General features: G+C 51.5%; 58 protein-coding genes and 1 riboswitch (2 of these 59 only partly in view). Of the genes, 36 read left to right on the forward strand and 22 right to left on the reverse strand.

Annotated features, from left to right (window positions below):
• The 8 genes from M2403_RS03825 to M2403_RS03860 all read left to right on the forward strand — a co-directional run.
• On the forward strand, positions 1-498 hold the final stretch of the coding sequence (locus M2403_RS03825; RefSeq protein ID WP_152326448.1) for a PhoH family protein. Its footprint begins 579 nt before the window's first position; 498 of the gene's 1,077 nt are visible here — the last part of the coding sequence; its start codon lies off the left edge, out of view; its stop codon occupies positions 496-498.
• A complete protein-coding gene (gene ybeY / locus M2403_RS03830; protein WP_152326447.1) occupies positions 495-968 on the forward strand; it encodes an rRNA maturation RNase YbeY in 474 nt (157 codons plus the stop codon). The genes M2403_RS03825 and ybeY overlap by 4 nt, the downstream gene beginning before the upstream one ends.
• Positions 969-1,068: 100 nt before the next feature.
• Positions 1,069-1,947 carry a CNNM family magnesium/cobalt transport protein CorC gene (gene corC, locus M2403_RS03835; protein WP_101075684.1) on the forward strand — a complete coding sequence of 293 codons (879 nt, stop codon included), beginning with the start codon at positions 1,069-1,071 and terminating at the stop codon, positions 1,945-1,947.
• A 7-nt stretch (positions 1,948-1,954) separates the two neighbouring features.
• Complete coding sequence (lnt, locus tag M2403_RS03840) at positions 1,955-3,484, forward strand: apolipoprotein N-acyltransferase (RefSeq protein WP_259228576.1); 1,530 nt, start codon at positions 1,955-1,957, stop codon at positions 3,482-3,484.
• Positions 3,485-3,924: 440 nt separating this feature from the next.
• Entirely contained in the window at positions 3,925-4,821 is an 897-nt protein-coding gene (locus M2403_RS03845; protein WP_165059420.1) for an amino acid ABC transporter substrate-binding protein, read from the forward strand.
• A 189-nt stretch (positions 4,822-5,010) separates the two neighbouring features.
• A complete protein-coding gene (locus tag M2403_RS03850) occupies positions 5,011-5,751 on the forward strand; it encodes an amino acid ABC transporter permease (RefSeq protein WP_152326444.1) in 741 nt (246 codons plus the stop codon).
• A gap of 2 nt (positions 5,752-5,753) precedes the next feature.
• Positions 5,754-6,431: a glutamate/aspartate ABC transporter permease GltK gene (gltK, locus tag M2403_RS03855; protein ID WP_152326443.1), complete on the forward strand. Its 678-nt coding sequence runs from the start codon at positions 5,754-5,756 to the stop codon at positions 6,429-6,431.
• Positions 6,428-7,153 (forward strand): amino acid ABC transporter ATP-binding protein, encoded by a 726-nt coding sequence (locus tag M2403_RS03860; protein WP_152326442.1) that lies wholly within the window; start codon positions 6,428-6,430, stop codon positions 7,151-7,153. Before gltK ends, M2403_RS03860 begins: the two co-directional genes overlap by 4 nt.
• Positions 7,154-7,202: 49 nt before the next feature.
• On the opposite strand, the gene M2403_RS03865 is transcribed toward M2403_RS03860, so the two are convergent.
• Positions 7,203-7,700, reverse strand: a complete 498-nt coding sequence (locus M2403_RS03865) for a zinc ribbon-containing protein (protein ID WP_152326441.1) — start codon at positions 7,698-7,700, stop codon at positions 7,203-7,205.
• Between the two features lie 269 nt (positions 7,701-7,969).
• Between M2403_RS03865 and leuS the strand changes: the two genes are divergently transcribed.
• From leuS to lipA, 14 genes are all read left to right on the forward strand, one after another.
• Positions 7,970-10,552, forward strand: coding sequence for a leucine--tRNA ligase (gene leuS / locus M2403_RS03870; protein ID WP_152326440.1), 2,583 nt, complete (start codon positions 7,970-7,972; stop codon positions 10,550-10,552).
• A gap of 14 nt (positions 10,553-10,566) precedes the next feature.
• Positions 10,567-11,196, forward strand: a complete 630-nt coding sequence (gene lptE / locus M2403_RS03875) for an LPS assembly lipoprotein LptE (RefSeq protein WP_152326439.1) — start codon at positions 10,567-10,569, stop codon at positions 11,194-11,196.
• Positions 11,193-12,233, forward strand: a complete 1,041-nt coding sequence (gene holA, locus M2403_RS03880) for a DNA polymerase III subunit delta (RefSeq protein ID WP_152326438.1) — start codon at positions 11,193-11,195, stop codon at positions 12,231-12,233. The genes lptE and holA overlap by 4 nt, the downstream gene beginning before the upstream one ends.
• Before the next feature lie 14 nt (positions 12,234-12,247).
• Positions 12,248-12,925, forward strand: a complete 678-nt coding sequence (gene nadD, locus M2403_RS03885; RefSeq protein WP_259228577.1) for a nicotinate-nucleotide adenylyltransferase — start codon at positions 12,248-12,250, stop codon at positions 12,923-12,925.
• 206 nt (positions 12,926-13,131) lie between these two features.
• Positions 13,132-13,449 carry a ribosome silencing factor gene (rsfS, locus tag M2403_RS03890; RefSeq protein ID WP_152326436.1) on the forward strand — a complete coding sequence of 106 codons (318 nt, stop codon included), beginning with the start codon at positions 13,132-13,134 and terminating at the stop codon, positions 13,447-13,449.
• A 3-nt stretch (positions 13,450-13,452) separates the two neighbouring features.
• A complete protein-coding gene (gene rlmH / locus M2403_RS03895) occupies positions 13,453-13,923 on the forward strand; it encodes a 23S rRNA (pseudouridine(1915)-N(3))-methyltransferase RlmH (RefSeq protein WP_013576495.1) in 471 nt (156 codons plus the stop codon).
• Between the two features lie 38 nt (positions 13,924-13,961).
• A complete protein-coding gene (gene mrdA / locus M2403_RS03900; protein WP_152326435.1) occupies positions 13,962-15,866 on the forward strand; it encodes a peptidoglycan DD-transpeptidase MrdA in 1,905 nt (634 codons plus the stop codon).
• A 6-nt stretch (positions 15,867-15,872) separates the two neighbouring features.
• A complete protein-coding gene (gene mrdB / locus M2403_RS03905) occupies positions 15,873-16,985 on the forward strand; it encodes a peptidoglycan glycosyltransferase MrdB (protein ID WP_112287630.1) in 1,113 nt (370 codons plus the stop codon).
• A gap of 9 nt (positions 16,986-16,994) precedes the next feature.
• Positions 16,995-18,146: an endolytic peptidoglycan transglycosylase RlpA gene (rlpA, locus tag M2403_RS03910; RefSeq protein WP_152326434.1), complete on the forward strand. Its 1,152-nt coding sequence runs from the start codon at positions 16,995-16,997 to the stop codon at positions 18,144-18,146.
• Positions 18,147-18,300: 154 nt separating this feature from the next.
• Entirely contained in the window at positions 18,301-19,509 is a 1,209-nt protein-coding gene (gene dacA / locus M2403_RS03915; protein ID WP_101075658.1) for a D-alanyl-D-alanine carboxypeptidase DacA, read from the forward strand.
• 113 nt (positions 19,510-19,622) lie between these two features.
• A complete protein-coding gene (gene ybeD, locus M2403_RS03920) occupies positions 19,623-19,886 on the forward strand; it encodes a DUF493 family protein YbeD (RefSeq protein WP_101075657.1) in 264 nt (87 codons plus the stop codon).
• 70 nt (positions 19,887-19,956) lie between these two features.
• Positions 19,957-20,640, forward strand: a complete 684-nt coding sequence (gene lipB, locus M2403_RS03925; RefSeq protein WP_152326433.1) for a lipoyl(octanoyl) transferase LipB — start codon at positions 19,957-19,959, stop codon at positions 20,638-20,640.
• Between the two features lie 160 nt (positions 20,641-20,800).
• Positions 20,801-21,742 (forward strand): YbeF family transcriptional regulator, encoded by a 942-nt coding sequence (locus M2403_RS03930; protein ID WP_152326432.1) that lies wholly within the window; start codon positions 20,801-20,803, stop codon positions 21,740-21,742.
• Positions 21,743-22,050: 308 nt separating this feature from the next.
• On the forward strand, positions 22,051-23,016 hold the full coding sequence (lipA, locus tag M2403_RS03935; RefSeq protein WP_152326431.1) for a lipoyl synthase: 966 nt from the start codon (positions 22,051-22,053) through the stop codon (positions 23,014-23,016).
• Positions 23,017-23,118: 102 nt separating this feature from the next.
• On the opposite strand, the gene tatE is transcribed toward lipA, so the two are convergent.
• Complete coding sequence (gene tatE, locus M2403_RS03940; protein ID WP_095921144.1) at positions 23,119-23,322, reverse strand: twin-arginine translocase subunit TatE; 204 nt, start codon at positions 23,320-23,322, stop codon at positions 23,119-23,121.
• 257 nt (positions 23,323-23,579) lie between these two features.
• Between tatE and M2403_RS03945 the strand changes: the two genes are divergently transcribed.
• Positions 23,580-24,644: a diguanylate cyclase gene (locus M2403_RS03945; protein ID WP_165059412.1), complete on the forward strand. Its 1,065-nt coding sequence runs from the start codon at positions 23,580-23,582 to the stop codon at positions 24,642-24,644.
• 49 nt (positions 24,645-24,693) lie between these two features.
• Here the strand turns inward: M2403_RS03945 and M2403_RS03950 are convergent, their stop codons facing one another.
• From M2403_RS03950 to M2403_RS03970, 5 genes are all read right to left on the reverse strand, one after another.
• Positions 24,694-25,491, reverse strand: a complete 798-nt coding sequence (locus M2403_RS03950) for an amino acid ABC transporter ATP-binding protein (RefSeq protein ID WP_152326429.1) — start codon at positions 25,489-25,491, stop codon at positions 24,694-24,696.
• Complete coding sequence (locus tag M2403_RS03955) at positions 25,488-26,471, reverse strand: amino acid ABC transporter permease (RefSeq protein WP_165059410.1); 984 nt, start codon at positions 26,469-26,471, stop codon at positions 25,488-25,490. The genes M2403_RS03950 and M2403_RS03955 overlap by 4 nt, the downstream gene beginning before the upstream one ends.
• Positions 26,468-27,376: an ABC transporter substrate-binding protein gene (locus tag M2403_RS03960; RefSeq protein ID WP_152326427.1), complete on the reverse strand. Its 909-nt coding sequence runs from the start codon at positions 27,374-27,376 to the stop codon at positions 26,468-26,470. Before M2403_RS03960 ends, M2403_RS03955 begins: the two co-directional genes overlap by 4 nt.
• A gap of 182 nt (positions 27,377-27,558) precedes the next feature.
• Positions 27,559-28,353 carry a deaminated glutathione amidase gene (locus M2403_RS03965; RefSeq protein ID WP_195823563.1) on the reverse strand — a complete coding sequence of 265 codons (795 nt, stop codon included), beginning with the start codon at positions 28,351-28,353 and terminating at the stop codon, positions 27,559-27,561.
• A gap of 13 nt (positions 28,354-28,366) precedes the next feature.
• Positions 28,367-29,329: a nitrate ABC transporter substrate-binding protein gene (locus tag M2403_RS03970; protein WP_165059407.1), complete on the reverse strand. Its 963-nt coding sequence runs from the start codon at positions 29,327-29,329 to the stop codon at positions 28,367-28,369.
• A 210-nt stretch (positions 29,330-29,539) separates the two neighbouring features.
• Between M2403_RS03970 and M2403_RS03975 the strand changes: the two genes are divergently transcribed.
• On the forward strand, positions 29,540-30,886 hold the full coding sequence (locus M2403_RS03975) for an aminotransferase class I/II-fold pyridoxal phosphate-dependent enzyme (RefSeq protein ID WP_259228578.1): 1,347 nt from the start codon (positions 29,540-29,542) through the stop codon (positions 30,884-30,886).
• A gap of 3 nt (positions 30,887-30,889) precedes the next feature.
• Here M2403_RS03975 and M2403_RS03980 read toward each other — a convergent pair whose 3' ends face one another.
• Complete coding sequence (locus M2403_RS03980) at positions 30,890-31,321, reverse strand: GNAT family N-acetyltransferase (RefSeq protein ID WP_208952029.1); 432 nt, start codon at positions 31,319-31,321, stop codon at positions 30,890-30,892.
• Positions 31,322-31,394: 73 nt separating this feature from the next.
• Positions 31,395-31,457, forward strand: a riboswitch (Fluoride riboswitch).
• A gap of 66 nt (positions 31,458-31,523) precedes the next feature.
• On the opposite strand from M2403_RS03980, the gene crcB reads away from it, so the two are divergent.
• The 3 genes from crcB to M2403_RS03995 all read left to right on the forward strand — a co-directional run bounded on the left by crcB (position 31,524) and on the right by M2403_RS03995 (position 34,224).
• Positions 31,524-31,907 (forward strand): fluoride efflux transporter CrcB, encoded by a 384-nt coding sequence (gene crcB, locus M2403_RS03985; RefSeq protein WP_217152271.1) that lies wholly within the window; start codon positions 31,524-31,526, stop codon positions 31,905-31,907.
• Positions 31,908-32,370: 463 nt separating this feature from the next.
• A complete protein-coding gene (locus tag M2403_RS03990) occupies positions 32,371-33,027 on the forward strand; it encodes a TetR family transcriptional regulator (RefSeq protein WP_208952030.1) in 657 nt (218 codons plus the stop codon).
• Positions 33,028-33,036: 9 nt separating this feature from the next.
• On the forward strand, positions 33,037-34,224 hold the full coding sequence (locus M2403_RS03995; RefSeq protein ID WP_152326421.1) for a multidrug effflux MFS transporter: 1,188 nt from the start codon (positions 33,037-33,039) through the stop codon (positions 34,222-34,224).
• Positions 34,225-34,301: 77 nt separating this feature from the next.
• On the opposite strand, the gene cspE is transcribed toward M2403_RS03995, so the two are convergent.
• From cspE to M2403_RS04015, 4 genes are all read right to left on the reverse strand, one after another.
• On the reverse strand, positions 34,302-34,511 hold the full coding sequence (gene cspE / locus M2403_RS04000) for a transcription antiterminator/RNA stability regulator CspE (protein WP_009636912.1): 210 nt from the start codon (positions 34,509-34,511) through the stop codon (positions 34,302-34,304).
• Positions 34,512-34,688: 177 nt separating this feature from the next.
• On the reverse strand, positions 34,689-35,426 hold the full coding sequence (locus tag M2403_RS04005; protein ID WP_165059403.1) for a DUF2076 domain-containing protein: 738 nt from the start codon (positions 35,424-35,426) through the stop codon (positions 34,689-34,691).
• A gap of 183 nt (positions 35,427-35,609) precedes the next feature.
• On the reverse strand, positions 35,610-36,743 hold the full coding sequence (locus M2403_RS04010) for an ABC transporter substrate-binding protein (RefSeq protein ID WP_259228579.1): 1,134 nt from the start codon (positions 36,741-36,743) through the stop codon (positions 35,610-35,612).
• A 189-nt stretch (positions 36,744-36,932) separates the two neighbouring features.
• Positions 36,933-39,050 carry a prolyl oligopeptidase family protein gene (locus M2403_RS04015; RefSeq protein WP_208952032.1) on the reverse strand — a complete coding sequence of 706 codons (2,118 nt, stop codon included), beginning with the start codon at positions 39,048-39,050 and terminating at the stop codon, positions 36,933-36,935.
• A 300-nt stretch (positions 39,051-39,350) separates the two neighbouring features.
• Between M2403_RS04015 and M2403_RS04020 the strand changes: the two genes are divergently transcribed.
• Positions 39,351-39,596 (forward strand): hypothetical protein, encoded by a 246-nt coding sequence (locus M2403_RS04020; RefSeq protein WP_104922965.1) that lies wholly within the window; start codon positions 39,351-39,353, stop codon positions 39,594-39,596.
• Between the two features lie 42 nt (positions 39,597-39,638).
• On the opposite strand, the gene M2403_RS04025 is transcribed toward M2403_RS04020, so the two are convergent.
• The 4 genes from M2403_RS04025 to M2403_RS04040 form a co-directional block, all read right to left on the reverse strand.
• On the reverse strand, positions 39,639-40,157 hold the full coding sequence (locus tag M2403_RS04025) for a cupin domain-containing protein (protein WP_152326417.1): 519 nt from the start codon (positions 40,155-40,157) through the stop codon (positions 39,639-39,641).
• A 50-nt stretch (positions 40,158-40,207) separates the two neighbouring features.
• Complete coding sequence (locus tag M2403_RS04030; protein ID WP_152326416.1) at positions 40,208-40,573, reverse strand: hypothetical protein; 366 nt, start codon at positions 40,571-40,573, stop codon at positions 40,208-40,210.
• Positions 40,574-40,623: 50 nt separating this feature from the next.
• On the reverse strand, positions 40,624-41,607 hold the full coding sequence (locus M2403_RS04035) for a diguanylate cyclase (protein ID WP_235937368.1): 984 nt from the start codon (positions 41,605-41,607) through the stop codon (positions 40,624-40,626).
• A gap of 314 nt (positions 41,608-41,921) precedes the next feature.
• Positions 41,922-44,108 (reverse strand): TonB-dependent siderophore receptor, encoded by a 2,187-nt coding sequence (locus M2403_RS04040; protein WP_259228580.1) that lies wholly within the window; start codon positions 44,106-44,108, stop codon positions 41,922-41,924.
• Between the two features lie 471 nt (positions 44,109-44,579).
• Here M2403_RS04040 and M2403_RS04045 point away from each other — a divergent pair, with 471 nt between their 5' ends.
• Genes M2403_RS04045 through M2403_RS04055 form a run of 3 tightly spaced genes read left to right on the forward strand, consistent with a single transcriptional unit; the run spans position 44,580 to position 47,354 of the window.
• Positions 44,580-45,473 carry a substrate-binding domain-containing protein gene (locus M2403_RS04045; protein WP_259228581.1) on the forward strand — a complete coding sequence of 298 codons (894 nt, stop codon included), beginning with the start codon at positions 44,580-44,582 and terminating at the stop codon, positions 45,471-45,473.
• Entirely contained in the window at positions 45,470-46,390 is a 921-nt protein-coding gene (locus M2403_RS04050; protein WP_259228582.1) for a PstS family phosphate ABC transporter substrate-binding protein, read from the forward strand. Before M2403_RS04045 ends, M2403_RS04050 begins: the two co-directional genes overlap by 4 nt.
• A 58-nt stretch (positions 46,391-46,448) precedes the next feature.
• Positions 46,449-47,354, forward strand: coding sequence for a MurR/RpiR family transcriptional regulator (locus M2403_RS04055; RefSeq protein ID WP_152326411.1), 906 nt, complete (start codon positions 46,449-46,451; stop codon positions 47,352-47,354).
• Positions 47,355-47,417: 63 nt separating this feature from the next.
• On the opposite strand, the gene M2403_RS04060 is transcribed toward M2403_RS04055, so the two are convergent.
• The 3 genes from M2403_RS04060 to M2403_RS04070 form a co-directional block, all read right to left on the reverse strand.
• Positions 47,418-47,813 (reverse strand): cupin domain-containing protein, encoded by a 396-nt coding sequence (locus tag M2403_RS04060; RefSeq protein WP_165059723.1) that lies wholly within the window; start codon positions 47,811-47,813, stop codon positions 47,418-47,420.
• Positions 47,814-48,107: 294 nt separating this feature from the next.
• Entirely contained in the window at positions 48,108-48,662 is a 555-nt protein-coding gene (locus M2403_RS04065) for a sugar O-acetyltransferase (RefSeq protein ID WP_259228583.1), read from the reverse strand.
• A 34-nt stretch (positions 48,663-48,696) separates the two neighbouring features.
• Positions 48,697-50,112, reverse strand: coding sequence for a sugar porter family MFS transporter (locus tag M2403_RS04070; RefSeq protein WP_165059390.1), 1,416 nt, complete (start codon positions 50,110-50,112; stop codon positions 48,697-48,699).
• A gap of 346 nt (positions 50,113-50,458) precedes the next feature.
• Between M2403_RS04070 and M2403_RS04075 the strand changes: the two genes are divergently transcribed.
• Entirely contained in the window at positions 50,459-50,794 is a 336-nt protein-coding gene (locus tag M2403_RS04075; RefSeq protein ID WP_152326409.1) for a hypothetical protein, read from the forward strand.
• Between the two features lie 23 nt (positions 50,795-50,817).
• On the opposite strand, the gene M2403_RS04080 is transcribed toward M2403_RS04075, so the two are convergent.
• Entirely contained in the window at positions 50,818-51,702 is an 885-nt protein-coding gene (locus tag M2403_RS04080; protein WP_152326408.1) for a LysR family transcriptional regulator, read from the reverse strand.
• A gap of 137 nt (positions 51,703-51,839) precedes the next feature.
• Between M2403_RS04080 and M2403_RS04085 the strand changes: the two genes are divergently transcribed.
• On the forward strand, positions 51,840-52,799 hold the full coding sequence (locus M2403_RS04085) for a zinc-binding dehydrogenase (protein WP_259228584.1): 960 nt from the start codon (positions 51,840-51,842) through the stop codon (positions 52,797-52,799).
• A gap of 295 nt (positions 52,800-53,094) precedes the next feature.
• On the opposite strand, the gene M2403_RS24915 is transcribed toward M2403_RS04085, so the two are convergent.
• Positions 53,095-53,274, reverse strand: coding sequence for a DDE-type integrase/transposase/recombinase (locus M2403_RS24915; RefSeq protein ID WP_405047802.1), 180 nt, complete (start codon positions 53,272-53,274; stop codon positions 53,095-53,097).
• A 338-nt stretch (positions 53,275-53,612) separates the two neighbouring features.
• A complete protein-coding gene (locus M2403_RS04090; RefSeq protein ID WP_152326405.1) occupies positions 53,613-53,945 on the reverse strand; it encodes a transposase in 333 nt (110 codons plus the stop codon).
• Positions 53,946-54,135: 190 nt separating this feature from the next.
• Between M2403_RS04090 and M2403_RS04095 the strand changes: the two genes are divergently transcribed.
• The 3 genes from M2403_RS04095 to M2403_RS04105 all read left to right on the forward strand — a co-directional run.
• The gene (locus tag M2403_RS04095) at positions 54,136-54,312 is read left to right on the forward strand and encodes a hypothetical protein (protein ID WP_259228585.1); all 177 of its coding nucleotides are present in this window, start codon (positions 54,136-54,138) and stop codon (positions 54,310-54,312) included.
• A 37-nt stretch (positions 54,313-54,349) separates the two neighbouring features.
• On the forward strand, positions 54,350-54,613 hold the full coding sequence (locus M2403_RS04100) for an XRE family transcriptional regulator (RefSeq protein ID WP_152326404.1): 264 nt from the start codon (positions 54,350-54,352) through the stop codon (positions 54,611-54,613).
• 213 nt (positions 54,614-54,826) lie between these two features.
• Positions 54,827-56,193, forward strand: the 5' portion of a protein-coding gene (locus tag M2403_RS04105; protein ID WP_152326403.1) for a glucosyltransferase domain-containing protein. Its footprint extends 112 nt past the window's final position; only the first 1,367 of its 1,479 coding nucleotides appear in the window; it begins with the start codon at positions 54,827-54,829; its stop codon lies beyond the right edge, outside the window.

Raw genomic sequence — 56,193 nt, forward strand, 5'->3', positions numbered from 1 at the left:
CTGAGTCAGAAGGTTGATCCGTATCTGCGCCCGCTGTATGACGCGCTGTTCGAAATGCTGGGCTTTGAGAAGGTTGAAAAACTGATTGAGCGCAACGTTATTGAAGTGGCTCCTCTGGCGTATATGCGCGGGCGTACGCTCAATGACGCCTTCATTATTCTCGATGAAAGCCAGAATACTTCCATTGAACAGATGAAGATGTTCCTGACCCGTATTGGTTTTAACTCCAAAGCGGTGATCACCGGTGACGTCACGCAAATCGACTTGCCGCGCCATCAGAAATCAGGCCTGCGCCACGCCATTGAAGTATTGTCTTCGGTTGAAGAACTGAGCTTTAACTTCTTCCACAGCGAGGACGTCGTTCGTCATCCTGTTGTCGCACGAATTGTTGTAGCTTACGAAGCGTGGGAAGAAGAAGACCAGAAACGTCGTGATGCGATTGCCGCAGAGCGTAAACATGAACATCAAAACAGCGCATCCCAGCAGGTTAGTCAATGAACACGGTAATCCTCGATCTACAAATTGCTTGTGAAGAAAACGCAGGCTTACCGTCTGAAAATGACTTTCAAAAATGGCTGGAGGCGGTTCTTCCGCAGTTTCAGGAAGAATCGGAAGTAACGATCCGTCTGGTCGATATTCCCGAAAGCCATGAACTGAATATGACGTATCGTGGCATGGATAAACCGACCAACGTGTTATCCTTCCCGTTCGAAGCTCCTCCGGGCATGGAAATGCCACTGCTCGGCGACCTGATTATTTGTCGTCAGGTGGTTGAGAAGGAAGCCAAAGAGCAGGAAAAAGAACTTTGGGCTCACTGGGCACATATGGTGATTCACGGCAGTTTGCATTTGCTGGGCTATGACCATATCGTTGACGAAGAAGCCGAAGAAATGGAATCAATTGAAACTGAAATCATGCTGGATCTGGGTTATCCGGATCCTTATATTTCAGAGAAAGAAGACGACTGAATTTATCAGTAAACTTGCGCAGCGCCTGCCCGGTGAAGGTTTTTCATCCGCAGGCGTTTCGCCTAATTTTCACTAACACGAGTAAAACAAACCAAACGCCATGAGCGATGACCATTCACAAAATAGTGACAGCCCCAGTCCCAAGAAGGGCTTCTTTTCCCTTATCCTTAACCAGCTCTTTCACGGTGAACCCAAAAACCGTGGCGATTTGGTTGAGCTGATCCGTGACTCAGAACAAAACGATCTGATCGACCCCGATACCCGTGACATGCTGGAAGGCGTGATGGATATCGCCGAGCAGCGCGTCCGGGACATCATGATCCCACGTTCACAGATGATCACGCTAAAACGCAATCAGCCGCTGGAAGAGTGTCTCGATGTCATCATCGAATCCGCACACTCCCGCTTCCCGGTGATCAGCGAAGATAAGGATCACATTGAAGGCATCCTGATGGCCAAAGACTTGCTGCCGTTTATGCGCACAGAGTCCGAGCCATTCAGCATTGATAAAGTGCTGAGAACCGCCGTGGTGGTTCCCGAAAGCAAACGTGTTGACCGCATGCTGAAGGAGTTCCGCTCCCAGCGTTACCATATGGCGATTGTTGTCGATGAATTCGGCGGCGTATCAGGCCTGGTCACTATCGAAGATATTCTCGAACTGATTGTCGGCGAGATCGACGATGAGTATGACGAAGCAGAAGATCTGGATATCCGTCAACTTAGCCGCCACACCTACACCGTCCGCGCGCTGGCACCGATTGAAGATTTTAACGAAGTCTTCCAGACCCATTACAGTGACGACGAAGTCGATACGATTGGCGGTCTGGTGATGCAGTCCTTCGGCCATTTGCCTGCACGAGGCGAAAGCATTGAAATTGACGGTTACCTGTTCAAGGTTGCGATGGCCGACAGCCGCCGTATTATTCAGGTTCACGTAAAAATACCGGACGACGCGCCGCAACCGATACTGGAAGAATAATTACTCCATGGCAATTGCCTCTTTATATCAACGCCAGCGGGTTCGCGCCCTGCTGGCGCTCTTATTCGGTGCCTGTGGCACGCTCGCTTTTTCCCCCTATGATTTCTGGCCTGCAGCAATCGTCTCGCTCAGCGGTCTGCTGGCATTAACGCTGGATCGCCGTCCGGCGCAATCCGCGTGGATAGGTTTCTGCTGGGGATTTGGCCTGTTTGGAACAGGCGTCAACTGGGTTTACGTCAGTATCGCCACCTTTGGCGGCATGCCGGAAGCCATCAACCTGTTCCTGGTGATTTTGCTGGCGGCTTATTTGTCGCTGTACACCATGCTGTTTGCCGGTATTTTCAGCAAACTCTGGCCAAAAACCACCTGGTGGAAACTGGCAATTGCCGCGCCGGCGCTGTGGCAAGTTACTGAATTCCTTCGCGGTTGGGTGCTGACCGGCTTTCCGTGGCTTGAATTCGGTTACAGCCAGATCAATGGACCGCTGAAAGGCCTTGCGCCAATCACCGGTGTGAACGGCATTACGCTGTTACTGACTTCCCTGAGCGGTCTGCTGATGTATGCCATTTACCAGCACCGGAAAGCCCCGGGTATTGTTGCGCTGGCAATGTTGCTGCTGCCATGGCCGCTGCGCTATATCCACTGGTATCAGGAACAGCCTGATAAAGCTGTTGATGTTGCACTGGTTCAGGGCAATATTCCGCAGTCCATGAAATGGGATCCGAAGGCGCTGGAAAGCGCGCTGCAAACGTACCTGGATCTCAGCCGTCCCTATCTTGGCAAATCCAGCATGATCATCTGGCCGGAATCCGCGATTTCAGATATTGAGTCCGATCAGCAGGGTTTCCTGAGCATGGTGGATAATATTTACCGTTCTCACGGGACTCAACTGGTCACCGGGATTATCGATGCGCGCCGCAACGAAGAAGGCATGAAGGTTTACAACAGCGCCATTGTGCTGGGCGGTGAACAAACTTATCGTTACCCGGACGACAACCGTTTCAATAAACACCATCTGGTACCCTTTGGTGAATTTGTTCCTCTGGAAAGGCTGCTACGCCCTCTCGCGCCGTTCTTCGATTTGCCAATGTCGGGCCTGACCAGCGGCGATTATGTGCAGAAACCGTTGTTTGTCAGCGGACTCAATCTGACCACTGCCATTTGTTATGAAGTGGTCTTCGGTGAGCAGGTGCGTGACAACCTGCAGCCGGACACCAATTTCCTGCTGACCATTTCCAACGATGCCTGGTTCGGCCACTCGATTGGCCCGTGGCAGCATTTCCAGATGGCGCGTATGCGTTCGCTGGAATTAGGCCGCCCGTTGCTGCGCAGCACCAACAACGGTATTACCGCCGTAGTGAATGCTCAGGGCGATGTGACTGCCCAAATTCCGCAGTTTACCCGTCAGGTTCTGAACGTGAAGGTCACGCCGACAACCGGTATGACGCCGTATGCGCGCGTTGGCTGGTGGCCGGTGTGGATAGTAACGCTCATCATGGCTGTCGCGGCACTGTGGCTGGGTCGTCGCAAAAACTGAATTTTCGTATTTTCTCTTTAAATCAGGCGTCTTCGGGCGCCTGAACTGTTTTGTCGCATCTTCTTTTTAGCCCCCGTAATCTTTCCCCCCTTTTACCTGCTGCCGTTTGTTATAAACCCGGCATTAAGCGCTGATTATCTGACCGCTGATGAAGTTAAATCAGGCTTTCTGGCATGACTCTTGCTACATCTAATTGAAAGATATCTGATTAGTTACTTTTTATGACGTCGTGCATCATTTTGGAACAAAAAGGCTATTCCTCATGCACCTTCTAAGTGCATAGCCCGTTAATTGCTTTTAATTGGTGCGTGTCTCGTCTCAAAAAAGAAACAATGTGGTTTCATAAAATTCACATTCAGTTATTTTCTAGCTTCATATGACGAGGCATTAGCACTTTCTGATCCGTGATTTGGATCCCTAATGACAGCAAGGAGTTGGACATGCAATTGCGCAAATTGGCGTTATCCGTAGTGTTGGCAAGCGTTGCCGTAAGCAGCTTTGCTCACGCAGAAGAACTGACCGGCACCCTGAAAAAAATCAAAGACAATGGCGTTATCGTGGTAGGTCACCGCGAATCCTCAGTGCCATTCTCTTACTACAATAACGAACAGAAAGTCGTAGGTTATTCACAGGACTATTCCGACGCCATCGTTGACGCGGTTAAGAAAAAACTGAACCTGCCAAACCTGCAGGTCAAAATGATGCCAATCACCTCGCAGAACCGTATTCCGTTGCTGCAAAACGGCACCTATGATTTTGAGTGTGGTTCTACCACCAACAACCTCGAGCGCCAGCAGCAAGCCGCTTTCTCCGACACCATCTTCGTTATCGGCACCCGTCTGTTAGTGAAGAAAGGGTCGGAGATTAAAGACTTCGCTGATCTGAAAGGCAAAACCGTTGTGGTGACTTCCGGGACAACCTCTGAAGTGCTGCTTAATAAACTGAACGAAGAGAAAAAACTGGATCTGCGCATCATCAGCGCGAAAGACCACGGTGACTCGTTCCGTACTCTGGAAACCGGTCGTGCCGTTGCCTTCATGATGGATGATGCCCTGTTAGCCGGTGAACGTGCGAAAGCCAAAAAACCAGACAACTGGGAAATCATCGGAACTCCACAGTCCAAAGAAGCATATGGCTGCATGATGCGTAAAGATGATGCCGATTTCAAAAAACTGGTCGATGACACCATCGTGAAAGCACAGACTTCCGGTGAGGCGACTAAGTGGTTTGAAACCTGGTTCAAAAAACCGATTCCTCCGAAGAATCTGAACATGAACTTTGAACTGTCTGACGACATGAAAGCCCTGTTCAAAGCGCCAAACGATAAAGCACTGTAAGAAATACCAGACAGACGGGTATAACCAAGAGAAGTGTAATTAAAGAATAAGGCTGGACCACCAGCCTGTGATGATGCAGACCGGATGCGGGGTGGTCGTTCCCCACCCCGCATATCCTCCCAGTCATTTTTCACGCGGACCACGTCATCACTCAGATGGGTAGTTCATTACCCGGTTTACGGAGTTTTTATGTCAATAGATTGGAACTGGGGCATATTTTTGCAACAAGCCCCCTTTGGGAATACCACCTACCTGGGCTGGATTTGGAATGGATTTCAGGTCACTGTCGCACTGTCGGTTTGCGCCTGGATTATCGCGTTCTTCGTCGGTTCACTTTTCGGGATACTGCGTACCGTTCCCAACCGGATCCTTTCCGGTATCGGCACCTGTTACGTTGAACTCTTCCGTAACGTGCCACTCATTGTGCAATTCTTTATCTGGTATCTGGTTGTGCCTGAACTGCTGCCCGAAAATATCGGTATGTGGTTTAAATCAGAGCTGGCGCCAAATGTGCAATTCTTCTCCTCGTCAGTAATCTGTCTCGGTCTGTTCACCGCTGCCCGCGTATGCGAGCAGGTGCGTGCGGCCATTCAGTCACTGCCAAGCGGCCAGCGTAATGCCGGTCTGGCAATGGGCCTGACGCTGCCTCAGACCTATCGTTATGTTCTGTTGCCAAACGCGTACCGCGTGATCGTGCCACCGATGACATCCGAAATGGTTAACCTGGTGAAAAACTCGGCTATCGCCTCCACCATCGGTTTGGTCGATATGGCAGCGCAAGCCGGCAAGCTGCTTGATTACTCCGCACATGCGTATGAATCATTTACTGCGATTACCGTTGCCTACGTCCTTATCAATGCCATCATCATGTTCCTGATGCATTTTGTAGAACGTAAAGTCCGCCTGCCGGGCAACATGGGGGGTAAATAAGAATGCATGAATTTGACTGGAGTTCTATCGGTCCCGGCCTGCCGTACTTGTGGCAGGGCATGGTCGTCACCCTGAAAATCACCTCGCTGGCGATTGTTGTCGGTATCCTCTGGGGTACGCTGCTGGCGGTCATGCGTTTATCGTCTTTCAAACCGGTCAGCTGGTTTGCCTCGGCTTATGTCAACCTGTTCCGCGCCGTGCCGCTGGTGATGGTGTTGTTGTGGTTCTATCTGATTGTGCCCGGCTTCCTGCAAAAAGTGCTCGGTTTATCCCCTAAAACGGATATCCGCCTGATTTCTGCGATGGTGGCGTTCGCCTTGTTTGAAGCAGCCTACTATTCCGAAATCATTCGCGCAGGGATTATCAGTATTGCCCGCGGGCAATCTTCCGCCGCGCTGGCGCTGGGCATGACCCAATGGCAGTCCATGCAACTGGTGATTTTGCCGCAGGCGTTCCGCGCGATGGTGCCGCTGCTGCTGACGCAGGCGATTGTCTTATTCCAGGATACCTCGCTCGTGTATGTTCTGGGCCTCGCCGACTTCTTCCGCAGCGCATCCAACATTGGCGACCGCGACGGTACGCTGGTTGAGATGGTGCTGTTTGCAGGACTTATTTACTTTGTTATCAGCCTTTGTGCTTCCTTGCTGGTGCGTTATTTGAAGAAAAGGACCGTTTCATGATTTCACTGAAGAATGTTTCTAAATGGTACGGGCACTTTCAGGTGCTGACCGGGTGCAGCACCGAAGTTAAAAAAGGTGAAGTTGTGGTGGTTTGCGGGCCTTCCGGGTCGGGTAAATCGACGCTGATCAAAACCGTTAACGGACTTGAGCCGATTCAGAAAGGTGAAATCCTGGTTAACGGCACGCCGGTCAATGACAAAAAAACCAATCTGGCTCAGTTGCGTGCGAAAGTTGGCATGGTGTTCCAGCATTTTGAGCTGTTCCCGCATTTGTCGATCATCGACAACCTGACGCTTGCTCAGGTAAAAGTGCTGAAACGCGATAAAGCAGCTTCGAAAGAAAAAGGCCTGAAACTGCTGGATCGCGTGGGCTTATCTGCTCACGCCAACAAATTCCCCGGTCAGCTTTCCGGCGGGCAACAGCAGCGTGTCGCTATCGCCCGCGCATTATGTATGGATCCTATTGCCATGCTGTTTGATGAACCGACCTCAGCGCTTGATCCGGAAATGATCAACGAAGTGCTGGACGTAATGGTTGAGCTGGCAAATGAAGGCATGACAATGATGGTGGTCACCCACGAAATGGGCTTTGCACGTAAAGTGGCGAACCGCGTGATTTTCATGGATGAAGGTAAAATTGTTGAAGACCGTAATAAAGACGACTTCTTCAATAATCCGGAATCTGATCGTGCCCGCGATTTCCTGGCGAAAATTCTGCACTAAAACCTGAATTGCCTGCTTCCGGATCAGACCGGAAGCAGGCAATTAAACATCACGGTTCAAACGGGCGACGGCTGAATTCGGTATTTCCACATTTAGGACATCGGCTCAGAATCTCTGGCGTGTATACCGCCAGATGGAAATGACAGTTTTCACAGACCAGATTCCCGAGCCCCACCACTTCCCCGCTGTGATAGATGCCATGATGGCTGACGTCTTTAAACACTTCTTTCCATTCCAGCTGCGTTTTGTCGGTCATATCGGCCAGTTCTTTCCACAGGCTTTCTTTAATCACACGCAAAAACACGCTGTCAGTTCCGTCGTCTTCTGCCACCGCGCGCTGACTCTCGCCGTAACTGCGCGCGAACTCATGCAGATCGCGCCTGACGGCGGAGGTTAACTGTTCAATCTGAATTTCTGACAACTTGCCTTCATTTTGCAGACGGACACGGGCATCCTGCACCAGTGCGCTGATATCACGTTCGCCATTTTTTAACCGCTCAGTCAGCGAAGACACTAACTGGCGGTAAGATTGCGTAATATTGCTCATAACTTCCTCTCCTTGAACTGACATGACCGTTTGCCCGGCGGGAGCGTATTGTCTTTATTTTAGACGTAAATCCCTGATACGGCGCGCAGATTATCCCGGGCTGACTCGCAGATTATGAATAATGCGTCAGAAGAAGGCAGAAATCCCTGTTAGCCCTTCAGCGGGTGTTGTTGCACCCTCCGCTTATCGGCTATGCTATGCGGATCTTTTGATTAAAACTTTTTGAGCTACAGGCGTAGCTGTTTTCACTCACAGGACCACCGGCCGCCATGCAAGAGCAATACCGTCCAGAAGACATTGAGTCACACGTTCAGCTTCACTGGCAAGAGAAGCAAACCTTCAAAGTTACCGAACAGCCTGGTAAGGAGAAATATTATTGTCTCTCCATGTTGCCTTATCCGTCAGGTCGCCTCCACATGGGACACGTGCGCAACTACACCATTGGTGACGTGATTTCCCGTTATCAGCGTATGCTCGGCAAAAACGTTCTGCAGCCAATTGGCTGGGATGCTTTCGGCCTGCCTGCTGAAGGTGCTGCGGTAAAAAACAACACTGCGCCTGCGCCGTGGACTTACGAAAACATCGAATATATGAAGAACCAGCTGAAACTGCTGGGCTTCGGCTATGACTGGGATCGCGAAATCGCGACCTGCAAACCGGATTACTACCGTTGGGAACAATGGTTCTTCACCAAGCTGTACGAAAAAGGCATGGTTTATAAGAAGACTTCCGCAGTGAACTGGTGCCCGCATGATCTGACCGTTCTGGCGAACGAACAGGTTATCGACGGCTGCTGCTGGCGTTGTGATACCAAAGTAGAACGCAAAGAAATTCCACAATGGTTCATCAAAATCACCGATTACGCCGATCAGCTGCTTAACGATCTGGATACGCTGGAAAGCTGGCCTGAGCAGGTCAAAACCATGCAGCGTAACTGGATTGGCCGTTCCGAAGGCGTGGAAATCACTTTTGACGTGGCAGACAGCGACGAAAAAGTAACGGTGTACACTACCCGCCCTGACACCTTTATGGGTGCGACCTATGTGGCTGTCGCCGCCGGTCATCCGCTGGCGCAGCTGGGTGCGCAAAATAATCCTGCACTGAACGATTTCATCGACGAATGCCGTAACACCAAAGTTGCCGAAGCAGAAATGGCAACGATGGAGAAAAAAGGCATGGCAACCGGTCTGTTTGCTGTTCATCCGCTGTCTGGTGAAAAACTGCCAATCTGGGTCGCTAACTTCGTTCTGATGGAATACGGTACCGGCGCGGTCATGGCCGTTCCAGGTCACGACCAGCGTGACTGGGAATTCGCCACTAAATATAACCTGCAGATCAAACCGGTTATCCTGAACGTTGATGGCAGCCATCCTGAAGTCACCGCAGAAGCGATGACCGAGAAAGGTACGCTGTTTAATTCCGGCGAATTCGATGGTCTGAATCACGAAGAAGGCTTCAACGCTATTGCCGACAAACTGGTTGCTCAGGGTGTTGGTCAGCGAAAAGTTAACTACCGTCTGCGTGACTGGGGTGTTTCCCGTCAGCGTTACTGGGGTGCGCCAATCCCGATGATCACACTGGAAGACGGTACCGTTATTCCTACGCCAGAAGATCAGCTGCCGGTTATCCTGCCGGAAGACGTCGTGATGGATGGGATCACCAGCCCGATTAAAGCCGATCCTGAGTGGGCGAAAACCACTGTGAATGGCATTCCGGGTCTGCGTGAAACCGACACCTTCGATACCTTCATGGAATCTTCCTGGTATTACGCGCGTTATACCTGCCCGCAATATGACGAAGGTATGCTGGATCCGGCTGCGGCCAATTACTGGCTGCCGGTTGATCAGTATGTCGGTGGTATCGAACACGCCATCATGCACCTGATGTATTTCCGCTTCTTCCACAAACTGATGCGTGACGCAGGTCTGGTCGATTCCGACGAACCGGCAAAACGCCTGCTGTGTCAGGGTATGGTGCTGGCTGACGCCTTCTACCACACCGGCAGCAACGGCGAACGTATCTGGGTTTCCCCGACAGATGCCACGGTTGAGCGTGACGAAAAAGGCCGTATTACTAAAGCGACCGATCCGCAAGGTCGCGAGCTGGTTTACGCCGGCATGAGCAAGATGTCCAAGTCCAAAAACAACGGCATCGACCCACAGGTGATGGTAGACAAATACGGCGCAGACACCGTGCGTCTGTTTATGATGTTCGCTTCTCCGGCAGAAATGACGCTGGAATGGCAGGAGTCTGGCGTTGAAGGCGCAAACCGCTTCCTGAAGCGCGTCTGGAAACTGGCCTACGAACATTCAGAAAAAGGCCTGACCGTTGCCCTTGATGCGGCTTCCCTGAACGAAGCGCAAAAAGATCTGCGTCGTGACCTGCATAAAACTATCGCCAAAGTCACCGACGATATTGGCCGTCGTCAGACCTTCAACACCGCAATCGCCGCGGTGATGGAGCTGATGAACAAGCTGGGCCGCGCACCTCAGGAAACTGAACAGGATCGCGCACTGCTGCAGGAAGCTCTGCTGGCCGTTGTCCGCATGCTTTATCCGTTTACTCCGCACGTTTGCTTCAGCCTCTGGCAGGCGCTGAACGGTGAAGGTGATGTGGATACCGCGCCGTGGCCAAAGGCTGATGAACAGGCCATGGTGGAAGATTCCAAACTGGTCGTTGTGCAGGTGAATGGTAAAGTACGTGCTAAAATCACCGTAGCCGCTGATGCTACCGAGCAACAAGTGCGCGAGCGTGCGGCAGAAGAACATTTGGTCGCAAAATATCTGGATGGGGTTACGGTCCGTAAAGTAATCTACGTCCCGGGCAAACTGCTTAACCTGGTTGTAGGTTGAGTCAAGGAGGATCTGTGCGACATCCTATAATGACGCTGCTGCTGGCCGCAGCAGTGCTGGTGACAGCAGGCTGTGGTTTCCACTTACGTGGAAAAACCAACGTTCCGGACGAGCTGAGAACCATCGTTCTGGACAGTGGTGACCCGTACGGTCCGTTGACGCGTGATATCCGATCTCAGTTGCGTCTGAGCAACGTGACCATCGTTGATGATCCAACCAAAGAACAGCGTAAGGGCATTCCTTCGCTGCGCATTGGTGCTGAATCGACGGGCAGAAGTACTGCGTCAATCTTCCAGGACGGTAAAACGGCTGAGTACCAGATGCAACTGGACGTCAATGCAACGGTCCTGATGCCGGGCAAAGACTTGTATCCGATCCATGTGAGAGTGTTCCGTTCCTTCTTTGACAACCCGTTAACCGCGCTGGCGAAAGATAACGAGCAGGACATTATTTTGGAAGAGATGCGCCAGCAGGCGGCTCAGCAGCTGATTCGTAAGTTACTGGCGGTTCATGCGTCAGAACTGCGCAAAGCCGATGAAGTGAATGGTCAGGTAGAAGTGATTTCAACCCGGTCATCTGCCAGCAAGTCGTATGATACCTCTGAAGTATCGACCCCGGCTCCGGCCAGCACTTCCGCAAAATGATCCGAATTTACCCGGAACAACTTGCCGCGCAGCTCCGTGAGGGGCTGCGCGCCTGTTATCTGCTATGTGGTAACGATCCTCTGCTTTTGCAGGAGAGTCAGGACAGTATCCGTAAAACGGCTCAGCTTTCTGATTTTCAGGAACACTACACTTTTGCCCTCGACACCCACACCGAATGGGAGTCAATTTTCAGTATCTGTCAGGCGCTGAGCCTGTTTGCCAGCCGTCAGACCCTGATGCTGATCCTGCCTGATAATGGCCCGACTGCGCCGATGGCAGAACAATTACTCAAGCTGACTACCCTTTTGCATGACGACATCTTACTGTTGCTGCGCGGAACCAAACTGACCAAAGCGCAGGAAAACAGCGCATGGTTTAAAGCGCTGAGTGATAAAGGCGTGTTTGTCAGCTGTCAGACGCCGGAACAGGCGCAGCTTCCCCGCTGGGTCACCCGCCGCGCTCAGGCGTTATCGCTTGAACTGGATGAACCGGCAAACCAGCTTTTATGTTATTGCTATGAAGGCAATCTGCTGGCGTTAGCTCAGTCCCTCGAGCGGCTTTCCCTGCTTTATCCTGACGGAAAACTCACGCTGCCACGCGTTGAAACGGCCGTCAACGACGCCGCGCACTTTACGCCCTATCACTGGCTCGACGCACTGCTGGCAGGTAAAAGCAAACGTGCCTGGCACATCTTGCGTCAGCTACAGCAGGAAGACAGCGAACCGGTTATTTTGCTGCGAACCGTGCAACGCGAACTTCTGATGCTGCTTAACCTGAAGCGTAAAATGGATTCGACGCCATTGCGCACGCTCTTTGATCAGCAAAAGGTCTGGCAAAACCGCCGGACACTGGTGACGCAGGCGTTACAACGTTTATCACTCGAACATCTGACGCAGGCTGTCCGTTTGCTGACTCAAATGGAAATCACCCTGAAACAGGATTATGGTCAGTCTGTCTGGTCAGAACTGGAAAGCCTCTCCATGTTATTGTGTGGAAAACCCCTGCCTGTTGATTACGTGGGTTCGGGTTCGTATTGAAGCAGGACACAAGTATGTCACTCACCACCTCACATTCTTCCTCACGCCCGGCACCCTTACTGGCTTTCTTCGGCGGAACCTTCGACCCGATTCATTACGGGCACCTGAAGCCCGTGACCAACCTGGCCGGACAGGCCGGATTTGATCAGGTCATTTTGTTGCCTAACAACGTGCCGCCTCATCGCCCGCAACCGGAAGCCAGCTCGCAACAGCGTCTGCACATGGTTGAACTGGCCGTTGCGGGTAACCCGTTGTTTTCCGTGGACTCACGTGAGCTGAATGTCGATACGCCGTCCTACACCATTGAGACACTTGCAACGTTACGTAAAGAACATGGCGATGATTGCCCGCTGGCGTTTATCATTGGCCAGGATTCATTGCTGACCTTGCACAAGTGGCACCGCTGGGAATCGCTGCTCGATTTTTGTCATCTGGTGGTGATGGCGCGTCCGGGATATCAGGAACAGCTCGATACGCCGGCGCTCCAGCGCTGGTACGACGCACACCGGGTGGTCGATGCGGAGAAACTCAAACAGAAAGCCGCCGGATTCATTTATCAGGCCAATACACCGCTGATAGATATTTCAGCAACGGAAATCCGCGAACGGCGTCATGCGGGGCTTGATTGCTCAGATTTGCTGCCATCTGCCGTTGAGCGCTATATAGAATCACAGGGCTTGTACCGCGAGTAGCTAACGCGTGGTATACTGCGCCGCTTAATTTCGGCTCTCGATAACGCTGCGTGATTAACCAATACAATGTATTGATTGTTAAACGTTTTCAGTTGTTTTCCTGATAACCGCTATGTGTATCCATCATGAGACAGGCCTTTGCTTCGGTGATTCACCGGCGGCTGTCTTGTGAGGTCAATTGTTTCAAACATCCCCAGGGGGAACCTTTGCAAGGTAAAGCGCTCCAAGATTTTGTTGTCGATAAAGTCGACGACCTCAAAGCACAAGACATCATTGCCATTGATGTTAAAGGTAAATCCAGTATTACTGATTGCATGATTATTTGTACCGGTACATCCAGCCGCCATGTAGTGGCTATCGCCGGACATCTGGTTGAAGAAGTGAAAGCGGCCGGTATGGACGCGATGGGCGTGAAAGGCATCAACGAAGCCGACTGGGTTGTTGTCGATCTGGGCGAAGTCATCGTTCACGTCATGCAGGAAGAAAGCCGTCAGCTTTATGAGCTCGAGAAACTCTGGGGTTAATGCGTGAAACTGCAACTTGTCGCCGTCGGCACAAAAATGCCTGACTGGGTACAAACCGGTTTTAACGATTACCTGCACCGTTTTCCGAAAGATATGCCGTTTGAACTGACTGAAGTTCCGGCAGGGAAACGCGGTAAGAACGCTGATATCAAACGCATTCTTGAAAAAGAAGGCGAACAGATGCTGGCTGCTGTCGGTAAAGGTAATCGCATTGTGACCCTGGATATTCCGGGCACACCGTGGGAAACCCCGCAACTGGCACAACAACTGGAACGCTGGAAACAGGACGGACGAAATGTCAGCCTGTTAATCGGCGGCCCGGAAGGGTTGGCACCGGCCTGTAAAGCCGCAGCGGAACAGAGCTGGTCGCTCTCTCCGTTGACACTTCCTCACCCGCTGGTTCGGGTTCTGGTCGCGGAAAGCCTTTACCGCGCCTGGAGTATTACCACTAATCATCCATACCACCGCGAATAACGGGTGGTGAATGTCAGCAACATGAATTAAGTAGTGGGATGAAAATAGATCGTAACCCTTTTCGCGACTATACGGCTGAATCAGCCCTCTTTGTGCGCCGTGCACTGGTGGCGTTCATCGGCATTCTGCTACTTAGTGGTATCCTGGCTTTCAATTTGTATAACCTGCAGATTGTCCGTTTTCAGGATTATCAGACCCGTTCCAATGATAACCGTATCAAGCTGGTGCCGATTGCGCCAAGCCGCGGCATTATCTATGACCGCAACGGAACCCCGCTGGCGTTAAACCGCACTATTTATCAGCTCGAACTTGTTCCCGAAAAAGTCGATGATCTTCAGGCCACGCTCGAAGGGCTGAAACCTATCGTCGATTTAACCCCGGACGATATCGAGAACTTCAAAAAAGAGCGCCAGCGTTCGCGACGCTTTACGTCTATCGCGGTGAAAACGGCACTGACCGAAGTTCAGGTCGCGCGTTTCTCCGTGAACCAGTTCCATTTTCCCGGCGTTGAAGTCAAAGGCTATCAGCGCCGCTATTATCCGTATGGCTCAGCCCTCACGCATGTTATCGGCTACGTTTCGAAAATTAACGATCGTGACGTTGAGCGTCTGGATAAAGACGGTATTTTGGCAAACTACGCCGCAACGCACGATATTGGCAAACTCGGCATAGAACGCTTTTACGAAGACACGCTTCACGGCAAAACCGGCTATGAAGAAGTGGAAGTTAACAACCGTGGCCGCGTGATCCGTCAGTTGCATGAGGAGCCGCCTCAGGCCGGGAAAGATATTTATCTGACCATCGACCTGCCGCTTCAACAATATATTGAAGTCCTGCTGACCGGCAGCCGCGCCGCCGTGGTGGTCACTGATCCGCGTGATGGTGCAATTCGCGCGCTGGTGTCTAACCCAAGCTATGATCCGAATTTGTTCGTCGACGGGATTTCCAGCAAAGACTACAGTTCGTTGTTAAACGATCCGAACAAACCACTGATCAACCGTACCACGCAAGGCGTTTACCCGCCGGCGTCAACCGTGAAACCGTATATTTCCGTATCAGCGCTGACGACCGGTGTGATCAACAAAAACACCTCTCTGTTCGACCCCGGCTGGTGGCAGTTACCCGGCTCAGACAAGCGCTATCGTGACTGGAAACACTGGGGTCATGGCCGCCTGAATGTGACCAAAGCCCTTGAGGAATCCGCGGATACCTTCTTCTATCAGGTTGCGTACGACATGGGGATTGACCGTCTTTCTGAATGGATGGGGAAATTCGGCTATGGTCAGTACAGCGGTATCGACTTATCCGAAGAGCGCAGCGGCAATATGCCAAACCGCGACTGGAAATTTAAACGCTTTAAAAAACCGTGGTATCAGGGTGACACTATTCCTGTCGGTATAGGCCAGGGTTACTGGACCGCAACGCCGGTGCAAATCATGAAAGCCATGACCACGCTGATTAATGACGGCAATGTCAAAACGCCGCACCTGTTGCTGAGCACGAAAGTGGATGGCAAACAGGTGCCGTATCAGCAGCAGGAAACCACGCAGATTGGCGATATCCATTCCGGCTATTGGGAAATTGCGAAAGACGGGATGTATGGTGTTGCCAACCGTCCGAACGGCACGGCCCGTAAATATTTCGCCGATGCGCCATACAAAGCGGCCGCAAAATCCGGGACAGCACAAGTTTACGGTTTGAAAGCCAATGAAATCTATAATGCGCATAAGATTGCTGAACATCTGCGTGACCACAAACTGATGACCTCTTTCGCGCCGTATGACAAACCAACCGTCGCCGTTGCTGTAGTGCTGGAAAACGGTGGTGCGGGCCCGGCGGTAGGGACAATTTCGCGGCAGATACTCGACCATATTTTACTGGGCGATAACACGACACAACTGCCGGCTGACGCACCCGCGCCACCGGGAACTGAAGGTGATTAACCGGCAATGACTGAGAACCAACAAAAAAGATCATTGTGGTCGAAAATGCACATCGACCTGACCATGTTGCTGATCATACTTGCGCTGCTGACGTACAGTGCGTTCGTGATGTGGAGCGCCAGCGGTCAGGACATGGGCATGATGGAACGTAAAATCGGCCAGATCCTGATGGGTCTGGTGATTATGCTGGTGATGGCACAAATCCCCCCGCGCGTTTATGAAAGCTGGGCACCATATCTCTATATATTCTGCGTTTTCCTGCTGGTGCTGGTCGATGCGTTTGGCAGTATCAGTAAAGGCGCGCAACGCTGGCTGGATTTAGGGATTATCAAATTTCAGCCGTCAGAGCTGGCGAAAATAGCCGTTCCGCTGATGGTCGCCCGCTTTATCAACCGCGACGTTTGCCCGCCGTCGTTGAAAAATACGGCGATTGCGCTGGCGCTGATTTTCATCCCTACTCTGCTGGTTGCTGCGCAGCCGGATCTGGGGACGTCAATTCTGATTGCCGCATCCGGCCTGTTTGTCCTGTTCCTGTCGGGCATGAGCTGGAAACTGATTGCGGTCGCCGCCATTCTGGTCGCCGCCTTTATTCCGATATTGTGGTTCTTCCTGATGCACGATTATCAGCGAGACCGCGTCATGATGCTGCTTGATCCGGAGAGCGATCCGCTCGGGGCGGGCTATCATATTATTCAGTCGAAGATTGCGATTGGCTCCGGCGGTCTCTCCGGCAAAGGCTGGTTGCACGGAACGCAGTCACAGCTGGAATTTTTGCCAGAGCGTCATACCGACTTTATCTTTGCCGTACTGGCCGAAGAACTGGGCCTTATCGGCGTGCTGGTTCTGCTCGGGCTTTACCTGTGCCTTATCATGCGCGGGCTGGTGATCGCGGCCAATGCACAGACCACATTTGGGCGCGTAATGTCCGGTGGTTTGATGTTGATTCTGTTCGTTTATGTGTTTGTTAACATCGGTATGGTCAGTGGTATTGTCCCGGTAGTTGGGGTACCTTTGCCTCTGGTCAGCTATGGCGGGTCGGCACTCATCGTGCTAATGGCAGGGTTTGGTATCGTCATGTCGATACATACTCATCGAAAAATGTTGTCAAAAAATTTATAGAGGTGAGCAATGCGTAAGGAGTGGCTTGGAGCTGTCATTATCGGTTTGCTGTTAAGTGGCTGCGCCACTGATGATACTCAGCAACAACAACCGGCACCGCAACAAGCCTACAACGGCCCTGTGGTGGAAATCGGCGGGGCTGATCCGCGTTACGAACCTTATAATCAGGGCACGATGCAGGATTATACCGTCAACGGTAAAACCTATAAAATCGTCAAAGATCCGTCAAACTTCTCACAAGTCGGTCAGGCAGCCTGGTACGGTCAGGAAAACGGCGGCAATACCACGGCAATTGGTGAAGAATTCGACCCGACAGCCATGACGGCGGCGCATCCTACCCTGCCGATCCCAAGCTATGTGCGCGTTACCAATATGGCAACCGGACGTATGCTGGTGGTGCGTGTAAATGACCGCGGCCCGTATGTTCCGGGCAAAATTATTGATTTGTCTCAGGCTGCGGCAGATCGTCTGAACCTGACTAACAGCACCAAAGTCCGCGTTGATTTCATTAACGTTGCGCCGGACGGTACGATGTCTGGCCCGGGCACCATCGGTACCACTGTGGCCAAGCAATCCTATGCCCTGCCATCGCGCCCGAGCCTGGGTGCCAGCAGCATGGGAACGCCGACGCTGTCCTCAGAACCGGTGAACACTTCTGATGTGCGCCCGATCAGCAACAGTACGCTGAGCAACCCGAACGCAGCACCGCTGACCAATGACGAAGACAGCAGCAACGCAAATGTGCCTGCTGCTACCACAATGTCCGGCAACAGCGGCGGTGGGGGTTTTCTGAGTGCGCCAACGCCATTGCGCGCGGGTGTACTTGAAGGCAGCGAACCTGTCGCGCCGGTGGTAACAGCCAGCGCAGCACCGGTTATCGCGGCCTCTGCCGCGCCGGTTGCCGCCGCACCAGCGCATACTACTGCCATTCCGAGTTCTGGTTATATGGTACAGGTCGGTGCGCTGAGTAATCCTCAAAACGCACAGTTATGGCAGAAAAGCCTGAGCCAGCGCTTCAACGTTCCGGGCAAAGTGCAGGCCAATGGCAGTACTTACCGCGTTCAGCTTGGGCCCTTCAGCACGCGCCAGCAGGCGGTTCAACTGCAACAGCGGCTCGCCAGCGAAGCCCAACAGCAATCTTTTGTCACTGCCAGCATGTAATACCCCTCCGGGGCTCAGGCCCCGGACTTATAAGTCCCTTTTCTTATAAGTAAAAGTCAGTAAGCGCCGGTAATCGAAGATGTCTGACTTATGACTCTTCTGCTATAGTGGCGCACGTTTATCACTTACCTCCACGGATGTTGTTGTCCCGATCATGAAACTTGTAAACACTTCACGTTTAGTCAAAAGCCTCGCATTTGGCACCGTTATCACTTTCAGTGCAGCGTCCGCCTATGCCGACGATGTTAATTTAAAAACAATGATCCCTGGCGTTCCGCAAATTGATGCAGAAGCCTACGTCCTGATCGACTACAACTCCGGCAAAGTTCTGGCGGAAATGAATGCTGATGCGCGCCGAGACCCCGCCAGCCTGACCAAAATGATGACCAGTTATGTCATCGGTCAGTCCATCAAAGCCGGCAAAATCTCTCCGACCGACATCGTCACCGTGGGGCCGGACGCCTGGGCAACCGGTAACCCGGTGTTCAAAGGTTCTTCCCTGATGTTCCTCAAACCCGGCGATCGCGTGCCAGTTTCTGAACTCAACCGCGGCATTATTCTGCAATCAGGCAACGATGCCTGTGTGGCAATGGCCGATCACGTCGCCGGAAGTCAGGATGCGTTCGTTGCCATCATGAACAACTACGTGAACGCGCTGGGCCTGAAAAACACCCATTTCGGTACCGTCCATGGTCTGGATGCCGCCGGTCAGTACAGTTCTGCCCGCGACATGGCGTTGATTGGTCAGGCGCTGATCCGCGATGTACCGGAAGAGTACGCAACCTATAAAGAAAAAGAATTCACCTTCAACAATATCCGCCAGATGAACCGTAACGGCTTGCTGTGGGATAACAGCCTGAACGTTGACGGCATCAAAACCGGCCATACCGATTCCGCGGGTTATAACCTGGTGGCATCCGCAACAGAAGGCCAGATGCGTCTGATTTCTGCTGTCATGGGCGGGCATACTTATAAAGGCCGTGAAGTTGAAAGCAAAAAACTGCTGACCTGGGGCTTCCGTTTCTTCGAAACTGTATCTCCGTTGAAAGCAGGTAAAGAATTCGCCTCTGAGCCAGTCTGGTTTGGTGATACCGATCGCGTTGCGCTGGGCGTTGAGAAAGATGCTTATCTGACCATCCCGCGTGGCCGCATGAAAGATTTGAAAGCCAGCTATGTGCTGAACACACCTGAACTGCACGCGCCATTGCAGAAAAATCAGGTCGTGGGTTCAATCAATTTCCAGCTTGATGGTAAAACCATTGATGAACGTCCGCTGGTCGTGATGAACGAAGTGAAAGAAGGCGGTTTCTTCGGCCGCATCGTCGATTATATCAAGCTGATGTTCCACCACTGGTTTGGCTAAGTTGCCCGCTTGAAAAAGTTTGCAACAATCCCCATATAATCGGTATAGATTATGGCTCCCGCTTCGGCGGGAGTTATACTTTCAGAGATAATACTTAATACGCTGGAGTGCACATGAAAACCAAACTGAACGAACTGCTCGAATTCCCTTGCTCCTTTACCTACAAAGTAATGGGCCTGGCACAACCCGAGCTGGTGGACCAGGTTGTGGAAGTCGTGCAACGCCATGCGCCTGGCGACTACAATCCTCAGGTAAAACCGAGCAGTAAAGGGAATTACCACTCCGTTTCAATTACGATCACCGCCACCCACATCGATCAGGTCGAAACCCTGTATTCTGAGTTGGGTAATATCGAAATTGTCCGCATGGTGCTGTAAGCCCTTTCTGCCCACCCGCGCGAGAGAAATTCTGTCGCGCGTTTCCCTCCTCCTACTGACGATAACTGCCGTGCAATCACATAATCCGCAAGAACGTATCGTACTGCGCCAGCTTGGCCTTCAGCCGTATGAGCCTGTCTCTCTGGCCATGCACCATTTCACTGAGCACCGGAACGCCGACTCGCTGGACGAAATCTGGCTGGTTCAGCATCCGCGCGTCTTCACACAGGGTCAGGCAGGAAAGGCAGAGCATGTTTTAATGCCCGGCGATATTCCGGTGATCCAAAGCGATCGCGGCGGTCAGGTCACCTATCACGGACCAGGCCAGCAGGTGATGTATGTGATGGTCGATTTGAAACGGAAAAAACTGGGCGTCCGTCAGTTAGTCACGGCTATCGAACAAACCGTAGTGGATACGCTGGCGCACTTTTCTATCGATGCCTACCCGCGTGCCGATGCGCCCGGCGTTTATGTCGATGGCAAAAAGATTTGTTCCCTCGGCCTGCGCATTCGAAAAGGATGTTCATTGCACGGTCTGGCATTGAATATTGATATGGATCTCGAGCCGTTTCACCGGATTAATCCGTGCGGGTATGCAGGTCTGGAAATGACGCAGGCCAGCCTGGAAAAACCGGGACTGACCGTTGACCAGGTTATGCCGGTTCTGGTGAAATCCTTTAATCATCGTCTTGATTATCAGCAAGTTGATTATCTGCCCTGGCAAATTGAGCAGTACGCGACTTCGCCGCTCTGATTCCTGTGCTTTACCATCAGACTTATCAACGTTTTAGCAGTTTTACTTCGCATTCTGGTTTACTATCACCCGCTGAACTTCTTAGCATTTTATCGCTTACGGATAAGCATACTTCCCGGCTAATAACCGGGACAGTCCTTCACACTGCCGGGAAATATTTATGGATGATAACGATATTAGTGCCAGCCTGAATAAGCTTCATAACCTTGATCTCAATTTGCTCACCGTTTTCGAAGCGGTATATCTGCATAAAGGCATTGTTCACGCCGCTAAAGCGCTGAACCTGACGCCTTCTTCAGTCAGCCAGTCCATTCAGAAATTACGCAATACCTTTCCCGATCCGCTGTTTATCCGTAACGGACAAGGTATCAGCCCGACGGCGTATGCCATTAATTTGCATCAGCACATCAGTCAGGGTTTGAGCTCGATTCTCACCGGCCTGGACTTTACGCACGATAACGACAAATCCCGCGTACTGACCATCAGTTGTTACCCGTATGTCGCACTACAAACGTTTCCGCTGATCCTCAAAGAGCTGATGAAAATCAACAGCAACTACACGCTGAAACACCTGCCGCTCAGCGATCCGGAAGATACGCTGATCCAACATCGTGCGGATTTAGTGATTGATACCAGCCCGCTGTTTAACAAGTCACTGAAAGGCATCCGGCTGATGTCAGATACCGCAGTATTTGTGTGCAGAAAGAATCACCCGACGCTGGATAAAACCATTACGCTCCAACAGGCTCTGGCCATGCCGCAGACCACCGTGGTGACAAACGCCAGCGATCTCAAGCGTATACAATTTGAAATCAGCGGTTTCCTGCCAGATCGCCCTATAGTGTTTACCAGTTATAACGCAATAAACTCTCTCTCGATGGTTTCCAACACCGATTTGCTGGGGATATTGCCGAGAAAAATGGTCGAACTGCTGCAAAAAAGTTTTCCGGTCGATATCCTCGAATCGGATATTCCAGCGGTGTCATTTGATATCATCATGTATTACAACAAAACGGCAAAAAGCGATAAAACGCTGAGCATGATTATTGATGCGATCAAACTGGCTTTCTCACAGGATGAATCGCTGACGTCTTCCGGCTGAATTTTCGGAATCGGCGAAAATATTTACACACCATTAACACCAGAAGAAGATCACGAGAGTCGCACTTAAAAAATTATATATATCAAAAAATTAAGTGATAAATAAGAATAGTTTTTTCAGGAAAAAATCTTCTTCAGGTTAAAAAAATGCAGCGTTTAGCACTTCAGGCTATGTGTAAAGGCTGAATCCGGTGATGCTTCAATGATATAATTTCCGCATTATTTCTACTTTTTTTGATGAATCAGCCAGTTCATTGAATGTCCTGAAAAACTCGAGTTACGAGAGACGAACCTGGAAGCTGCAAGATTATGAGTAAACCGATTCAGATGGAACGCGGCGTCAAATACCGCGATGCAGATAAGATGGCGTTAATCCCGGTGAAAACCGTGGTCAGTGACCGGCAGGAAATGTTACGTAAGCCGGCATGGATGAAAATCAAGTTGCCTGCGGACTCAACGAAAATTCAGGGCATTAAATCCGCACTGCGCAAGAATGGCCTTCACTCCGTTTGTGAAGAGGCCGCATGCCCAAACCTTTCAGAGTGCTTTAACCACGGCACCGCGACCTTCATGATCCTCGGCGCAATTTGTACCCGCCGCTGCCCGTTCTGCGACGTGGCACACGGTCGTCCAACCGCGCCGGATACCAATGAGCCGGAAAAACTGGCACAAACCATCGCGGATATGGGATTGCGTTATGTCGTGATCACCTCGGTTGACCGTGATGATTTACGTGACGGCGGCGCGCAGCACTTTGCCGACTGTATCACGGCGATCCGCGCTAAAAACCCGACCATCAAAATCGAGACACTGGTACCCGATTTCCGTGGCCGTATGGATCGCGCCCTGGATATTCTCAACGCCAGCCCGCCGGATGTGTTTAACCACAACCTGGAAAACGTGCCGCGCGTTTACCGTCAGGTTCGTCCGGGCGCTAACTACGAATGGTCACTGACGCTGCTGCAACGTTTCAAAGAAGCGCATCCGGAAATCCCAACCAAATCAGGCCTGATGGTCGGTTTGGGTGAGACAAACGAAGAAATCATCGAAGTGATGCGTGACCTGCGCCGCCACGGCGTCACCATGCTGACGCTGGGTCAGTATCTGCAACCCAGCCGTCACCACCTGCCGGTGCAGCGTTACGTCAGCCCGGAAGAGTTTGACCAGATGAAAGAAGCGGCGATGGAAATGGGCTTCACGCACGCCGCCTGTGGCCCGTTCGTGCGTTCGTCTTATCACGCCGATCTGCAAGCCAAAGGGTTAGAAGTGAAGTAATATCTCGTTACTTCTTGATGCCCAAAACGCAAAAAAGGTTGTTCATAAGAACAACCTTTTTTAATGCCCGAAATTTGTAACCGGAATTAATTCCGTAAAAACTCAGTCTTTGTGTTCGACACGCTCGGCTGGTTTTTCTTCGGCAGTGGTTTTTTCAGCAGGCGCCGGATCATCATTCATGGCTTTCTTGAAGCCACGCAGTGCTGCACCCAGGTCACCGCCCAGAGAACGCAGTTTGCTGGTACCGAACAACAGAACGATCAGCACGCCGACCACCAACAATTTAGTAATACTTAGACCTTCCATACATACCTTCTTTACACTGAGTGCTGGAATACAGCAGTGACAATTTGCCGTTATTAACGGCCATTCGCGACGTTAATACAACCCGAAAATGTAACAGAACGGATCCAGAACTGTGCGCATTGTGACCAGAGTAAGCTATTATGAGCTTGAATAGCACGCTCATAAAGTCTTTCAGTTTTTAAAATCTGTAAAACACCTTCAAATTTGATTTCGACCAGATTATTAACCCGGGTTAACTGACCCTGTAATGAGAACCGATGCCGAAAAAGCTTCATACGACTCTGGTTAACGATACTCATCATTCCGGAATACGTTTTGCCAAAAGGACTTATTTGCCCCGCATCGTCGGGCTGGGAACGGGCAGTTTTTGTGTCGGCTCGGTGATGATTGAGCACACAACGCCCGTCTGGCTCTGGCTGTTGCTGTTTTTAAACGGATTCATCTGGCCGCACATTGCCTACTGGAAAGCAAAGCGTTCGGCAAGCCCGTTTAACAGTGAAATCAATAACCTGAAGGCCGACGCCATTTTCGGCGGCATATGGATTGCAATGATGGGCTTCAACGCCCTGCCCTCTGCCACCATATTTGCCATGATGGGCATGAATAATATCTCCGCAGGCGGCCAGCGGTTATTCTTCCGGTGCGTTATCGCGCAAATTACGGTTGCCATTGCGCTACTGCTTGTCGCCGATATCCCCTTCATGCCCGAAACCACGCCGTTCCAGCTTTATCTCTGCCTGCCAATGATCATGATTTACCCGATTTTTCTCGGCAACGTCACCTACCGCACATCCCGAAAACTGGCCGAACATAAACAGGCCATCATGCAAATCAGTGTGCGCGACGGACTGACCGGGCTGTACAACCGTCGCCACTGGGAATCGCTGCTTAACACCGAGCTGGAAAGCTTCCGCCGCTACCGGCATAAGACCACGCTGGTGCTGATCGACATCGATCACTTTAAGGCCATCAACGACAATTACGGGCACAGCGTCGGTGATCAGGCCATTATTCTGCTGGCGCAGGAACTACAGCATACGATGCGCGCCGCCGATATTATCGGCCGGTTTGGGGGTGATGAGTTCGCCGCTATTTTGCCGCACAGCACGGAGCTACAGGCCCGGCGCGCGATAGAACGTTTGCAAAGCCGGCTGGATAACAGCCTGTTTCCGCAACATCCTGACCTGAGAATCCACATCAGCGCGGGTATTGCTGAATGTGATGACGTTCAGGAAACCGCGACACACTGGCTGAATGCCGCTGACCACGCATTGTATGAAGCCAAAAAAAACGGGCGGAACCGGGTGGAAACGGCAAGTTAATCTTGCCCGGTTCCCGGTTTCAGCCCGTCTGGTTTTCCTGCTGTAAACGTCAGATAAAGCGGCTGAGAAACGCCTGAGTACGCGGATGCTGCGGATTGACCAGCACTTCATCCGCAGCACCCTGCTCGACCACATAACCGCGATCCATAAAGACCACCCGGTCAGCCGCTTCTTTTGCAAACCCAATCTCATGCGTGACCACAATCATAGTCAGTCCTTGCTGCGCCAGATCACGCATTGTCGCCAGCACTTCACCCACCAGTTCAGGGTCGAGCGCCGATGTCGGCTCATCAAACAACATCAGTTTCGGTTTCACCGCCAGCGCGCGGGCAATCGCTACTCGTTGCTGCTGACCACCGGAAAGATGACGCGGATAAGCATCGGCTTTGTCGCTCAGCCCGACTTTCTGCAACAACTCACGGGCATATTTTTCGGCCTCATGGCGGCTCTCCTTATGCACACCGACCGGCGCTTCAATAATATTTTGCAAAACGGTCATGTGCGGATACAGGTTAAATTGCTGGAATACCATCCCGATATCACGGCGCTGGCGCGCAATCGCCCGTTCGGATAATTTGTGCAACCTGTCGCCACGCAGCTCGTAACCGATTTGCTCGCCACCCACCATGATTGAGCCCCGGTCGATATCTTCCAGATGGTTAATACAACGCAGGAACGTGGATTTCCCGGACCCGGAAGGCCCCAAAATCACCACCACCTCGCTGGGTTTGACATCCAGATCAATGCCTTTGAGCACTTCGTTATCGCCATAGCTTTTATGCACATTACGGGCTACAACCAGAGATGCCGTTTCGGATGACTGCGCGTCGGCAGAAAGTTGACTCATAAGTCCTCCTTGCGGGCCAGGCCTGGTGGATTCATAACAGGAACCCCTTTTTCTTCCGCATTTTCCTGACGACGCTTGGCGCTCGCCACCGTGCGGCGTGTGCCACGGGAATAATAACGTTCAATCGCTGACTGGCCGAGGTTCAGCACTGAGGTGATCAGCAGATACCAGACCACCGCCACCATCAACATCGGCACCACTTCAAAGGTGCGGTTGTAAATGGTTTGCACCGAGTACAGTAAATCGCCCATTGCGATCACACTGACCAGCGATGTCGCTTTGATCATACTGATCAGCTGGTTACCTGTTGGCGGAATAATCGAACGCATCGCCTGTGGAATGATAATCCGGCGCAGCGCACGGCCACGGCTCATCCCGAAGGCCTGCGCCGTTTCGGCCTGACCGTTATCAACCGACAGCAAACCGGCACGAATGATTTCCGCCATATACGCCGCTTCATTCAGCGCCAGACCGGCAATCGCCGCCGTCAGCGGGGTGATCAGATCATTGGTATTCCAGCTCATGTATTCCGGCCCAAACGGGATGCCGATCACTACGCGGGGGAACAGCGTCGACATGTTGTACCAGAATAAAAGCTGCACCAGCAGCGGTGTGCCACGGAAAAACCAGATGTATAAACCGGCCAGTTTGCGCAGCAACAGGCTGTCAGACAAACGGGCGATCGCCAGCATCAGGCCGATGAACACCCCGATCAACATGGACACCACGGTAAGGCCGAGCGTAACGCCCAGGCCTTTGATGATCGTCGCTTCTGTGAACCACTGCGCGACCACATGCCATTCGAAATTCGGGTTATGCGAAACGGCCCAAATCACATCGGCGGCAATCAGCAGCGCGACAATCCACGCAATCCAGCGGCCAATGTTGCGTGGCGCGTGGGAGAATTCAACGTTACGTCGTGGATCCTGCGTATAGTCGTCCTTGACTGCCGGCTTTGAACTATACGTTTTATCAGTCATTTAGGTTGTGCCTTTGCCAGATTGATCCCCGGCGCCTGGATCATGTTGCCTTCCAGACCCCATTTTTTCATGATGATGGCGTAAGTCCCGTTATCGAACAGTTTCTGATATCCCGCCAGAATAGCGTCACGTACAGGAGAATCCTTCGCGACCACCGTTCCCTGGAAAATATCGCCAAAACCGTTGGATTTGCCGGTGCCGGTCAGTTCCAGCTGGCCATTCGCTTTCTCAACGAAATAGGTCAGCGGTGCCTGAGAAGAGAAGAACGCGTCCGAACGGTTAGAACGCACGGCCAGAATCGAGGTGGGCTGGTCAGAGAAAGATTGCACGGTAACCGCCGGTTTACCGTCTTTCACGCACACTTCAGACTGCTTACGGATCACCTGTTCGGCAGATCCACCCGCCATGACGGCGATGCGTTTACCGCAGGTATCATCCAGAGAATTGATGTTTTCCGGGTTGCCTTTACGCACGCCGAACACCACGAACTCCTTTACAAAATCAATAAAATCATTTTTCGCCTGACGATCCGGGTAATCACCAATCGGGCCGATACCCATCTGATAACGCCCTGCAGCCATTCCGCTGAGGATGCCGGATAAACCGCTTACGGAAGCGTGCTCAATTTTCACACCCAGCACTTCTGCCAGTGCATGCGCCAGATCCGCACTCGCGCCATCCAGGCCATTCGCCCCGGTCACGATTTCGTACGGAGGAAACGAGCCGTTGTTCACAGAGGTCATCACACCGGATTTTTGAATATCCGCAGGTAATTTGGCGTGAATTGCCGGATCCATCGTCTGAGCCGGGATCGCCACCGTTTCAGCAGCAAAGGCATTCATGGACGTTACGGAAAGTAATGCAGCGGTCAGTGCAGCAGCCTGACGTAATTGTTTTGCCATCATTTTCTTATTCCTCTGTGTAAAAAGTCGGTCTGTGAGTTTATGAATGTTGTGTATTTATAATGAAAACCTTCCCTGGCTCAGATCGTGTTTAAGTCTTATGAAAAACGAGTTCCCTGGTGAGGCGCTCGGTACGGCTTTATTCACCGGACGGTGCAACCGTTGAGGACCGGCTGCAGTCAGGTTCAGTCATTGCGCAGTTGCGGCAAACCGAAGCGGCGGTTCGCCAGCACAGGCAATACTTTACGGGCATGCGCCAGACGATCTTTGTCCAGCTCAGCAAAAACCAGTGCAGGGGCTTCAGCCGCGCGGGCAATCGCCACGCCCAGCGGATCGACCACCATACTGTTACCGATATTACGTTCACCGCATTCGCCGACAGCGACCATATACGTGGTGTTTTCCAGCGCACGGGCTGTGACCAGCACTTCCCAATGCATTTCTTTCAGCGGACCTTTGACCCACGCAGCCGGCAAGACCAGGACGTCCGCGCCATCAAGTACCAGACGACGCGCCAGCTCAGGGAAACGCACGTCGTAACAGGTCATCAGGCCGACATTAAACCCGGCAACCTCAACCAGTGGTGGTACATCGCTGCCCGGCGTGACGTTTTTAGATTCCTGCGAGGAGAACGCATCGTAAAGATGCAGCTTACGGTATTCTGAAATGATTTCACCATTCCTGATAGAAATCAGTACGTTCCATGCGCGACCATCGGGTGCAGGCGTATGAACGCTCATCATGGTCGTCATCTGATTGCCGCGGCTGGCGGCCACCAGCTGGCTGACGAACGGACCATCCAGCGGTTGTGCGGCTTTCAGAACCAGATCAGGATCGGTGATGTCGCGCGCCAGAATACCTTCCGGCAGCACCAGTAAATCCACGCCTGCTTCCAGAGATTTCGCCATCAGCGAAAGGCAGGTTTCAACGTTGGCTTCCCATTCGCGGGAAACAGCAAACTGACCTAATGCAACTTTCATTTTTACTCTCCCGTCACTTTTGTGTGGCGAACTGAGGGAACAAATCAGCCGGTGTGAGGCGCTGCGCCGTCAGCTTCTGGGCATACAATTCATGTGCAAAATCGTCGATCATTTTTTCATTGGCGGCGAAACCGTTTGCGTTCCAGTCCGCAGGTAAATCAACCACCGTACGACGCAAGTCGTCCAGCAACCACGGTGTGGTATCAGCATATTTTGCGCGTTTATCCATCCAGACCTGATAAGAACGGTCGATGATTTCACTCAGCGCCTGCGGCAGCCACGGATGTTCTTCGGCCAGGGCAGGTTTAATCGCCAGCAGGTGAATGCCGGGGATGTAACCCACGCGGTTGAAATAGGCCAGCTCTGCCGCACGGAAATCAGGCTGGAACTGACGGAAACCGGAATCAGGCTTGAAGAAACCGTCAGGCATGAATGGCGTGAATACGGCGTCCAGCCAGCCTTCCTGCAACAGTTCCATCATCGGGCGCTCTTCGGGCACCGCTTCAATGCGCCCTTCGCGACCAAACCCAGCCAGACGATCGACAACCGGATGCGATTCCGTCAGACGTCCAACGTACCAGTTTGCGTCTTCAATACCGACGCCTTCCAGCGCCAGCAGCGTACGGGTCCAGGTGTTGCCGGAATCCTGCCAGCCGGTCAGGCCAATGCGCTTGCCTGCCAGCTGAGAAAGTTCGGTCAGCGGGCTGTCTTCACGGGTGATGATGCAGCGCTGGCGGAAACCACGCATCAGAAAGTGTGGGATCGCCAGCAGATCAGATTCACCGCGAGCCCGCCCCTGCGCATAACGGCTGAAAGAGACTTCACCCGCGTCATATTTATCACTGGTCGCCAGGTTATCCACCAGCGTTCCCACGCGATCTATCTCGAGATTAAACCCTTCAGGTTTAAGGTCGCCCAACGCCAGCGGCGTAAAATAATCCCAGTCACGAACAGCCAGCCTGATGGTAATCGTCACATCTATCCCCTTAAGTGTCAGCATGGTTGATATGCAGAAAGACAACTGTGCGCTTACAAACCTTATCGGAAACGCACCAAATTCTTTTACGAAGGAGATCATGTTCAGCGTAATGTGATTATTTTATCGCCTCCGTTGGCTAAGTTTGATACTAATGGCATAAATTAATATGTACAATAGAATCTTTGTTACTGAACAAAAGGCAAAAACATGGCAGATAAACCCCTCGAAAAAACGCTGGATGCAGAATGGTTAGCGACACAATTACAGGATCGTTCGATGCGGGGCATTGCAATTGAAACAGCGGCGATGATCCGGTCCGGCGTCATCGAGATCGGCACGCATCTGCCCGCTGTCCGTGAACTGGCGCAGGCGCTGGGCGTCAGCCCGGCCACGGTATCTGCCGCCTGGGGTCAGCTTCGGCGCCAAAAAGTGATTGCCGGACGAGGCCGCAACGGCGTCTGGGTGTGCGGTGACATGCTGTCGCCGCGCCCGGCAAGGTTTGAAAAAATCGGTAACTTTGGCGAGCATATTATTGCGGATCTCGCGCTGTCATCGCCCGATCCGGCGCTTTTGCCTGATTTGCGAGAAGCCATGCAGCACGGCGTTGGCGCAGATAACCTGAATAGCTATCAGCGCGAAGCCATCGCGCCTTCGCTGCTGGAAGCCGTACGTCAGGACTGGCCTTACGACGCACCGGCGTTCATGTCTGCCGACGGCGGATTTGACGGCATGAACCTCACGCTACAAACCCTGCTGATGCAAGGTTCCGTCGTGGCGATTGAAGACCCGACCGCCACGCGTTTGCTCGATATGCTGGATAATCTCGGCGCGCAGGTGATCCCGGTAAAATGCGATGAGTTCGGCCCGACGCCGGAATCTCTGAGTCTGGCGTTGTCCAAAAATCCGTCCGCGTTTATTTACCAGCCGCGCACCCATTCACACTGCGGCCACGCCATGAATGCGGAGCGTTACGCGGAGCTGGCCGAAATTCTCCGCCACACCAATACGCTGATTATTGAGGATGACGGCATCGGGCAGTTATCCCGCTACGCGCCCGTCAGCATGGGCAGCGTATTGCCGGATCGCACGGTACATGTCCGTTCGTATTCCAAAGCTTACGGGCCGGATTTACGGCTGGCGGTGATTTCCGGTTCGACGGATTTGATCAAACAAATCAAATCATTCCGGAACTTCGGAGCGGGATGGTCGAGCCGAATTTTGCAGGAAGCTCTGGCGTGGCTGATCAAGGATTCTAAAACGCAGGAAAGCATTGCCCATGCGAAAGCGGTTTACGCTCAGCGCCGCAAAGCGATGTCTGACGCGCTGCGCATTCGCGGAGTAAATATCCCGGAACGCGACGGGCTGGCAATGTGGATCCCCGTTCCGTCGGAACAGTTTGCGCTGGTCACGCTGGCGGCACGCGGCATTGCTGTTCTGCCCGGCGAGCGCAGCCGCATTGGGCCGGGGCAGTTTATCCGTATCAGCACCAGCCAGATTAAACCTGAGAAAGTGGACCTGATTGCCGACGCCATCGTTCTGGCGCTGGGCGCATGATGGTCAGCGGGGCGTCAGCTTTTTCATCAGATACTTAGGCGATTCCTCATATTCCGCGCGGGCGTAAAACACGTGCGCGCGGACACGGCGCGTATGGCTGTGAACTTCCATCCGGTCACAGCCACGGTCGCCGGCCAGCCTTTCAGCCTCATCGAGCAATTGTTGCCCGATACCTTCGCCACGCGATTCACTGCTCACGCACAAATAACTGATCCGGCAGAATTCACCGGCGAGGGCGATTTGCGGGATAAAATGTAGCGAAATAAAACCGACGGCGCGCCCTTCGCTCTCGGCTACCAGCAAACGGCTGTCCGGATTGGCGGCCATTACGACAATCCGCTCAGCGATCGCTTCCGGCGTATTGGGATAATCCAAATCGCCGAGTAATCCCGCCAGAACCTGTGCGTCGTTTACATCACCTTCTCTGATTAACATGACTATTTCCTTGTTAAAATCTGTTTCTCATTCGCGGCTACACAATCGCTATCACACACGGTAAACTTACTGTCTGCAATATGGAGATGACATTCCTCCCAAACCGCCTTTACCGGCTGATGATGTCTACGCAATCTCGTGAGAGGTTCGTAGCGTCGTGCCCGGGCCTTTCTGAATTTCACTTTTTTTTAAGGTTTTTTTTATGTTCAGTACCTTTCTTGCTGTGTTGATTGGTGGTGCGGTTGGTAGTGTCGCTCGCTGGTATCTCGGGCTCAAAATGAATGTGATCACGCCTGTGGTGCCTCTCGGTACACTGGCCGTCAATCTCATCGGCGCATTTATTATTGGCCTGGCCATCGCGATTTTTGGCCGCATGAACAGCGTCGATCCGGTGGTTAAAGCGCTCATTACGACCGGTTTCTGCGGCGGGCTGACCACCTTTTCCACGTTTTCCCTGGAAGTTGTTACGCTGTTGCAAATGGGCCGTTTTGGCGATGCCCTGCTCAATATCGCGCTTAATCTTTTCGGCTCGATTGCCCTGACGTTGCTCGGCTTCATGCTGGTCAGCTGGTACACGTCGCACTGATCCTACCTTCCGGCGATGCCTTTTTTATGACAACGGGCATCGCTGTAACAAATTTGTGACACAGCTTCACCCCTTCTCTGCGTTTCTTAATGTTTCCTTCATGTTATCTGCAGATAATGGCAAAACCCGCTCAGGTTTATAAATTGAGGTATGCCATGTTTTCTGTTCCAAAAACGTCTTCTGAATTTCTGGTTGTTGCCCTCTGTATTCTTACTGTAGTGGCTTTTTTACAGGCATATTTTAGTTAGACAGATGCGCCCTGCGCGCCCGTAGTACACCCTTTTCCGCCGACGGCGCATTCCTGATGGATGCGCCGTCGGCCTTTCTGAATCCGTGAAAACACACTGAAACGAAGCGTCACTTTTCATTCCCTTCATAATACAAATATTTACCTGTTCCTCCTTATTGCCTATAATTGAGAATGATCGTTCACACTCATTTTCAACAGAGGTGCCAGGTATCCATGCTTCACCCACAACTTTGCAGTAAAGACGCGCGCATCAGTGCGCGACGCGACCAGATCATTGCCGCCGCCCGGCTGTGTTTTCGCAAACACGGTTTTCATGGTGCAGGCATGGCCGAAATCGCCAAAACGTCGCAGCTCAGTGTGGGGCAGATCTACCGGTATTTCGCCAATAAAGACGCCATCATCGAAGAAATTGTTCGTCGCATCGTGATGAAGAAAATCCGCCTGATGACCGGCAACGCGCATAACTTGCAGCAGGTTGCTCATAACCTGGCACACCGCCGGATTGGCAATTTAAGCGCGCCTTATAAAGAGGATCAGTGTATCGAACAAAAAGAACAGGCAGAGATTGACCACGCGCTGATGCTTGAGGTTGCCGCAGAAGCGACCCGCAATCCTATCGTGGAAAAAATCTGGCGCGATTCAGAAAAACAACTGTTCAGCGAAGCAAAATCCCTTCTCAGTGCAACTTTCCCGCAATTTTCAGAGGCTGAAATGACGGCAAAAGTCGAATCTCTGGCGGTGATCTGTGAAGGCACCGCATTCCGACGTATGACTACCGTTCACGCCGACGCAGAGCATCTGGAAGCTTTATACAATCGCTACTTCCAGGATCTCTTTGACACGGATTTAACCACCAGCAAACTGGAATAAACTTTTACCATGAGCGCTCATCTGCAAGAAAAACGCCTCGGTTACGCCCTGGTTCTCGGCTCGCTTGCCGCCCTCGGCCCGCTATGTACAGATTTATATTTGCCTGCATTGCCTGAAATGGCCGGCGATCTCAACACTTCCACCGCCAGCGCTCAGTTGAGCCTGACCGCGGGTTTACTCGGCCTCGGTTTCGGCCAGCTATTATTTGGCCCGCTCAGCGATCGTTATGGCCGCATGCGCCCTTTGCTGTGGTCGCTGGCGTTACTGCTCGCGGCATCGGTCTGGTGCGCCGTCGCGCAGGACATCAATCAGCTGATTGTCGCCCGTCTGTTACAGGGCATTGCGGGCGCAGGCGGCGCTGTGCTTTCACGCGCCGTCGCCAGAGATTTGTATAACGGCCATGAACTCACACGGTTCTTCGCGCTGCTGATGCTGGTAAACGGACTGGCGCCGATTATCGCGCCGGTGCTGGGTGGCGCCATGCTCAGCTGGATGAACTGGCGGGGAATTTTCGCTGTGCTGGCCTTTATTGCCATCCTGCTGTTCAGCTTCTCATCCCTGAAACTGCATGAAACCTTGCAGCCGGAACGCCGTGCGCAAGGGGGTATTTTCAGCATGCTCGGTTCCGTTTTCAGCCTGCTTGGACACCGTCCATTTATGGGGCTGTGCCTGACGCAAGGTTTTATCATGGCGGGGATGTTCGCCTACATCGGCGCTTCGCCTTTCGTACTGCAACAGATTTACCATCTTAGCCCGCAGATGTTCAGCCTGTGTTTTGCCATTAACGGTATCGGGCTGGTGATTTCTGCGCAGGTTTCCACGCGCCTCAGCCGCCGTTTCGGTGAAATGGCGCTCGTTAAAGCCGGGTTAGTGATAGCGGCCGTGGCATCTGTTGCGCTGGTGATGGCTGCCAGCCTGAATGCGCCGCTGGTGACGCTGCTGATTCCGCTGTTCTTCTCGGTGATGGTGATAGGGATTATCGGGCCGAACGCCGGGTCGCTGGCGATGCAAAGTCAGGGGAAAAATGCAGGGAGCGCGTCGGCGCTGCTTGGCGTGTGTATGTTTGCGCTGGGTGCGATTGCCGTACCGGTCACCGGTTTTGGCAGCATGCCTGCGTTGTCCATGGGCCTGACGATTTTAGGCTGTTACGCGATCGCTATTTTGATGTTCGTGACGCTGGTGCGCAAAACCGCGTAAGGGTTTACCGTTATACGCACTAATGTCCAGGCAAAAAAAAACCCGCTTCGGCGGGTTTTTTAAGAAATCGGCTAAAGTCAGATAGCGATAACGTTAGCAGCCGACGGGCCTTTGGCACCATTGGTGATTTCGAACTCTACGCGTTGGCCTTCAGCAAGGGTCTTGAAGCCATTGCTGGAAATAGCAGAGAAATGAACGAAAACATCTTTGCTGCCATCTTCAGGGGTAATGAAACCAAAACCTTTAGATTCATTGAACCACTTAACGCTACCTTTAATCTTAGACATCAAACTTACCTTTACGTGAATGTTGGACACAAAACGTGTGTCAAATACAGTACAGCAACAGATTTAACTTTTGTCCAGAATTCTGATGGCAATAAGCGATAAAGCTCTCACTCTTCACTTTCTACCGCCGTTTTCTGCTGTCAGAACGGCCTTTAATAGCCTTCTGACATCAAGCGGTTAGAAAAACGAATCATCGTCGTTGCTATAATCGTCGGAATCAAAGTCGTCAGAACCAAACCCTAAATCCGAATTATCGTTACGCAACGAGGCATCTTCCCAGGACGGTATATTGCTGTCGAAACCCTGTGAGTTGTCGAGGAAACTGCTGTCGGCAGGATTCAGATCCTGCACGGGCGGCTCTTCAATGATATTGACGATTTCCTGCGGCTGACTGTGATGGAACATTCCGGTCAGCATATCTGCCAGCACAACCCCACCCGCAACACCGGCGGCAGTCCGCAATGCGCTGCCCAGAAAGCCCGGTGCCTGTGGCGCGGCCTGAGCCGGAGCCTGCTGTTGTGGCGCGTATTGTTGCTGCTGAGGCTGTGCGCCCCAGGCTTGCGTACCCGGGATTGGCTGGCTGCCTTGTGAAGACTGACGCGCGGGTTCAGGCTGTGCCGAACCACCGCCAAACAGCCCGGCGAGGAAACCGGTACTTTGCGGTTTCGCGTTCTGTGCCTGCTGTTGCAACTGTTCGTTTTGCTGTTGCAGTTCCTTCACCTGAGCATTCAGCTTTGTCAGCGCCGCTTCCTGAATAATCATCGCCTGCGCCATGTAATAAGGGGCTGACGGTTGCTGGCGGATATGGGCCTGAATCACACGTTCAGCTTCCGCATCGCGCGGTGCCGTATTGGACTCAGCCTGTTGTAAACGACTAAAAAGCCCGTCAATTAAACGCTGTTCTTCAGATTGCATAAATTCACCTTGTTGATGTGTCGTACTACGCCAGTCGGCGTTATGCAGATACAGTAATACAGTTATATTTTTGTATGAATTAACGGAGTGTCAACAAATGTGACGGAGGTAAAGTTTGTGCAGAAGCGCCGTGACGGGGTTGAAAACCCGCCTGCGAGACCACAGGCGGGGAGGCTCAAAGACTTATTTCTTCGGTGACCAGCCCAGAATGAAATCCTGATCCGGCAGATTGGTGTAGTTACGCACCAGGTCGTGGTAGGTTTTTGCCGGATCCAGATTTTTAAACTGTTCCGGATAAATGAATTTCGCAAGATATTCCATCCCGACGATATTGTACGGGTGGTTGTAGAACTGGTGGTAAATGCCGTAAACGTGCTGGCTGCTGACCGCCGGGATCTGCGCCACGCCGGTGCGGGAAAGCAGAACTTTCGCTTCCTTGTCGATGCTAGCCTCATTCGCGCCATAACCGAACGGCAGAATGTGGGTCACGGAACCGTTTTTACTCGGGCGCGCGGAACCGGTCATGATGTAAACATCCGGCTTCATGCTGATCACCTGCTCCAGAGAAACCGTGCCTGATGCGCCCGGCAGCAATTTGGTGCCGATATTATTGGCGTCTACCGCCTGAATCAGTTTGCCCCAGCCCGCGTCGCCGTGAGTAAAGCAGCAGGAATCATCGCGACCGGCAATCGGCTCGATGAACACGTTTGGTCTGTTTTTAATAGCAGCAACGGCTTTCTGAATGCTCTGGAAGTGCTCGTTATAGAACGCGGTGTACGCGCGGGCATTGTCTTCCTTATTCACAATTTTACCCAGCAGCTCAATGCTCGGTGCCGTGTCTTTCGCCGGATCCGCTTCGTAGTCAACGAAAACAACCGGGATGTGCAGCGCGGCAAGTTTATCCAGAACACCCGCCTGTGCCAGAGAATTCTTCGCACGTACCTGCGCAATCATCAGGTCAGGTTTTTTGGAAATCACGGTTTCCAGATCAACCTGCCCTTTGTCCGTGAATCCCATATCCAGGATTTTGGACGACTCAGGCCATTTACTTTTCAGCATGTCCCAGGTGCCGCTGTCGGTGGTCTTCAGCAGATTGTTCCACGCCACGACGCGCTTAAACGGATCGGCTTTATCCAGCACGGCAAGCGCAAGAATATCGCGGCCATCCTGCAAGATGATGCGCTGCGGGGCTTTGTCGAGCGTCACTTTCTGCCCGCTAAGATCGGTAACAGTCAGCGGATAGGTTGTAGCAAAAGTGGAAAATGAAGCGGCCATCAGACCTGCGACAGACAGCACGCGAGCGGTATTCTTTAACATGCAAATCCCCGAAAATGAGAATGAATAAGAAATGATTTTGATAATTGTTATCAAATGAAGCGAAAATAATAAACAAGGAATGAAGGGCGAGGCAACGCTTTTGGAAGGGAAAAAGCCTGATAAAACATGTCGAAATATGACTGAGTGGGAAATTTTCCCCGCCCAGTCATGTAACGCCGTGCGCGGAAGTTACGGTTTACGCCCGATGAAATGCAGCAGGAACTCGCTCACCAGAGCACGTTTAAATGCCGACTGCGTTTTGTCCGCCGCCGCGCTGTGCCCGCCCTCGGTGTTCTCGTAGAAATACACGTCAGGAATACCCAGTGCCTGCATCTTCGCGGCCATTTTTCGTGCATGATCCGGCCCGACGCGGTCATCGCTGGTCGCGGTCGAGAACAATACCGGCGGATATTTTTTCTGCGGGTCGATATTGTGATATGGCGAGAATTCGCGGATAAACGCCCACTCTTCCGGCTTTTGCGGGTCGCCGTATTCGGCAATCCACGACGCCCCCGCGGAAATCTGCGTGTAGCGCTGCATATCCAGCAGAGGCACTTCGCAGACTATCGCGCCGAACAGTTCCGGATAGCGTGTCAGCATATTGCCCACCAGCAGGCCTCCGTTACTGCCGCCCTGCGCCGCCAGATGCGCCGGTGACGTGATTTTGCTGGCAATCAGCGCCTTCGCCACTGAAGCAAAATCTTCATACGCACGCAGGCGCTTTTCTTTCAGCGCGGCTTTATGCCACTCAGGCCCGTACTCGCCACCGCCACGGATATTCGCGACCACGAAAACACCGCCGCGATCAAGCCACGACACGCCGCTCACGCCCAGATAATACGGCTCCAGCGACACTTCAAAACCGCCATAACCGTATAACAGCGTCGGATTTTTGCCATCATAAACCACATTTTTGCGGCTGATCACGAAATAAGGCACGCGCGTCCCGTCGTCAGATTGCGCAAAGTGCTGGCTGACCTGATAGCGGGAGGCGTCAAAATGCGACGGATCCTGTTTCAGCAATTCGGCTTCGGCGTTAGCGCCGTTGTCCAGATTGCCCAGCGAGAGGCTGGCGGGTTGCAGGAAACCGCTGACGCTCATGAAGTATTCGTTGGTTTTATCATCCACGCCCCAGGCGCTGATTTTACTCAGCTCCGGCACATGCCCGAACGGTTCACGCTGCCATTCGCCATTCTTTGGTGTCAGCACTTCAAGGCGATTTACCACATCACGGGTCAGGCTGAGAATGATGTGATCACGGGTATGTGAGTAACCGTTGAGCTGATCGCGGGTTTGCGTCACGCCGCTGAGCGCGGAACCGGTATCAGGAACAAACAGCGGTTTCAGCGTGCGCTCACCTGCCATAAAGGCGTCAAAATTCATCGTCAGCAATGAACCTGACGGCCAGCGCTGGCCATTCACCTGCCATTCGCTGGACGGTTCGATAAGGATCCATTCCTGCCAGGTGGTGAATTTGGCATCGTCCGGAATGTCGATTTTGACCAGCGAGCGGGTCTCGTCCACCAGAAAAACTTCGCGATGATAGAAGTCGATAACCCGCACCACGTAATTGCGTTTAATGTCCCCGTCAGATCCCTGATAACCCGCAGCCATCATGTCTTTTTGCCCGGCGCTGTAAACCGTCACCGCTTCGCTGAGCGGCGTTCCGCGTTGCCAGATTTTCACGATACGCGGATAGCCGGAATCGGTCATCGAACCTTCGCCAAAATCGGTGGCGACAAACATATGGTCGACATCAATCCAGCTGATGCGGCTTTTGGCTACCGGCAGATAAAAACCGCCGGTGACAAATTCTTTGGTTTTCAAATCAAATTCGCGGACTTCGCAGGCATCGCCGCCGTCCGGAGAAAGCACAACGAAAGCGCGCTCAAAGCCCGGTTTCAGGTTCAAGAAGCCCGAGAAAACCCATTCAATATTTTCGGCTTTACCCAGCGCATCGACGTCGAGCACCGTTTCCCAGCGCGGTTCGGCTTTGCGGAATTCATCGAGCGTGGTTTTGCGCAGTAATCCTTTTGGATTTTTCGCATCCTGCCAGAAGTTGTACCAGTCGTTATCGCATTTCCAGACACCCGGAATTTGCTCGGGGGAATTCAGCCCTTGAAGCACTTTTTCGCGGATCGGGTCAAAATCTTTTCCGTGCGTGAAAGCAGAAAGTGTGACCGAATTTTGCTCATGTGCCCAGGCCAGCGCTTTTTCATTGCGCAATCCTTCCAGCCAGATAAATTCGTCCTGCCCGATTTCTGACACTGTTTTGCGTAAATCTGATTCGCGTGAATCTGTGGTCATATTGTTGCGTCCTTCCCGTCCTGAGAAATAAATTAAAAGTCAGACTTGGGGTTTAGATAACTGTTTTGCTCACGTCATTTCAAGCGTTTTTCAAACACAGATGATTCACCATCTTTCCGAAAAATCCGAATATGCGATCCCGAAGGGTTCTCTTGCCTTCTTTTTGTGAGTCAGTTCAAGCATTCAAATTATCTGAACGCCTATAAAGAAATCATTACCTTGTGATGACAAAAAATGACGTGGATCTGAGGTAGAAAAGGGGACACAGAAATCAGGCAGCAACAGGAAAGGAGCGAGAATATGGAATGGAAAATCATAGATATCCTGAGTATCCCACAGACCGGACTGAAATATATCTGCATTCAGGCATTCAAAAACCTGAAGCTTATCCTGTCTGTCGATAACGACTTTACACTGCAAACCGGCGACACTTTAGAGATTACGCCGGAGGGTTATTCCCTGAACCGCCACCAGGCGCAAAGCCTGAAAATTCATCGCATGATGCCGTATTGTCAGCAACGCTGGCAGTCACTGGGTATCCAGTAAGCGCATCTTCAATTTTATGAATGAATCCAAAAAAGCCGGTTTTTACACCGGCTTTTTGTTGGCTTCTCTTCTCGAATCTGAAAAACCGTCGTGGCTACCCAGTTCCTGTTCAGGCACATCCAGCCAGCGGTCTTTACGCGTTGCTTCATATTCCTGATTGAGCGGATAATGAATGCGGTTTTCCGGCTTATTCGCTTCGCCAACGACCAGCAAACGTACTTCTTCTTCACTGTTATTGATGAACGTATGGCAGATGCCGGTGCCGTGGGGAAACGCCACCGCGTCGCCAGGTTTAAGCCGGTGCAGGTGGCCATTTATCCACGCGTCAGGCTGGCCTTCCAGCACATAAACAAACTCATCTTCAGAACTTTCAGCATGCGCGTAACAGGTACGTCGCCCCGGCAGCAGACGTTCGTGATGAATGCCGATACGCGTCAGCCCCAGCGCTTTGCCGAGCGGTGCACCAATCGACATCAGTTCATCATCACCCGGATAACTGCTGTCGTCCGGGCCTTCGAGCTCACGCCAGTTGGCGATAAAGTCGGGTCTTTCCTTGCTCATCGTTGACTCCGTTTCCCGCCGGTCGCTGCATCCGTTTTACACAGCCGGCCTCAGTACAGCGACGGGGATTTTTGTTGAATTGAGTAAGTGTTTTGATTTGAATACGTGCTTTGCGTCGCCGGTTTCGGCAGACATGCAAATCTTATGTGTACCCGGTCGCCGTCATTGCTTTCACCCAGCGTCTGGAATTTCCCTGTACAAAAATCGAAGATCTTTTTATAGGTATCCGCGCGGCGCTGACGTTCCAGAATGGAAAACACGGAAGACTCATAGCTTGCCTGCCCCTGTACAAAAGACGCATCAAAGTTTGCAGGCCGGTAGACTTCCGCGCCAACGGGTTCATCAATCGATGAGCATCCTGCCAATAAAGTTGCTGCTGCCACCGCTGCTACCATCATTATTTTGATATTTTTCATTATTTATCCCGAGACATCTTCCATTCTATTCAGTGTAGATGAACAACGGCCTAAGCCCTGCCCGCGCTGCCAATACTGTTTTTTCCATTCTTTTTCACGCTTATCAATGCCCGTTCGGCGGCGGCCAGCCACTGATTGTAATTCTCATGATTTCTGGATGTCGCCACGCCAATGCTCATCGAGCACTGAAAACCAGAATCCTGCGACAGACGAATTTCCGAGGTTTTCAGCAACAACCGGTATCCGACCGCATACGCTTCTTCTTCGGAAATGCCCGGCAGTATCACCACAAATTCGTCACCGCCCAGTATGGCTGGAAAATCGTGCTCAGCCGTTTCCTTACGCAAAATAGTTGATACCGATCGTAAAACATAATCGCCCGCTTCGCGTCCGAACAGGTCATTCACCATTTTCAAATCATCGACGCCCAGCACCATCAGGCAGGCCAGATCCTGCTTTGAACGTTCAAATTCCAGCATCAGGCGGCGATCGAGCAAACGCCGGTTAGGCAGGCCAAGAAAGGGATCCATCAGCGCCGATTTTTCCAGTTCGTGCTGCTTATCGCGCAGTTTGCGGGAAATCGAATAATTGGCGGCGCTGAACGCAATAATGTAAATCGTGGAAAGCGGCAGCGTCAGCCATAACGTCCGGTCGCTCACTTCGGTATAGAGGCTCATCCCGGAAAGCGGCCAGCACAGAATAAATCCGGCGCAGTAAAACAGCGCAGCACGGCGCAGTAATTGCCAGCCACCGGCAGAAAACCGGTCGGCAACCAGAATAGACGTAATGATCGCAGATGGCAGCGGACACACGCCCATCAGCGCGACCCATGCGCCACCGGCAATGGCGTCGAACGCCAGGTTTCTGAATTCAGCCTGATTAGGATGCCTGGAACGGCGGGAAATCAGCATTGCAACGTGCGGCCAGACAAACGCGTTCAGCACCAGAAAACCCATCGGGATCCAGGAAGCTTCGCGTTCTAAAAGCACCGAGGCAATGGGGAAAAAACAGAGAAAAGTGCCAAGTATGCGCATTAAATACATTCGTCGTAAGAAACGATCAGAACGCTCACGAACGAGACTTTCATCTGTAGAAAAATATGCCATACCCGAGAAGACTCAATGATTGATTTTTATTTATAGTAGTCGAGTTGGATATCACAGAGCTACTGAAAGCACCGGTTTTAATGGGCCGAACATCGGGGTTTTTTAGGCTTAAATAAAACGGGTCAGCGAATAAGCAGGTAATTTAGGATAAAAAGTCGAAAAGCTAAATCAGACGTGCAGAATTTATCGTGAGGGAGATTACGGGCAGCTTATTTGCCGCCCGCCCGGAATTGCCTGCGAAGTTAAAATTCGAACGTTGAGGAAAGAAGTAACGTTCTTGGCATCCCGACCGCCAGCTGGCCGCTGCCTGCCGCGCTCCAGTAACGTTTGTCGGTGACATTATTCACGGTTGCCTGGAATGTGGCCCTGGTTCCCGCCAGTTTAGTGGTGTAACTCGCGCCCAGATTGTACGTCGTATAGCCCGCCACAAACGCCTGATTCTGGGCATTCACCGGTCGTGAGCCGACATAATACGCGCCACCATTAACCGCCAGACCGTCAATGAAATCCAGCTTGTGGTTGATGAAGATGTTCGCCACTTTTTTCGGCGTATTTTCCGGCGTTTTCCCCAGCAGCTTTTCATTGGTGGTTGAGGTGACTTCCGCACTCAGCAACATGACAGAACCCATCACCGACGTATTTTCCGTGACGTCGCCCTGAAGCGAGAATTCCCCGCCGCGAAATCGTGCTTCGCCGTTAAGGGAATAAATCAGATCATCGCCGGTACTGGCAGACGGTTGTTTCAGCTCGAAATAAGCCGCCGACGCATAAAGTTCACCGTAAACCCGTGTGCGGATCCCCACTTCTTTCTGTTTGCTGACCGCCGCTTTCAGGGATTCCCCGGCGTTAGCGGCGGTTGATGGTGCCGTTCCCGCCGACTCCAGACCTTCCACATAACTGGCGTACAGGCTGATATCCGGCGTGACTTTATAAAGCACGCTGACGGCTGGCGTAACCGCGTGAACATCTTCGGAAGCCGCATCAAGCTGCTGGCTGGTATAGCGCCCGTAACGCACAGCGCCGGTCACCTGCCACTGATCGTTGAGCGTGATCCAATCTTGCAGGAACAGGCCGCCGTCGCGGATAGTCTGTTCTTTAAAGCTGCGGTCAGTCAGCGTTTTTTTACTGTTTTTAGCCGCACGCGTCAGCGATGTAATGGTCACCGGGTCATACATATTCTGCGCAGCAGAATACATGTAGGTTTCAAAACTCGGCTGGTAAAGACGGTTCTGACTGCCGCCAAATAACAATTCATGCTCAACGGAACCGGTATCAAACGTGCCTTTAATTTCCGCCCGGACGTTCTGGTTCAGATAATCCTGGCCAGGCTGATCGGCACCATAAACCGTTCCCTCGCCGGTCTGCGCATTGTAATTATCAAAGACCCACAACCAGCGGTCACGCTTGGTACGCGATTGCCCCGCGCTGACTTTACCCGTCCAGTTATCGGTCAGGGCATATTCAGCCTGAAGTAAGTTCGTTTCTGCCGAGGAATGCGTGTCTTTCCCTTTCATCGATAACAGCTTTTTCGGATCAGGTATTGAAGGAATGGTCATGACGCCATTAACGGCGGTCGGCGTGGCGATTGCCGCCTGCTCAGTAATACGTGCGCGGATTGACTCATAGTCATATTTGAGCAAAAGCCGATCCGTCGCCTGCCAGTCCAATGCTGCGCTGAACATCCGGCGGTTACCATTATCGCCGTCTATCGGCGTATGGATATTATTGGTGACGGCATTGATGCGGACGCCAAAATTTTTCTCTTCACCAAAGCGGTCAGCCAGATCGACGTGCGCGAGGGACGAGCCATTATCATCGGTCGAAAACGTCACCGTTCTGACAGGCTGCTGCCCCGCCCGTTTGGTCACCATATTCACCACGCCACCGGGCGCGACAAAGCCATAATAAAGTGCCGATGCGCCTTTCAGCACTTCCATCCGCTCCTTATCTTCCATCGGAATCGGCAGGTTATTATCAAAAGGCAGAACGCCGTTAAACATATAACTTGAGCGGTTATCCAGATTAATACCGCGAACGGAAAGCTGGTCGTAAGCAATTCCGCTTTGTTGCTGGCGAACAATACCCGCCACATTTCGCAAAGCGTCAAATAAGCCCGTGCCCTGCTGCGCCTGAATAATATCTTTGGAAACGACGCTGACTGAGGCGGGAACATCCATCATATCGCGTCCCTGATAAGCCCCCACGTCGGCATAGCCGGGAATATATCCCGAAGGTTCGCTGTAAGAGCTTCCGTTAACTTCAATGGTGTCATCTTTTTGCAGATTTGTATTATCACTACTTTGATCAGGGTATTTAACGCTATTTTCGCCGGAACGCGTTTCAGCCAGACTTTCCCTGACAGGCAATAAAACAGGAAAGCTGGCAATTAACAGCGACAGCGCGTTTTTTTTCATTTTGTTGAAGTTCATACAATCCCCAAAAACATCCGTAAAAGTATTTAAATCAAAATTAATTTCAGGCCGGCTTTTATTATTTTTTTCAGCATATCCGTGCCGACTTTCTCAGGAAGAAAACCTGATTACTGACTCGCTTATTGCGCGAAACACCGGGCGCCGCTGGCCAGTTCCTGCTCAATCTTACAGGAATCAAAGGGCTCACTAAATTAGAATGATTATCATTCCATCACATGGGGCTGTAGTAGTAAACGTCAGGCAATGAAGTGGAAAAAAGAGAAGCCCGGCGGATTAAAAACCGGGATTTCATTTTTTATATCCCTCTGAAATTGAATATATTATTTTCGTAATCTGTTCTGCAAAACTCGCCCGGAATAGCCCTGATATCCCGACACACCTTCGTAGCGTTGACTACTACAGTTACGTACTTCATCATGATTCTTAAAGGATAATGATAATTCTTCTCATGCATCACTGAGAAGAGTTATGCATGATCGCGCAAGTTTTAAAGACTCAGCCAGAAGGAATAACAGATTGAACCCGGACAGCCCCCTGCCCGCTCCAGCGCAGTACCCCTCTGAAAAGAAAAGCGTTATCAGGATTACCGCAAAGCCAGAACTTGTGCCGTTGGTTGAAAAAATCATTGCGGCATTCCGTCGCGTTCACCCTGATATTCCGGTCGCCGCCACTTTTTGCCATGACGATGCCGCGTTTGCCTTTCTGATTAACCGACGTTCCACGATGGCGCTGATTGAAAGAGAAATTACGCCCACGGAATCCGTGCCGTATAAAAAGCAGCGCGGCTCGGCACCGTTTTCTGTGAAGCTGGCGGTCAGTCCGGCAACGCCAGCCGTGTACGTGCATCACAGTAATCCGCTGACTGAAATTTCGGTGACGCAACTTTCACAGATTTTCACGCGCGGAAATGCACAGGGTGATTTTTCGAACTGGGGACAACTCCTTTCGTCTTCTCACGATGCCAGTATTCTGCCGCTGAGCCTGCCGGAAGACAGCGCCCTTCAGGTGTTTTTACAAAAGCATTTATTTGCCGGACGTGAGCTGACTGCGCGGACTGAATATGTGCCGGATTCGGCCACGCTTCTGGCGCGGCTTGAGAATATGCCAGACGGCATTGGCATTGCTGACACCGCCGGAGAACATCCGCTATTACGTAAAGTGACGCTGACGGGCCAGGCGCGCGACCCGCTTACCCGTTTTCTGTCTCTTTATCTGCCCGCCGGTGAAGGCCACGACGCACATAGACTGGCCGGTTTCCTGCTCTCCGATGACGGTCAGACAATAATCGCAGAAACAACCTGTCTGCCTCTGGAACCTGCTGAGCTCGCTCAGCAGCGTGCAATATTCGCGGTGCATTCATGAATTCAAACACAGTAAATCTCCCGCTGCCGATTGTCGGAAATGACGGCATGGCCTCTCTGATCCTTCCGTGGTGCGCACTTTTCCGCGAAGCGAATCCGGAAATTTCTTTCGACTGCACGTTGGAAGGCTCGTCAACAGCGATTATGGCACTGGCGGCTGATGCCAGCTGGCTGGCACCGATGTCGCGCGCGCCGTGGCCTCATGAACTGGCGGCTTTTGAGCGCGTAAAAGGTTACCGGCCGACGGAAATCCATGTCGGATATACCGGCCACGGACCGCGACCGGAAGCCAAAAGTCCGCCTGCGATTTATGTTCACCGTGATAACCCTTTGGCGGGACTGACGATGGCGCAGCTGGCCTCGGTTTTCTCTTCAGGGCAAAGCTGCGGAGATATCACTGACTGGCAGCAACTGGGGCTCGAAGGCAAATGGCATAAACGGCGCATTCATCTTTATGGCCTGCGAGATAACGGGAAATACGCCACCGCATTCCGGTATGCGCATCTGGCCGGGCGCCATTATCCTGCCCATTATGAAGGCCTCGCCGATCGCCGCGCCGTGATTGAAGCCGTGGCGCAAGACCCGTTCGGGGCGGGCTGTCTGGGCTGGTGTAACGCGGCACTGTTCTCTGACGACGTGCGTATTTTGCCGCTGGCCTCAGAAGCAAACACCGCATTTTATTCGCCGGATTTAGTCAATGTGGCGCAGGGGAACTATCCGCTTTCAAGCTATGTTTCGCTCTGCTTTGACCTGCCGCCGGGAGCCACGCTGGATCCGCTGGTTAAAGCCTGGCTGGAAATGACGCTGTCTGATGAAGGGCAAACTATTGTGGCTGATCAGACCCACAGCCCGGAAGGATACGTGCCGCTGGAACCGTCGATGCTGGCTTATCAGCGGCAAAGACTGGCAAACCTGTAAGTCGCTCCCGAAGTACACTGTAAAAAAATGGCAGCAATGTGAATGAACAGGCGTAACTGTGAAAAACCCGAAAACTAAACCCAACCGCTCCGGCCCGGATCTCTACGGCGAACGTTTCCGCCTGCGTAAAAACCAGTTATCGCCACGCTTGTTTGCTGTCGCGCAGTATATTCATACTCACCGTGGCGCAGTGCTGGATAAAACCGCCATGGAAATCGCAGCGGATACCCAAAGCTCAGATGCTACGGTCGTGCGTGCCATTCAGGCGCTGGGATTTTCCGGCCTGCGCGACCTTAAAAATGTGCTGGCCAGTTATCTCGGGGAGACGCTGACGTCGTCGGCAAAAATGGCAACTACGGTGAATTCCCTGACTCCGGATACCAATTCCAGCATTGATTTCGTGCTCGACGGCTATCTTTATACCTGCCAGATGCTGTCGGAGGAGAAGAACCGGCTGGCACTTTCGCGTGCCAACGCGTTGTTGAAAACCGCCGACCGGATAGCCATTTTTGGCATCGGAGCTTCCTCTCTGCTGGCGGAATATACCGCCCGTCTGTTCAACCGTAACGGGACGCCCGCGTATGTGCTTAACCGTACCGGCGCGTCGCTGAGTGAGCAACTGATCGGCATGCGTCCGGGCGATGTGCTGATTATGATGGCGCAACGAAGCGCCCATCGGGAAGGTGTCACAACGCTGGCAGAAGCCAAACGCCTGGGGATTTCAACTATTTTACTGACCGGCTCGGCCGAATCCGTTTTTATCAAAGAAGCGGACTGCGTGGTGTTTATTCCTCGCAGCGCTGATGCGGAAAAAATCCCCGTCCACGGCACGCCTGTCATTTGCCTCGAAATTCTGGTGCTGGCGCTGGCCGCCTCTTCACCAAAAGTCCCGCTTCAGACCATGAACCGGCTTTATGAGCTGAGTAATTCCATGACCAAGCCCCGCAAAAATCCGCGCGGATGATAAGACGCAGAAACCCCGTCCGGCACAACCGGACAGGATCGCGTTCATTTCTGATCCCCAAAATCACTTCTGGTATTGAGCGTCGGTCACTTTTTCCAGCCACTCAACCGGGCTGCCGTTAAGAGATTCGGCAATCGCAATGTGAGTCATGGCATTTTCCGGCGTAGCGCCGTGCCAGTGTTTAACCCCTTCAGGGATCCACACGATATCGCCGACATTCATTTCACGAATTTCACCGCCCTCTTCCTGCAACCAGCCACGGCCGTGAGTGATGATCAGCGTCTGGCCCAGCGGATGCGTGTGCCATGCGGTGCGCGCGCCCGGTTCAAACGTCACGGTTGCCCCCCCGACGCGCGCAGATTCAGTACCGCTGAACGGCGTATCGATGCGCACCTTGCCGGTAAAATAGCTTTCCGGGCCATTCTGTGAAGGAACAGAACCGCTTTTGGTAATTCTCATTTTGTCAGACATTTTACTCTCCGTTTTCTCGTTCTGATAAAAGGTACAGACATTCCGTTTAAACGACTAGATGACAAAATATGAAAGGAGCTATGAGCGGGATTCATAAATAAAACACAAAGCACGGCAGATTCAATATTAGAAAAATTGATAATTTATTGATTTTTATTAGAATTTCATTCATCCTTTGCGGACTTTAAGAAATATTGTATTTTTCGCATTTGCGGCCCGCCTGGAGCGGGCTTTTTTATGTTTTTAACACTGAAATTTGACTTAGGAATTTATTTAACATAATTAATCTACCCGACGAACCGCCCGGCACGGATTACCACAGGCAACAACGTCCTTTGGAATAGAACGAGTCACTACGCTGCCAGCACCAATTGTACTTCCCGCTCCGATGGTGACGCCTGGCAGAACGATGCACCCTCCGCCAATCCAGACATCATCACCGATTGTGACCGGTTGCGCGCTCCCGATATGTTCCCTGCGTAAATCACAATCCAGCGGATGTTGAGCGGTATAAATTTGCACATCTGGCCCGATAAAAACGTTATTCCCAATACACACCGGCGCGCAATCGAGCAGGACAAAATTGAAATTGATGAAAACGTTGTCCCCAAACGTTGTGTTAATACCGTAATCGATACGCATGCCTTTTTCAAAATGCACGTTGTGCCCAACCTGACCGAATATTTTTCTGATCAGGCTGTCTTTCTCAGCCACCTGACGCGCACCCAGTGCATTAAACTCGTCCACTTTGTCCCGGGTTTGGTAGCGGATTTCAATAAGTTCTTCATCATTAATCGGATAATCCAGACCGTTAACCATGCTTGTCAGCGCAGACATAATCTTCTCCCTGTTCAAAAATTTTTCAACCGGCTTACTGCCCGATATCCCGCAGTTTTTTCCCTGCCATCAGATTTCTTTCAATCTGTTCAAGCGTTACGTTTTTCGTTTCAGGAATAAGAATAAAAGTAATCACAACAAAAGCGAGATTCAGTGCGGTGTACAGCCAGAATGTTTCTGCGGCGCCAATATTGTCCATCAGCGTCAGGAAAGTCGCACCGATAATCATGTTGGAAATCCAGTTGGTGGTCGTTGAGCAGGTGATCCCAAAGTCGCGGCTTTTGAGGGGCTGAATTTCAGAACACAGGATCCACACCACCGGCGCAGCGCTCATGGCATACCCGGCGATACACATCATCGTCATCCCCACCGACAACCAGGAAAGCCCGGCTCCCGCCGTTCCGTGATTAAACTGCTGAAGGCAATATCCCAACACCAGCGTCCCGAGCGCTATCACGCTGAAACCTATTTTCAGCGCAGGTTTACGCCCCGCTTTATCAACCATGCCGATAGCAATGAAAGTCGCCAGCACAAACGTCAGGCCGACAATAATCGTGGCAATCATCTGTTCCTGTGTGCTGGTAAATCCGGCCAGATTAAAAATTTTCGGCGCGTAATACATGATGATATTCATGCCGGTAAATTGCTGCATGGCCTGCAATAACATGCCGAGATACACCGCCCGACGCACATTGCTGTTGGCTTTAAATAAATTCCAACCGCCCTGTTTTAACTTCAAACTTTCACGAATTTCATTCAGTTCCTGACGGGCCTTTTCAGAGGTATCGCGCAGCATCCGCAGCACACGTTCCGCTTCAATATGCTGTCCTTTCGCCGCCAGCCAGCGCGGGCTGTTGGGTAAAAAGCAGACCGCGAGCATCAGAACTAATGCAGGGATCGCCAGAACCCCCAGCATGGCGCGCCAGTCGCCGCTTGCGCTGAACGCCGTATCAGACAAAAAGGCCAGCAAAATACCGAAAGTCACCATCAGCTGATACATCGCGATCATTTTGCCGCGGATAGTTTCTGACGCCATTTCAGATAGATACAGAGGCGCAGTATAAGAGGCGATGCCAACTGCAAATCCGAGGATCAGACGAGAAACCATCAGAATTTCAACACCTGAAGCAAACGCTGAGCCAAGCGAACCGAGAACAAACAATAATGCTGCGGCCATCAGGCTGTATTTGCGCCCCAGCCGGAAAGAGAGCCAGCCATTGGCAAGCGCCCCGAATGCCGCGCCGAGCATCATAATGCTGACGACCCATTCCTGCTGCCGGCTGGTAAGGACGAAATGGTCAGTAATAAAGGGAAGCGCACCCGAAATCACACCGATATCAAGGCCGAACAACAGCCCGGCCATCGCCGCCGCGAAAGACACAAAGAGGTTCATCACTTTGGTATTTTTCAGTGGATTTTCAGTCAGTTTTGCTACATCAGATGACGACATTTTTTTTCTCCGGATAGAAGGAAACACAGCAACGGACATCAGAAAAAAATAAATCCGGTCTTCACGATAAGCACAACGCACCCCGGCAGTGAGAGCAGGACGGGTACATATATAAACAATCGTGCTGCGCCGGATTTTTTGTGATCAAGATCACCAGCCCGCAGCAATCACATTAAATAAACGTGTCAGCCGAACCCTCACGATTTGCGAGACACTTTCCAAATCTGAATTAAAAACACTGTAAATACATACAGTCTGTTTCTTTATTTCTCGGTCAGGAATAGAGTCAACCCGGTAAAGGCGGCCCGGAAAGCTGCTTCAATTTTACTGACTCGGGATAAACATCATGATGAATTTCGAAAGCGGCACAGCATTTCAGCAAAACTCAGTCACCGTTTTTCGCTCACTGGTTGCCGGGCTGGATCTGGGGAATTTTAACGAGGGGCAGCTTTACGACCTGAGCGCACTGGCGTCAGAATCCGCCGAAGGTTTGTGCCAAGGTTTACTGTGCCTGAGTGAAGGGCTGGAGAACGGAGAATTGTTGCCGCCCGAAGGCATTTTGCAGGTCAGCGCCTACCTGAAAGCCTCAGCGCATATCTTGCCGGTCCTGTTTGAGTTGTCGGAAAAAGCCAGCGACAAGCTGGGGAAAGTGAAGAAAAAGATAACTTACCCGATGATGTGACCATCACTAGCAGGCGTGCCGGGTTACGGGATTAATTGCTGCATAAAATATTCAAAGAAAGATGAAACCACGGTAGCGGCGGGCCTTATGGGTAAACGGAGTAAATGCATGGGTCTGGATACCGGCGCGTAATCGGGTAATACGCGGTTCAGCCGTCCGGCCTCTATATCATCTTGCAGCGTGACGCAGGAATGCATAACTACCCCCAGACCAGATAACGCGGCCTGACGGATAGCTTCACCGGAATCCACGGTAAGGCGCGGGACGATATCTACATCAATCTGACCGTCCGGCCCCAGGAGTTGCCAGCGATGAGCAGAGCGCCACTGGCTGAAACTGACACAATGGTGGCGGGCTAAATCAGCGGGCGTTGCCGGTGTTCCGTGAGTCTCCAGATACGACGGTGAGGCTGCCAGCACCATCTCATAAGGCGGTAAAGGAACGGCGACATATCCTTCGTCCTGAAGATTACCAATGCGTATCGCTATCTGAAAACGCTCTTCAATCATATCCACACGGCGGTCGCTCAGAACCAGATCGGCGTTGACGGCGGGATAGCGTTGCAGAAATTTCGACAATATTGGCGTGAGGATACGCTGACCAAACGCAACCGGCGCGCTGATACGCAGCATGCCCGTCACCTGTTCGTTAAGATGACGCGCCAGAGAATCGGCATCTTCAATCGTTGCGAGGATCTGCACTCCGTAAAGATAAAAACGGTGCCCTGCTTCCGTCAGCCCCTGACGCCGGGTGGTCCGGTTAATTAACACGCAGCCCGTGCGAGTCTCCAGCATCTGGATGTGCTTACCGACCATAGCAGGCGTGATACCCAGCTTATCGGCGGCGGCCGTAAAACTTCCGGACTCTGTCGCGGTGATGAACGATTCGACACACTTCAGGTAATCCATTGCTCTGCTCCGTGAGGGTAAAATGAAGCATTATAAATTTTTATTATCGAATAAATAAAGCAGACCGCTGTTTATCTCCTGCGACCGCTTCACGATAATCGCCGCAATATTCACAAAGATTAAGTTAAGCAAAGGCAATGAAAGCACTGGTTTTTGAAAATCCGGGTTCGGCCGATGTATTACATATGCATGAGGCGGCCGATCCTGTTCCGTCTTCAGGAGAATTACTGGTTGCGGTCACCGCAGCCGGGCTAAATTTTGCTGACATTTACCGCCGTCAGGGCCGTTATCCGCTGGCAGGAACCTCGCCGTATATCGCAGGTTATGAAGGGGCTGGCCGGGTCATTGCTGTTGGTGAAAATGTGACCGGCTGGAAAACTGGCGATCGCGTTGGTTTTGCCGATGTCCCGCTGGCGCACGCCAGCCATATCCGGGTGCCGGCCGACCACGCAATCCGCTTACCGGAATGGCTGTCTGAAACTGATGCCGCCGCTGTTTTGCTGCAAGGCCTGACTGCCGATTATCTGCTTCACGATGTGCTGCCTTTACGTGCCGGAATGCACGTCGCAGTACTGGCTGCCGCGGGTGGCGTCGGGCGTTTATTGCTTCAGATGCTAAAACATCAGGACATCCACGCCTTTGCTGTTGCATCGAGCCTGGAAAAGCAGAAATCTTGTCTGGAGCTTGGCGCTGATGCTGCTGCAAATTATGACACCTGGCCTGAGCAGGTCCGTGTGTGGCAGAGCGCAGGTTGCGATGTGGTATTCGACTCCGTGGGAACAACGCTCACCCAAAGTCTGGATTCCCTAAAAGACGGCGGCCGTGTAGTGCTGTTCGGTATGTCCGGTGGCGCGCTTGCTGAATTCGACCCAACCCGCCTCCAGCTCAATTCTCACGGAATTCTGGGCGCCGATCTCTGGACGTACCTGACCTCCGTCAAAGAGCGCCAGTGCCGCGCAGATCGGCTTTTTGCCCTGATTAAAGAAGGCAGCGTAGTTCTTCCGCCAGTTACTCAGTTTGCATTATCATCCGGCGCAGATGCACACCGACTGCTGGAAACCCGAAGCTTCAGCGGTAAGATTGTGTTGGTGCCATAGGGGAAATTGTTTAGCGGATTTTTGAACCCTGCAGGATTCGAATACAACCGTTATAACCAAAGCTTTCGATATAACCGATAACATCAGCGATACCCTGACTTCGGGTTTCATAACGACGACAGTTAACCCTCTCTGCTTTCTGGCTGCGGAAAAATCTTTCCGTAACAGCATTATCCAGGCAGTTAGCTTTTCGACTCATACTACCTGTAACATCCAGTTCTTACTGGCAGGACTGGAACTGAGCGCTGGTATATTGCGCCCCCTGAACGCTATGGAACACCACAGAGCCTGCTGGTCATCGTTTATTGATTACCAGCCTTAAAGCTCGGACGGTCAAGTCGCTGCCCGGTTTGTCTGAGAAGGCCCAACTCACTATTTTTCTTGAACATAAGTCCATCATGATAGCCAGATATAAGCAGCCCTGAACTGTACGCAGATAGGTAATGTCACCTGACCACCAGGTATTAAATGTCACTGGATTAAACTGCCGATTCAATAGATTAGCGGCAACGACAGCGGGTTTTCCGCCGCGTGGATAACGATGACGTCCGGGGCATTTAGCACCAGTAATAAGGTTTTCATTATTTGCCGAACGCGGTATCTGCCCATGTTAAAACCTTGCTCCGTAACTCGATCCACATACGCCGGCTGCCATATGTGGCATCCATTTCAACGTGAACATGCCTGGCCGCGGCGCGCAACATCAGAACATCGGGATTGATCATTGGCCGACGACTATGGGCATAAAATACGCTGCGCGAGCGACGAGCAGCGGCATACCTGTTGGTATATTTGCACCAGCCTTCTTCGGATTCACCGCGACTTTTTGTCGTTGATCATTTCCATGGCGAAGAAGGCCAAAGCCTTTTTTAACAGGTCATTGTCGCTTTGTAACCGCCGTACATGTTTTTCAAGTTCTAGTATTCGCCGTTGTTCAGACGTAATCGCGCTGGCGATGGGAGTAACTCCCCTGACTTCTCCGCGATTTTGTCGTAACCAGCGTTGTAATGTTGAAAGACCAATATTCATCGTTTCAGCAGTTTGGGTCACCGGGTACTTGTGCTGTAAAACCAAATTGATACATTCCTGCTTGAACTCATGGGTAAACGTTTTTCGTCGCATTCTCACCTCGTTAGCGTTGCTCATTATATCTCTAACAAAGTGTCCGGATTGATTAGACCATTACACGCATCTTTCCATCCCAGAACGCGGGCTTTTTTTCTGCCTTCAATCGCGTTTTTTTATGCAAATTCAGTTGCCAATTAGCACCAAGGGGGCTAATATTTATCACTTGAGGTAGCAAACCGTCCGCAGCCCGCCCCCCGTAAGGATGAACATGAGAACAGAAGACGTGACCCAGGCAGAATTAGCGAAAATCAACGTCGAGATTGCCAAGCTGATTGCTGAGACTTCAAAGCTCAACCGCGAATCGGCCTGGTACCCGATTGTTGTTGCGTCCGGCCTGATTGGTGCAGTTGCAACAAACACAACAGTTCTTTTGAAACTGATTTGATAAAAAGCCCGGAAGGGGCTTTTTTACAGGTGTGCAGATGAGACTAATAAAAGAGTATTCCCCACCGACTACCGATGATCTGATTCGCCTTAAAGATGAACTTGGTTACACCGGTAACCAGATGGCGGATCTGGCCGGAGTAGCCAGTAACAGTCAGTGGCGTAAGTATACAGGGGGGGAATCACCGCGCGCACTCAGCCCGCATATTTTGTTTTACATGGCTGCACAGTTGGCACTTGAAGAAAATAACCTGAAGAAAATCACTGAGAAAATGAAGGAAATGGGAGCTTGCTTTGATTAAGGATCAGTTAAAAAACTTTTATCGGTTCTTATCACTTGGCGGGTTCAGGTGACTGGCGATATTGGTGGTTATGAAACTTTATTCTCATGAAGCCTTGGACAAGAATATCAATGTTAGATTTTGGCATTTTATATAAACTACATTCCTGTAAGCTTGGGTAACAACAAAGCATGGAATGGGTGGTTAACATCTTTTTGGATATGAGTTAGACGCATGAAAAAAAATGTATTTTTCACTTCATTCTTAGTTTCGATTATCGTACTACTTATAGTTTATGGCTTTGAACTAACTCACTTTACCTTGTCTATTGATGAGGAATTTAGTAACAACATACTGCATACTATAAGCATGGGTAGATGGGGGCACGCCCTACTAAAGTCAACAATTTTCCCAGAGCCTTTCATACCATTCTACACCGAATTTTTATCGCTGATTATACTTGCTTTATCATGCGCGATGATTTCATGCACCTTAAACCTTGACAGAATCCAGTCTATATTTTTCTCTATTTTATATTCCTCTTTACCTCAATTTGCATATCAGCTTGAATTTTCCAATCAGTCTGACACCTTAGCAATGGGAATGTTTTTATGTTCTGTATCGACATATCTCATGCTCAGAGGTAACGGTGTATTAATGACGTTTATAGCACCTGTCGCCGCGCTAACTTTTGCCGTCTCAATATATCAATCATTAATTTTCGTCCCCCTTTCCATTATCATTTCATATAGCTGCTATTGCGTTGCAAACAATAGGGATGATCTAAGATTTTCAAATATCATATTAAAGCCTTCCATAGTCCTTTTGTTCTCTATGATTGCATATTCTTTGTTGACAAGACTTATTCAGTGGCATTTTGGAAAAAGTTCAGATTCATACTTCTCAAACATGGTTGGGTGGCTTCATCAGCCAGCACAAGAAACTATAAGTTCCACCTTTTCATTCATAGTAAAATATTTCTCGCTCGATGCGCCTTATGGTCTAAATATCTACATAATATCGGTGTTATCACTTCTTGTCACATGTGCCCCATCCGTTAAAAATCGTCCACTCTATTTACTGACATCCGTAGCTCTTGTAACTTCACCTTTCTTGATGAATGTGTTCATTGGTGGATTATTGCCTCCCCGCTCCATGAATTGCCTAGCAATATCATTTGCAGCTTCTGGGGTTATCCTTTTTTCGAAGTATGGTTACAAGAAAATCATATGGCTTATTCCTGCATTTTCTCTACTTTATGGCACAGCGTCATCAAGTAGATTGTTCTATACAGACTACATTTCCTTCAATCAGGACTATCGTATTTCGTCACTTATAGCCAACGACATATCTAATTATATAGATGTTCCCCCTTACCAACCTGTCAAAGTTTACTTCTATGGGGCATTTACCATTGACTCAGTTGATAAACCTAAAAATCATGATATGTTCGGCAGTTCTTTCCTAAGCTGGGATGCTGGTAACTCTGCAAGAATTTCAGCCTTCATGAACGTCACTGGAATAGCAAAAATCATTCCAACACCTTATAGTGAGTTAAAATCAGGATTGAAACAAATAAATTCTGCGCCAACCTGGCCTAG

Origin of the sequence: Rahnella sp. BIGb0603, assembly GCF_024808755.1 — a bacterium.
Classification (GTDB): Bacteria; Pseudomonadota; Gammaproteobacteria; order Enterobacterales; family Enterobacteriaceae; genus Rahnella; species Rahnella contaminans.

What these genes read in the sequence shown, in the direction of transcription:
- rlpA (WP_152326434.1), top strand. Translation starts at nt 16,995, where the DNA reads ATGCGTAAGGAGTGGCTTGGAGCTGTCATTATCGGTTTGCTGTTAAGT.
- M2403_RS03955 (WP_165059410.1), bottom strand. Translation starts at nt 26,471, where the DNA reads ATGACTGATAAAACGTATAGTTCAAAGCCGGCAGTCAAGGACGACTAT.
- M2403_RS03965 (WP_195823563.1), bottom strand. Translation starts at nt 28,353, where the DNA reads ATGAAAGTTGCATTAGGTCAGTTTGCTGTTTCCCGCGAATGGGAAGCC.
- M2403_RS04065 (WP_259228583.1), bottom strand. Translation starts at nt 48,662, where the DNA reads ATGTCTGCGCTGACAAGCATGGTTAACGGTCTGGATTATCCGATTAAT.
- M2403_RS04005 (WP_165059403.1), bottom strand. Translation starts at nt 35,426, where the DNA reads ATGCAATCTGAAGAACAGCGTTTAATTGACGGGCTTTTTAGTCGTTTA.
- M2403_RS04025 (WP_152326417.1), bottom strand. Translation starts at nt 40,157, where the DNA reads ATGAGCAAGGAAAGACCCGACTTTATCGCCAACTGGCGTGAGCTCGAA.
- M2403_RS04020 (WP_104922965.1), top strand. Translation starts at nt 39,351, where the DNA reads ATGGAATGGAAAATCATAGATATCCTGAGTATCCCACAGACCGGACTG.
- tatE (WP_095921144.1), bottom strand. Translation starts at nt 23,322, where the DNA reads ATGGAAGGTCTAAGTATTACTAAATTGTTGGTGGTCGGCGTGCTGATC.
- M2403_RS03850 (WP_152326444.1), top strand. Translation starts at nt 5,011, where the DNA reads ATGTCAATAGATTGGAACTGGGGCATATTTTTGCAACAAGCCCCCTTT.
- M2403_RS03980 (WP_208952029.1), bottom strand. Translation starts at nt 31,321, where the DNA reads ATGTTAATCAGAGAAGGTGATGTAAACGACGCACAGGTTCTGGCGGGA.
- dacA (WP_101075658.1), top strand. Translation starts at nt 18,301, where the DNA reads ATGAAACTTGTAAACACTTCACGTTTAGTCAAAAGCCTCGCATTTGGC.
- holA (WP_152326438.1), top strand. Translation starts at nt 11,193, where the DNA reads ATGATCCGAATTTACCCGGAACAACTTGCCGCGCAGCTCCGTGAGGGG.
- M2403_RS04060 (WP_165059723.1), bottom strand. Translation starts at nt 47,813, where the DNA reads ATGAGAATTACCAAAAGCGGTTCTGTTCCTTCACAGAATGGCCCGGAA.
- leuS (WP_152326440.1), top strand. Translation starts at nt 7,970, where the DNA reads ATGCAAGAGCAATACCGTCCAGAAGACATTGAGTCACACGTTCAGCTT.
- lnt (WP_259228576.1), top strand. Translation starts at nt 1,955, where the DNA reads ATGGCAATTGCCTCTTTATATCAACGCCAGCGGGTTCGCGCCCTGCTG.
- M2403_RS03950 (WP_152326429.1), bottom strand. Translation starts at nt 25,491, where the DNA reads ATGAGTCAACTTTCTGCCGACGCGCAGTCATCCGAAACGGCATCTCTG.
- crcB (WP_217152271.1), top strand. Translation starts at nt 31,524, where the DNA reads ATGTTCAGTACCTTTCTTGCTGTGTTGATTGGTGGTGCGGTTGGTAGT.
- M2403_RS04015 (WP_208952032.1), bottom strand. Translation starts at nt 39,050, where the DNA reads ATGACCACAGATTCACGCGAATCAGATTTACGCAAAACAGTGTCAGAA.
- M2403_RS04045 (WP_259228581.1), top strand. Translation starts at nt 44,580, where the DNA reads ATGCATGATCGCGCAAGTTTTAAAGACTCAGCCAGAAGGAATAACAGA.
- M2403_RS04100 (WP_152326404.1), top strand. Translation starts at nt 54,350, where the DNA reads ATGAGACTAATAAAAGAGTATTCCCCACCGACTACCGATGATCTGATT.
- cspE (WP_009636912.1), bottom strand. Translation starts at nt 34,511, where the DNA reads ATGTCTAAGATTAAAGGTAGCGTTAAGTGGTTCAATGAATCTAAAGGT.
- M2403_RS04085 (WP_259228584.1), top strand. Translation starts at nt 51,840, where the DNA reads ATGAAAGCACTGGTTTTTGAAAATCCGGGTTCGGCCGATGTATTACAT.
- M2403_RS03945 (WP_165059412.1), top strand. Translation starts at nt 23,580, where the DNA reads ATGCCGAAAAAGCTTCATACGACTCTGGTTAACGATACTCATCATTCC.
- lipA (WP_152326431.1), top strand. Translation starts at nt 22,051, where the DNA reads ATGAGTAAACCGATTCAGATGGAACGCGGCGTCAAATACCGCGATGCA.
- M2403_RS03860 (WP_152326442.1), top strand. Translation starts at nt 6,428, where the DNA reads ATGATTTCACTGAAGAATGTTTCTAAATGGTACGGGCACTTTCAGGTG.
- M2403_RS03845 (WP_165059420.1), top strand. Translation starts at nt 3,925, where the DNA reads ATGCAATTGCGCAAATTGGCGTTATCCGTAGTGTTGGCAAGCGTTGCC.
- M2403_RS04075 (WP_152326409.1), top strand. Translation starts at nt 50,459, where the DNA reads ATGATGAATTTCGAAAGCGGCACAGCATTTCAGCAAAACTCAGTCACC.
- M2403_RS04010 (WP_259228579.1), bottom strand. Translation starts at nt 36,743, where the DNA reads ATGTTAAAGAATACCGCTCGCGTGCTGTCTGTCGCAGGTCTGATGGCC.
- M2403_RS04090 (WP_152326405.1), bottom strand. Translation starts at nt 53,945, where the DNA reads ATGAGCAACGCTAACGAGGTGAGAATGCGACGAAAAACGTTTACCCAT.
- M2403_RS03865 (WP_152326441.1), bottom strand. Translation starts at nt 7,700, where the DNA reads ATGAGCAATATTACGCAATCTTACCGCCAGTTAGTGTCTTCGCTGACT.
- M2403_RS03975 (WP_259228578.1), top strand. Translation starts at nt 29,540, where the DNA reads ATGGCAGATAAACCCCTCGAAAAAACGCTGGATGCAGAATGGTTAGCG.
- M2403_RS04050 (WP_259228582.1), top strand. Translation starts at nt 45,470, where the DNA reads ATGAATTCAAACACAGTAAATCTCCCGCTGCCGATTGTCGGAAATGAC.
- nadD (WP_259228577.1), top strand. Translation starts at nt 12,248, where the DNA reads ATGTCACTCACCACCTCACATTCTTCCTCACGCCCGGCACCCTTACTG.
- M2403_RS03930 (WP_152326432.1), top strand. Translation starts at nt 20,801, where the DNA reads ATGGATGATAACGATATTAGTGCCAGCCTGAATAAGCTTCATAACCTT.
- M2403_RS04040 (WP_259228580.1), bottom strand. Translation starts at nt 44,108, where the DNA reads ATGAACTTCAACAAAATGAAAAAAAACGCGCTGTCGCTGTTAATTGCC.
- M2403_RS03960 (WP_152326427.1), bottom strand. Translation starts at nt 27,376, where the DNA reads ATGATGGCAAAACAATTACGTCAGGCTGCTGCACTGACCGCTGCATTA.
- M2403_RS04095 (WP_259228585.1), top strand. Translation starts at nt 54,136, where the DNA reads ATGAGAACAGAAGACGTGACCCAGGCAGAATTAGCGAAAATCAACGTC.
- ybeD (WP_101075657.1), top strand. Translation starts at nt 19,623, where the DNA reads ATGAAAACCAAACTGAACGAACTGCTCGAATTCCCTTGCTCCTTTACC.
- M2403_RS04070 (WP_165059390.1), bottom strand. Translation starts at nt 50,112, where the DNA reads ATGTCGTCATCTGATGTAGCAAAACTGACTGAAAATCCACTGAAAAAT.
- gltK (WP_152326443.1), top strand. Translation starts at nt 5,754, where the DNA reads ATGCATGAATTTGACTGGAGTTCTATCGGTCCCGGCCTGCCGTACTTG.
- M2403_RS04035 (WP_235937368.1), bottom strand. Translation starts at nt 41,607, where the DNA reads ATGCGCATACTTGGCACTTTTCTCTGTTTTTTCCCCATTGCCTCGGTG.
- M2403_RS04030 (WP_152326416.1), bottom strand. Translation starts at nt 40,573, where the DNA reads ATGAAAAATATCAAAATAATGATGGTAGCAGCGGTGGCAGCAGCAACT.
- ybeY (WP_152326447.1), top strand. Translation starts at nt 495, where the DNA reads ATGAACACGGTAATCCTCGATCTACAAATTGCTTGTGAAGAAAACGCA.
- M2403_RS03995 (WP_152326421.1), top strand. Translation starts at nt 33,037, where the DNA reads ATGAGCGCTCATCTGCAAGAAAAACGCCTCGGTTACGCCCTGGTTCTC.
- M2403_RS04080 (WP_152326408.1), bottom strand. Translation starts at nt 51,702, where the DNA reads ATGGATTACCTGAAGTGTGTCGAATCGTTCATCACCGCGACAGAGTCC.
- mrdB (WP_112287630.1), top strand. Translation starts at nt 15,873, where the DNA reads ATGACTGAGAACCAACAAAAAAGATCATTGTGGTCGAAAATGCACATC.
- mrdA (WP_152326435.1), top strand. Translation starts at nt 13,962, where the DNA reads ATGAAAATAGATCGTAACCCTTTTCGCGACTATACGGCTGAATCAGCC.
- corC (WP_101075684.1), top strand. Translation starts at nt 1,069, where the DNA reads ATGAGCGATGACCATTCACAAAATAGTGACAGCCCCAGTCCCAAGAAG.
- M2403_RS03990 (WP_208952030.1), top strand. Translation starts at nt 32,371, where the DNA reads ATGCTTCACCCACAACTTTGCAGTAAAGACGCGCGCATCAGTGCGCGA.